The following is a 55,970-nucleotide window of genomic DNA, read 5'->3' as shown; positions in this document are numbered from 1 at the left end:
TCGCTTTAGATTAGGGGGCATAACAAGATGAAAGATTCGAGCCAACTGGATAATATGAATGAGTTGTTAAGGTTGATCGCACCAGGTACACCTTTCCGCGAAGGTCTGGAGAACGTGCTGCGCGCCAAAACGGGGGCACTGCTTGTTGTAGGATACAGCCCTGAAGTGATGGAAGTGGTTGACGGGGGATTTTCAATTAATTGTGATTTCTCTCCGAACTACCTGTATGAACTTGCAAAAATGGATGGTGCCATCATTCTCAGTGAGGATCTGAAACGAATTTTATATGCGAATACTCAACTGATTCCAGATTCGTCTATATCTTCTTCAGAAACAGGGATTCGTCACCGTACAGCGGAGCGCGTAGCGAAGCAAACAGGCAAATTGGTGGTGTCCATCTCCCAACGTCGGAATATTATTACCCTGTATCAGGGAACACTCAGATATTCACTGAAAGAGATCGGTGTAATCTTGACCAAGGCCAATCAGGCTATTCAAACGTTGGAGAAATATAAAGCCGTTTTGACACAGTCTCTAACCAACCTCAGTGCTTCAGAATTTGAAGAACAGGTAACCATTCCCGAAGTCGTGAATGTTATTCAGCGGACAGAAATGGTGATGCGGATCAAAACGGAAATTAAACGGTATATTCATGAATTAGGCAACGAAGGAAGACTGATCTCCATGCAAATGGAAGAGCTAGTAGGTACAACGGAAGAAGAGGCATGGTTGCTCTACAAAGACTATGCACGCGACGATAGTGATGACAAGATTCGCGAAATTATTGTGGGTTTGAAGAGATTGTCGGATGATGAACTGCTTGATGCACATCATATTGTACGTTTGCTCGGATACCCTTCATCAGCAGCGACGTCTGAGGACTCGGTTGCGCCACGTGGATTCCGGGTATTAAATAAGATACCCCGTCTACCCAATGTCATCATTCATAACCTGGTGGATCAATTTGAACAGTTGCCTCAAGTTATTATGGCAACCATTGAAGAGTTGGATGAAGTGGATGGAATCGGTGAAGTGCGTGCTCGCACGATCAAGGAAGGTCTGAAGCGACTACAGGAGCAAATGTTTATCGACAGACAAATGTAAGAGTTGTGCCTATAATGGCTTGAAGATGATGAGGTGAAACAACGATGTTAACCAGATTCATTCCGAATCTCTTTACCTTAGGTAATCTGTTTCTTGGAATGATGGCAATATTACTTGCAATTGAGGGGAACTACAGTTTAGCAGCGATTATGGTTATTGTTGCGATGCTACTGGATGGTCTGGACGGACGGGTGGCACGAGCATTGAATGCCCAGAGTGAATTTGGCAAGGAGCTGGACTCTCTGTCGGATATGGTATCGTTTGGTGCCGCTCCAGCGCTGATTGTGTTTATGGTTTCATTTCAAGATGCTTCACCAGTATTAGCTTGGATTGCAACGGCGAGTTTTCCAATCTGTGGTGCGATTCGCTTGGCTAGATTTAATGTACGTCCGGGGATTCCGGGATACTTCACGGGTCTGCCGATTCCAGCAGCAGGTGGGGTGCTGGCGACACTATCTTTGTTTAACAAAGATATCGGCCCAATCAGTATGATCATCGCCACATTGTTGTTGTCTTATCTGATGGTGAGTTCACTCAAATACCCCAACTTTAAAAAGGTCGGCTTACCTCGTAAAGCGATCTGGATCGCTCCATGGGTGGTTGCCTTTGCAGTAGCTATAGCGGTTATGTTCCCAGAGAATTTGTCGAAGTTAATCTTTATTCCACTTGTGCTGTATGCTTTATATGGAATGAAGCACAATTTACGGACAGCAGCCTCTCGTAGCCGAGCTAAGAAACGTAGAGAAGAGAAGTCTTCCCGTTCGGATCGGTAAAAGGGTATAAAAGCAATCACGTATATTTATATGCTATAGAGCAGTTTCAATAATGCAAAAAGCACGTGTGCTCCGACTTCGGAGCCACGTGCTTTTCTCGTTATTCCAATCTATACGTTAACAACCAACCTCGTGCAGTGATGATGCATCGTTTATGACAAATTGAACATCCCTAACGTCGAACATTTCTGTGACTCGTGATTCACGACCTCTTCCATGTTGATGTCCAAGAGATTGCAGAGAGCAGACATATAAAACAGGTTGCGTCCTAGTTCGGAACTGATCACCTCTTTACAATTCTCACACAACTCACCTTCGACATGCGTCTCCAGTAAACCCTTGGTCTGAGCAATACCACTCTCAGGGGCATACTGTTGCTTCGTAGCGTGCAGCTCAATGCAGCCGCATTCGGTAATGGCCTTGGACACGGCACGGTTGACCGAAGCCCCGGCTTGTCCCGTTTTGGACAGCACATCAATCAAACTGCGGTGACGCAATAACAGCTCAGAAACTTGATCCTGAAAAGCCTGTAAACTTAGCGTACTCATTTTGCTACTCACCTCGGGATATGAATTGAATTCATTATATGCCAATTTTTTATCTTCTTTCAACTAAGGATTGCATCTTTTCCAAAAAGTTCTTGTTTATGGGATTAGCATTTTAGGAATTGGATCATACTGGATATGAAGATGGAAATATCATGAAGGAGGTGCAGGGACGTATGTGGAAAAAAGGCATTTTAACTTTTACAGGATTGTGCGGAGCATGGTTCGGCTATACAGCATATCATCTGGCAGGGAAATCCATCCCTTGGATGGCAGAATGGATTCAATCCGCAGGGCTCTTGGGAGCTGGGGTATCCACTGCGCTGGGAGCCGTATTATTTATGGCTGCATGCAATCTAGGTGGCACACTGATCGCCGATCGACTGCATAATGGAATTAATGCTTTGGCAAAAGTACCTATGAATGAATTAGCAGCAGGTGCAGTAGGTACGGTTACAGGTTTATTGGTGGCGTTGTTGCTCTATCCTTGTTTAACATGGTTAGGGACAGCCGGAGAGGTGCTCCAAGTAGCGCTGACGGTTGTTAGTGCATATTCGGGCTATATGCTTGCACTAGCCAAAAAAGACGATCTAGCAGCCTTCTGGATGTCAGGACGATGGGGGCATCCTGAGGCAGATGAAGGACGACGCTTAGAGGAACATAAGATTTTGGATACAAGCGTAATTATTGATGGGCGGATTGCAGATATTTGCAAAACCGGATTTATCGAAGGCACGATTGTCATCCCTGAATTTGTGTTGGAAGAATTACAACATATAGCTGATTCATCCGACCTGTTGAAACGAAACAGAGGGCGGCGAGGACTAGATATTCTGAACAAAATTCAGAAAGAGCTCGACGTTAAAGTGCTGATTTATGAAGGTGACTTTGAAGAGATATCTGAGGTGGACAGTAAGCTGGTCAAGCTTGCTAAAGTACTTCAGGGCAAGGTCGTTACGAATGATTTTAATCTGAACAAGGTGTGTGAACTTCAGGGTGTATCTGTGTTGAACATCAACGATTTGGCGAATGCGGTCAAGCCAGTTGTGTTGCCAGGTGAAGAGATTATGGTGCAGATCATTAAGGACGGCAAGGAACATGGACAGGGCGTGGCATACCTGGATGACGGTACGATGATCGTTGTAGAAGGTGGACGCGAGTATATCGGCATGATGATGGAAGTGCTGGTGACCAGTGTACTGCAGACATCTGCGGGAAGAATGATTTTTGCGAAGCCGAAACTGTTGGAAAAAGCCCAATAAAAACGGTATGATGGGTAGTGTATCGTAGCACATATTGGATATCCCTTGTGGTGTTTGATATAGCGAACGATAAACTGACAGACAAGGCAGGGATTGCGGCATGGATAAAGGGTGGGGCGTTGTCGTTGTGGCGGCAGGTCGGGGAACCCGGATGGGTACAACCGAGAGTAAACAGTTTCTGCTGTTGCAGGACAAGCCCGTTTTCATACATACGCTTGAAGTGTTTGCGGCTCTGGACGAGATGCGCGAGATCGTGCTGGTGACCGGAGCTGGAGATGTTGAACGCTGCCTGAATTGGGTAAAAGAATACCATCTGGAATCACGAGTTCGTGTCATCCCCGGCGGGAAAGAGAGACAGCATTCGGTCCATGAAGGCCTCAAGGCCCTAGGAACGGATTGGGTCCTCGTTCACGACGGGGTACGTCCTTTTATTAACCGTGAGCAGATCAACGCTTGCATGACAACTGTGCTGTCTGGCGGGGGTGCTGTTCTGGCGGTTCCTGTTAAGGATACGATCAAACAAGTGAATGCGGAAGGTGTCGTTACGGCGACGCCAGACCGCAGCAGTCTGTGGAGCATTCAAACCCCGCAGGCTTTTCGTCTTTCTGCATTGATGCTTGCATATGAGTCGGCAGAGAAGGATGGCTTTCTAGGAACAGATGATGCGATGCTGGCAGAACGCCAGGGCATAACAGTCAAGGTTGTGGAAGGCAGTTATACGAACATTAAGTTAACGACGCCGGAAGATTTACAGTATGCCGCGTTTTTGCTGAGGGGAGAGAAATAGCAATGATTCGTGTAGGACAAGGGTTCGATGTGCATCAGTTAGTAGAGGGAAGACCTTGCATTATTGGCGGAGTGACTATTCCTCATGAAAAAGGGTTGTTAGGCCATTCGGACGCTGACGTGCTGCTACATGCCATTAGTGATGCTATTCTGGGTGCGCTGGCACTTGGTGATATCGGCAAACATTTCCCGGATACCGATCCGGAATTTAAGGATGCAGACAGTGTGAAACTCTTGGAACATGTGTGGCAGCTTGTGAAGGATCGGGGATACCGCCTTGGTAACATTGATTCAACCATCATTGCACAGAAGCCGAAGATGGCACCTTACATTCCACAGATGGCCGAGGTTATCGCTAAGGTACTGGAAGCGGAAGTGGATCAAGTGAATGTCAAAGCAACAACGACAGAGCAACTCGGATTCCCTGGTCGTGGAGAGGGTATTGCAGCTCAATCGGTTGTTTGCCTTGTTCGCGTGTGATATCATCAACCAACGAAGAGACGGAGGGGATAGTTATGAGCACGGAAGTACGCGTGCGCTACGCGCCGAGTCCAACGGGACACCTACATATCGGGAATGCCCGTACGGCGCTGTTTAATTACTTGTATGCTAAACATAATAACGGCAAATTCATTATTCGTATTGAGGATACGGATGTGAAGCGTAACATTGCTGGTGGAGAAGAAAGTCAACTGAAGTATCTGAAATGGCTCGGCATCGAATGGGATGAGAGCATTGATGTGGGTGGAGAATACGGGCCATACCGTCAGACGGAACGGCTGGATATCTACGGCAAATATACTCAAGAGCTGCTGGATAAAGGTCTTGCTTACCATTGCTATTGCACAGAAGCGGAATTGGAGCAAGAGCGTGAAGAGCAGACAGCGCGTGGTGAGACTCCGCGTTATTCGGGCAAACACCGGGATCTGACACCAGAGCAACGCAGTGCATTTGAAGCAGAAGGCCGCGTGGCGAGCATTCGTTTCCGTGTACCAGAGGAACGGATCTACACGTTTGATGATATGGTTAAAGGAACCATTTCGTTTAACAGCAAGGAGTCTGGAGACTTCGTTATCGTCAAAAAAGATGGCATTCCTACGTACAACTATGCGGTAGCAGTGGATGATCACATGATGAAAATTTCCCACGTATTGCGCGGGGAAGATCATATCTCCAATACGCCGCGTCAGTTGATGATCTATGAAGCGCTAGGCTGGGAGCCGCCGCAATTTGGTCACATGACGTTGATTGTAAATGAAAATCATAAAAAGCTGAGTAAACGGGATGAATCCGTTATTCAGTTTATTGAACAATATGATCAGCTCGGCTATTTGCCAGAAGCGATGTTCAACTTCATTTCCTTACTTGGCTGGTCGCCAGAAGGAGAAGAGGAGATCTTCTCACAAGAGCAGCTTATCCAAATTTTTGATACGAAGCGCTTGTCTAAGAGCCCAGCAGTATTTGATACCAATAAACTGGCACACTTGAACAATCACTATATCAAAAATGCAGATCCAGATCGGATTGCTGAAATGGCAATTCCTCATCTGCAAAAGGCAGGACGGATTGCTTCTGAGCTGTCGGCTGAGCAGAAAGAATGGGCTTATACACTCGTTCATCTCTATCAAGAGCAGATGACAGCTGCTTCGGATATCGTTGAATTGTCTGAAGTATTCTTCCGTTCAGATCTCGAACTGGAATCTGAAGCTGCAGCGGTACTCGCTGAAGAGCAGGTGCCGACTGTACTGAAAGCTTTTGCTGACAAAGTTCAAGCAAGTGATGAGTTTACGCCAAGCAAAATGGCAGCACTCATCAAAGAAGTACAGAAAGAAACTGGATTTAAAGGCAAACAGCTCTTTATGCCAATTCGTGTAGCGTTAACAGGGCAAACACATGGTCGCGATTTGAATCAAACCATTGTACTGCTTGGTCGGGACACAGTGATTGAACGTTTGCATGCCCAAGTAAAAGGGGCATAATCCAGCGAGAATACAATTCTTCTATAGTTGCATATAAGCGACGGACTTTTGAACAACCTCTTTAAGTGTTTATTTTCTGTCGATTACAAGGAAAGCCTGTTGTCAGTCTCAACCCTTTTCGCTATAATAGCAACACAACGAATAAATGATATGATTTATCTATATAGAACAGCAAAGACCGGGAGGAGTACGTTGAGCCGGACAGATTCAGAGAGGATGGCCCTGCCTAAAGAATGAAGTTCTTTGGTGCGGTGGCTGTGAGCCATCCGCTGTCCGTCAACCGAAATGCGCCTGTGAGCTGCATAGCCGAATCCAGCCCCGCCCTTGTCGATTAGGTAAAGGGAAAACGTTAGGATAGGTTGTGACGGTTGGTTCCCGTTATTAGACCGTTTGAGGGTTCATTGTTATACAAGTGAACTGAGCAGAGTGGGACCGCGATCAACGCCTCTGTAGCTTACATAGCTACAGGGGCGTTTTTTGTATGTCTGGACATGTAACTCTTTCAAAGATAATCAAATCACAGCGGTGTTGAATTACAGTGACAGCGGTACGGAGTCCTAACATGTGCATAGGTGTGAAGCTAGGAGTACACTATCAAGGAATGCGCCGTCCGGTAAACCGGAGGACGAGAACCTGAACAAGAGGGGAACGAGCATGTTTAAGAAGATCAGATCAGATATCCAGGCGGTGTTTGAAAACGATCCAGCGGCCCGGGGATGGTTTGAGGTGGTATTTACTTACTCGGGGCTGCATGCGATATGGGCGCATCGGATCGCGCATTTTTTATACAAGCGAAGGTTCTTCTCGTTCGCCCGGTTCATTTCACAGATTAGCCGTTTTATGACTGGAATCGAAATCCATCCTGGTGCTACAATCGGCAATCGGTTGTTTATTGACCATGGAATGGGTGTAGTTATTGGTGAAACGTGTGAGATCGGTGACGACGTTGTTATCTATCAAGGGGTTACTCTTGGGGGGACGGGAAAAGAAAAAGGTAAGAGACATCCGACAATTGGTAATAATGTGGTTATCTCGTCAGGTGCCAAAGTGCTTGGTTCGTTCAGTGTGGGGGATCAATGCAACATTGGAGCCAACTCGGTTGTACTAAAAGAGGTACCAGCGAATAGTACGGTTGTGGGTATCCCGGGGAGAATCGTCAAACAGGATGGGCGCCGTGTCGATCGTCTGAATCAGCAGTTACCAGATCCGGTCATTGATTCTTTGCGAAGTATGCAACAAGAGATTGAACGCTTGCGGGAAGAGGTGCGTACGATGCAGGATACCCGTGAGATGGAGTCTTCACGTGATACAATAAATAAAGGAAGCATGAGATGAAAGTGAGTACCAGATAAGTCGAACGATTTACACATGAACGAAGAGGACAGAAATAACCTGGAAAAGCGTAGCGTTCGGCTGAAAGCTTTCTGAAAGAAAGCTACATCGGAAGCATAGGCTATCCCCGAATTTTCTCAATAAAAAGATTTTCAAAAAAATTAGGGGATAACAGCGATTGAAAGGTTGTTCTGTCATCGAAGTGGCAGGAGTAAATCAGCTTATCGTATGTAATTCATTTCATGCGGAAAAGAACGAAAGGAAAGTGACCATGACGCTTCAAATTTACAATACAATGAGTCGTGCAAAAGAAAAATTTGTCCCCCAAGAGCCGGGGAAAGTGAAGATGTATGTGTGCGGACCGACGGTATATGATTACATCCACATTGGTAATGCACGTCCAGTGATCTTCTTCGACACGGTTCGCGGTTATTTGGAACAGACCGGACATGACGTGAATTATGTCGTTAACTTTACAGATGTTGACGATAAGCTTATCCGCAAAGCAGAGCAGCTCGGTACAGACGTACCACATGTAGCAGAGAAGTTCATTGCAGCCTATTACGAAGACCTTGAAGGACTAGGTATTCCTAAGGCTAGCAGTAATCCGAGAGTAACCGAAAATATGCCGCTCATTATTGATTTCATCCGTGAGCTGGTGGATAAGGATATCGCATACGAAAACGGTGGGGATGTATACTATCGTACTAGCAAGTTTGCGGAGTATGGTAAATTATCTAAGCAGAATTTGCAGGAGCTTCAGTTCGGTATTCGGATCGGTGTGGATGAGCGTAAAGAGAATCCGGAAGACTTCGTTCTGTGGAAGGCTGCTAAGCCAGGAGAAATCTACTGGTCTAGTCCATGGGGAGATGGACGTCCAGGCTGGCACATTGAGTGCTCGGCTATGGCGCGGGAATACCTCGGGGATACGTTGGATATCCATGGAGGCGGGCAGGATCTACAGTTCCCACATCACGAGTGCGAATGCGCTCAATCCGAGGTGCTCACAGGCAAGCCGCTGGCGAATTACTGGATGCATAACGGATTTATCCGTATTGATAATGAAAAGATGTCCAAATCACTAGGAAATGGTGTGTTGGTTAAAGACCTCCGCACGCAATATAAACGTGAAGCCATTCGTTACTTCATGTTATCTACACACTATCGTAACCCACTTAACTTTACGGAGGATACGATGGAGCAAGCGCAGAACAGTGTAGATCGGATCACCAATGCGGTGGTCAATCTCAAGCATCGTTTGCAGGCAGTGACTGTAGATCAGGATAGCTCAGCTGAGTTCACGGCAAGATTGGAACAGATTCGTGAGCAGTATCATGAGAAAATGCAAGATGACTTCAATACGCCTGACGCAATCACAGCTTTATTTGAATGGGCAGGTGAAGCGAACCAATTGTTACAACAGGATGTAGTAAATGCTGCGGATATTCGTGCTCTGCTGGAACTGTTCAGCGAACTGAACGCAGTATTGCGCATCTATACTGATGCTGAGCCTGAACTGTTGGATGATGAAATTGAGCGTTTGATTGAAGAACGTGTAGAAGCGCGTAAATCTAAAAATTGGGCTCGGGCTGACGAGATCCGTGATGAACTATCTGCACAGGGAATTTTGCTTGAGGATACAGCTCAAGGGATGAGATGGCGTCGCAAATGAGTGAGGAGCAGCCAAAAAAAATGTCTGAAATTGCTGAACTTACTGAACTTACGGAAGCTGCCTTGACAGTAGAAGGTGAGACACAGCGAATGGAGTCTGAAGAAACAACAACAACACATATCGCAGAGGGGGGCTGGTTTCCCTACCCTCCCTCACGGCCTGCTCGTCTGATTCCTCCAATTGCTCTGGCTTATATTGGAGACGCTGTGTACGAGGTGGCGGTACGTCAGTATTTGTTATCCAAACCCAACATGCGTCCGAATCATCTGCACCGTAGTGCAACAGGGCTTGTATCAGCCAAGGCTCAGAGCCGAATTCTTACAGGAATTGAACCAGAGCTGACCGAAGAAGAACGTGATATGGTTCGTCAAGGGCGAAACGCGAAGTCTGGTTCCGTCCCTAAGAATGCGGATGTTCTAGAGTATAGACATGCTACGGCGCTCGAATGTCTGATCGGCTATTTGTATAGCAGTGGTCAACATGATCGCATGATTGCATTGATTGGTCGTGGGATTGAGCATGCAGAACAACAAGCGCAATCTTCGACAAAATAATTGAATTTCAACGAAAACCGCTACGTGAGTTTTGTCTAAACGAACTAAGGCTCGCGCAGCGTTATAGAGAGGATCGAACAACAATGGAAGAAGAATGGATCGCTGGTAAACACTCCGTAACGGAGGCACTGCGCTCAGGTCGAACCATTAATAAAATATGGATTGCGGATACGGCCCAAAAGCATCTGACCCAGCCAATAATTGCAGAAGCGAAAAAATTAGGGATTGTGATCCAACATGTGGACAAGCGTAAATTGGATCAAACTGTTCCAGGTATACAGCATCAGGGGGTTGTAGCTCAAGCTGCGCCTTATGCTTACGTTGAGGTAGAAGATATTCTTGCCGCAGCTAAAGCGAAGGGGGAAGACCCGTTTCTGATTTTGCTCGACGAAATCGAAGATCCACACAACCTTGGTTCCATTTTGCGGACGGCAGACTGCACAGGCGCTCATGGTGTCATTGTACCTAAACGCCGTTCAGCAGCAGTTACTGCTACGGTATCCAAAACATCAGCAGGAGCTGTTGAGTATGTACCTGTAGCGCGAGTAAGTAACTTGGGTCAAACGATTGATCGTCTCAAGGAAGAAGGCGTGTGGGTGGTCGGCACGGATGTTACTGCCAAAGAAAATGTATTTGGCAATGGGGTCTTCACAGGACCTGTAGCGCTCGTGATTGGGAATGAGAACAAAGGTATGGGGCGTCTCATCCGTGAAAAATGTGATGTGTTGATTAAGTTGCCGATGCAAGGTCAGATTAACTCTCTTAATGCTTCCGTTGCTGCGGGTGTAGTTATGTATGAAGTGCTCCGGTCACGCCAAGTGCAGGAATAGAAACTATGGCTGACTCCCGTGATGTGCTACTTGTAGACGGGTACAACATGATCGGTGATTGGCCAGAGCTGTCTAAGTTAGCGCAAAGTGGATTGGAAGAAGCGCGCAACCGCCTTCTATCGCGTCTTGCTGACTATCAGGCCTTCTCTGGCCGGAAGGTCATTGTTGTTTTTGACGCCTACCTCGTGCCCGGACTCGGCAAATCCTTTACACAGAGCAAAATACAGATCTATTTCACAAAGGAAAAAGAGACGGCGGATGAATGCATTGAGAGACTCGTTCGGGAACTCAGTATGCGAAGACGACAAATCTATGTGGCTACAAGTGATATGGTAGAGCAACACGTCATTTTTGGACAGGGAGCTTTGCGTGTGTCTGCCAGGGAACTGCTGATTGAAGTAGAGCAGAACGAAAAAGAGCTGCAAAAACGTTTGGAAGATAGGCAGTCTCAAACGACACGCAATACACTTGGGGGGAAACTCAGTCCAGATGTTTTGAAACAATTTGAGCGCTGGCGCAGGGAATAATCTTGGTTTTTACAGATATTACAATATTGAAAGTCTTGACAATTATGTTATTCATGTTCTTTTTTAGGCAGAGCGTGGTTGACGGTGTGAGGTAGCATCATATATACTTGTCCTATATTTCATAGAGTAGAGTAACGGGGTACCTTGCGTTGCAGCCGGAGGGATTGTCTGTGAGTGTCGACCTCAAAGATATCATGTTATCAAAGTATGATTACCAAAGTGACGAAGACATTGTCGAAGCGGTCCGTGAAGGTGAAAGCGAAGCGCTGGAGTTTTTGATTAACAAATATCGCAACTTTGTACGCGCCAAGGCAAGATCTTATTTTCTGATTGGGGCAGACCGTGAAGATATTATTCAAGAAGGAATGATTGGACTCTATAAATCTATTCGAGATTTTAAGGGTGACAAATTGGCTTCGTTCAAAGCTTTCGCTGAGCTGTGTATTACACGGCAGATCATTACGGCGATTAAGACAGCGACACGTCAAAAGCACATTCCACTTAATTCATATGTGTCTCTGGACAAGCCTATTTATGATGAAGAATCCGATCGTACCTTACTCGATGTGATTTGTGGAACCCAGGTCAGCGATCCTGAGGAACTTATCATTAATCAGGAAGAGTTTGTAGGCCTGGAAGATAAGATGTCAGAGATTTTAAGTGATCTGGAACGTAAAGTGTTGATGTTGTATCTTGACGGTAGATCTTATCAAGAAATCGCAGTTGATCTGGACAGGCATGTGAAGTCCATTGATAATGCGCTACAGCGTGTGAAGCGAAAACTTGAAAAGTATTTGGAAGTACGAGATAATTGAACAATTGTTGTCGTTGACGGAAAAGGCTCGGGGTTTGAGTCTTTTTTTGCTGCTTTAAGTTTATAAAATAAAAGATTGATAATACTAGTAATCGTTCGATCCAAGTAGGAGAAGAGAGAAAATCAGAGATAAGCAGCCGAATACAGACACGCGGAACTTTTACCCAGTAATGAAAGGCTATTCTTTCGTTGACATGGTTATACCCTTATGATAAAGTGTTTTAGGTAGGCCTAAATTCGCGGCTTTTTTTTTAGGATCAATTTAGAGACTCTGCTTAAGCGGAAGTCTTCGGGAGGTGTACATCATGCGGGTAATTATCACTTTGGCTTGTACTAACTGCAAACAAAGAAATTACACAACGACAAAAAACAAGCGTAATCACCCCGACCGCATGGAGATGAAGAAATTTTGCAAGTTTTGTAACGAGCAGACTTCTCATCGCGAAACCAGATAGTTTTTGGGAGGTGTAGTCGGCGTGAAACGAAGTTTCAAATCTCTGATTTCCTTTTTCTCAGAAAGCTGGGCTGAACTTAAAAAAGTTCGCTGGCCTAATCGCAAAGAGCTTACCAACTACACGTTGATTGTTCTTGGTACTGTTGTGGTTATGACGCTGTTTTTTTGGGTCGTTGACATCGGCATCTCCTTTGTGATCGAAGCGATTATTTAAGAAGGGTCCCAGGTGGCTTGATATGGAAAAAAGATGGTACGTCGTTCATACCTATTCAGGGTATGAGAACAAGGTCAAAGCCAATTTGGAAAAACGCGTAGAGTCCATGGGCATGGAAGACAAGATTTTCCGCGTTCTTGTTCCGATGGAAGAAGAAGTGGTGAACAAAGACGGTAAGAAAAAGACCGTTATGCGTAAAGTTTACCCCGGTTATGTCTTGGTTGAAATGATCCAAACGGATGACTCTTGGTATGTTGTTCGCAACACACCAGGTGTTACGGGATTTGTCGGTTCGACAGGTTCCGGGTCCAAACCAACTGCACTGTTGCCTGAAGAAGTGGAACAAATTCTGAAGCATATGGGCATGGTTGAACCGAAGCCGAAAATTGAATTCGATATTAAGGAATCCGTACGTATTAAAGTTGGACCTTTTGCGAATTTTGTGGGCTCCGTGGAAGAAATTTTGGTAGACAAAAGCAAGTTGAAAGTGCATGTGAACATGTTTGGACGGGAAACACCGCTTGAGTTGGAATATACGCAAGTGGAGAAGATATAGTTTCTTCAAGTTTCTTGTGGGAGAACCGAGAGGTTCGCTAACCACTATTTTGCAAGGAGGTGTCAATCATGGCAAAAAAGGTAATCAAAATGGTAAAACTTCAGATTCCAGCAGGTAAAGCGAATCCAGCGCCTCCGGTAGGTCCAGCATTGGGTCAAGCAGGTGTCAACATCATGGCATTCTGTAAAGAATTCAACGCTCGTACAGCCGATCAAGCGGGATTGATTATTCCAGTTGAGATTTCTGTATTCGAAGACCGTTCCTTTACATTCATCACTAAAACTCCACCAGCAGCAGTTCTGTTGAAAGTGGCAGCTAAAGTTGAAAAAGGATCCGGCGAGCCGAATAAGAAAAAAGTCGCTACCGTTAAACGTGATGCGGTACGTCAAATCGCGGAACAAAAAATGCCTGACCTGAATGCAGCAGACGTTGAGTCCGCAATGCGTATGGTCGAAGGTACTGCCCGCAGCATGGGTATCACCATCGAAGACTAATTTTCATCTGAAACATAGCTTCGTAAAACCGGTCGATTCGCGACCGGTTGATGTGGGAGGTATATCCGCTAACACCACAAAGGAGGAATATAACATGGCTAAACACGGTAAAAAATACCTGGAAGCTGCTAAGCTGATCGACAGCGAAGCAACTTACGAGCCTTCAGAAGCTGTAGAGCTTGTGAAAAAGGCAGCCACTGCAAAGTTCGATGAAACTATCGAAGCAGCAGTACGTTTGGGTGTAGACCCTCGTAAGCAAGACCAGGCTGTACGTGGTGTTGTTGTCTTGCCACACGGCACAGGTAAAACACAACGCGTATTGGTATTTGCAAAAGGTGACAAAGCGAAAGAAGCGGAAGCGGCTGGCGCGGACTATGTTGGTGATGCAGACATGATCAACAAAATCCAACAAGGCTGGTTCGAATTCGACGTCTGCGTAGCGACACCAGATATGATGAGTGAAGTAGGTAAATTGGGCCGACTGCTCGGCGGTAAAGGTCTAATGCCTAACCCTAAAGCCGGAACGGTAACTTTCGACGTAACTAAGGCTGTTCAAGAAATTAAAGCCGGTAAAATCGAATATCGTCTGGATCGTGCAGGTCAAATTCACGCACCGATCGGTAAAGCATCTTTCTCTAACGAGCAACTCAATGAGAACTTCAAAGCTCTCATGGATGCTTTGAACCGTGCTAAACCGGCGGCAGCTAAAGGTGTTTATCTGAAGAATATCAGCATTTCTTCTACGATGGGCCCTGGCGCACGCGTGAACGCAGCAGCTTTTAGATAAAATGTTCTTGACAGGTTCGTCCTGTTCTGATATTCTATAAAAGTTGTGAGTCCGAGTGACTGACCGTTGACATTTGAATATGCTTGCCGTAGACAGTAGGTGCCATCAGGCTTAATTTCCTACCGAGGTGTGATTATAGAACTTAGAACGATGTAAATCGATGATGAGTATATATCAAGCCTTCGTGATTCTACGGAGGCTTTTCTTAATGGGATAAATTTGATCAGGAGGTGTACAGATTGGCAAACGCAAAAGTGATTCAAGCAAAACAAGAGTCCGTTGATGTGGTTACAGCAAAATTGCGCGAGAGCGCTACTACAGTTGTTGTTGACTATCGCGGATTGAACGTTGCCCAAGTAACTGAGCTGCGTAAGCAGCTTCGTGAAGCCGGAATCGAATTCTCAGTGCTGAAAAACACGTTGCTTCGCCGCGCAACTGCTGCAGCAGAGCTGACAGAACTCGATAGTGTTCTTACAGGTCCTACAGCAATTGCATTCAGCGGAGAAGACGCTGTTGCTCCAGCCAAAATTCTGAACGACTTCGCGAAAAAGAACGATGCACTGAAATTGAAAGGTGCAGTTGTAGAAGGTCGCGTAATCGGAGAAGAAGAAGTTAAGGCATTGGCAGAACTTCCATCCCGCGAAGGTCTCCTTTCCATGCTCCTCAGCGTGCTTCAAGCGCCAGTGCGCAACTTCGCGCTTGCGGTTAAAGCTGTTGCAGACAAAGAAGAACAAGGCGCGTAAGCTACTTGATCTGAATACTGCTTAGCAGTAACGAAATACAAAAAAATAAAATTATATATGGAGGTTCAATCATGAGTAAAGAGCAAATCTTGGAAGCAATTAAAGGCATGACTGTACTGGAACTGAACGATCTTGTTAAAGCAATCGAAGAAGAATTCGGCGTAACTGCTGCAGCTCCAGTAGCTGTTGCAGGTGGCGGAGCTGCTGCAGCTGAAGCTGAGCAATCCGAGTTCGACGTAATCTTGGCAAGCGCTGGCGCTTCCAAAATCAACGTTATCAAAGCAGTTCGCGAAATCACTGGTCTTGGCTTGAAAGAAGCTAAAGAAGTAGTTGACAACGCTCCAAAAGCATTGAAAGAAAAAGTAAGCAAAGAAGAAGCTGAAACTATCAAAGCTAAATTGGAAGAAGCAGGCGCTTCAATCGAAGTTAAATAATTTAGCTTTTACAAGCTAAATGAACAAAACAACAAACCCCTTGACTTATATCAAGGGGTTTGTTGCTGTAATTGCAAATGGAAAGTGAGTGAGGGCATGTCCAATCATTATTATTCGGACAAACCGCAAGTAGCACATGATCGGAAGGCAACTGAAACGATGCTTCGTGGATTTAGTCTGCGGTTCGTGACTGATGCTGGTGTATTTTCCAAGAACGGAATTGATTATGGTAGCAGAGTATTAATTGATGTGATGGAGATTCCGTCAGGAGCTCACGTTCTTGATGTGGGTTGCGGATACGGACCGATGGGTCTTACAGCAGCGAAGCTTGTACCGGATGGACATGTCACCATGATTGATATCAACGAGAGAGCTGTTGAACTTTCCAAGGAAAATGCAAAAGCGAATGGAATTAACAATGTTACCGTCATGCAAAGTAATCTACTGGCTGAAGTGAAAAAGGAAGACTTTGACGTTATTCTAACCAATCCGCCTATACGGGCTGGGAAAGAAACGGTTCATATTATATTTGAACAGGCTCATCGTCATTTGAAGGTTGGTGGTTCGTTGTGGATCGTTATTCAGAAGAAGCAGGGAGCTCCTTCGGCAAAATCGAAGTTGGAGTCTTTGTTCGGAAGAGTAGAGGAAGTCACAAAGGATAAAGGCTACCGAATTTTCAAAGCGGTGAAAACGGAAGAAGTCGCTGAAGGCTGATTTCCGATTTGTAAAGTAAGCAGGGGAGCATTTTTTTTGCAATAGGACTATTGACTTGAAATTCAGGTCGTGGTATTATTGTAAAATGTCAGTATTAAGATGCCCTACTTGGCTTTAGCTAACTAAAAATGTCAACCTTTTTTTACGCCGAACGGGCTTATTATGCCAACGTTTGGCGTATAATATGTACATTTTGGGCAAACTGGGGATAAGAATGTTTTGGAAGACATCCGCCGATCAAAGTTGCTCTTTTTTCGAACGACATTTCGAGTAAGGGCTTTTCTTTATTTGTGGATGCATTGCTTTGCTCTGTATGTGTACCATTATAAGGTTACAAACAGAGGTTCGCAACGAAATTTTTAAAGTGAGTAGACATTGAGGGGTGAGTTTAAGTTGGCAGGACATCTTGTTCAATATGGTCGACGCACTCGGCGCAGTTATGCACGAATTAACGAGATACTCGAAGTTCCGAACCTGATTGAAATCCAACAAAAATCTTATGATTGGTTTTTGGAGGAAGGGTTGCGCGAAATGTTCCAGGATATCTCGCCGATCCAGGATTTTACAGGCAATTTGATTTTGGAATTTATCGATTACAGTCTCGGAGAACCGAAGTATACAGTAGACGACGCTAAAGAGCGTGACGTTACTTATGCAGCACCGCTTCGGGTCAAAGTCCGGCTCATTAATAAGGAAACCGGCGAAGTCAAGGAGCAGGAAGTATTCATGGGAGATTTCCCGCTGATGACCGATACTGGCACATTTATTATTAATGGTGCGGAACGGGTTATTGTCAGCCAGTTGGTTCGCTCTCCTAGCGTTTACTTCAGCACTAAAGTAGATAAGAATGCCAAAAAGACGTATACCGCGACAGTTATTCCTAACCGCGGCGCTTGGCTCGAACTGGAGATGGATGCGAAGGACGTTGTTTATGTCCGGATCGACCGCACACGTAAAATACCGGTGACGGTTCTCCTGCGTGCACTTGGTTTTGGCACAGACGCTGAGATTTTGGATCTGCTCGGTAATGACGAATATATCCGCAACACACTGGATAAAGATAACACGGATTCCACGGAGAAAGCGCTGATTGAAATTTATGAGCGTCTTCGTCCGGGTGAGCCACCTACGCTTGATAATGCGAAGAGCTTGCTCGTAGCGCGTTTCTTTGATCCAAAACGTTATGACCTGGCTAATGTAGGTCGTTACAAAATCAACAAAAAACTTCACATCAAAAACCGCTTGTTCAACCAACGCTTGGCTGAGTCTTTGGTTGATACCGAAACTGGTGAAATCATTGCTGAAGCAGGTCAAATGGTTGACCGTCGTTTGCTCGACGAGATCATGCCACACCTAGAGAAAAGCGTTGGTTTCCGCACATATCATGTGGCGAACGGTGTTTTGGATGCCAATGATATCCCGATGCAAACCATTGATGTGTTCTCACCGATTGAAGACGGTAAAGTTGTTAAATTGATTGCCAATGCTAACATTGACAAATCAGTTAAGAACATCACACCGGCAGATATCATTTCATCAATCAGTTACTTCATTAATCTACTGCACGGCATCGGTAGCACAGATGATATCGATCACCTGGGTAACCGTCGTTTACGTTCAGTAGGTGAACTCTTGCAGAATCAGTTCCGTATTGGTTTGTCCCGTATGGAGCGTGTAGTTCGTGAGAGAATGTCCATTCAGGATGCTAACGTAATCACGCCTCAGGCTTTGATTAACATACGTCCTGTTATCGCATCGATTAAAGAGTTCTTCGGTAGCTCTCAATTGTCACAGTTTATGGATCAAACGAACCCACTGGGTGAGTTGACGCATAAACGTCGTCTGTCCGCACTCGGACCAGGTGGTTTGACGCGTGAGCGTGCCGGCATGGAAGTCCGTGACGTGCATCCATCCCACTATGGCCGGATGTGTCCGATCGAGACACCAGAGGGGCCGAACATTGGTCTGATCAACTCCTTGTCTACGTTTGCTCGTGTAAACGAATATGGTTTCATTGAAGCTCCATATCGTTGGGTAGATCCGAAGACGGGTGTTGTAACTGAGCAGATCGATTACCTGACAGCAGACGAAGAGGACAACTATGTTGTCGCTCAAGCGAACGCGCAGCTGAATGAAGATGGAACATTTGCTGAAGAAGCGATCATTGTACGTTATAACAAGCAATCGGATAACATCCTTACGATGCCGAGTGAGCGAGTTGACTACATGGACGTATCTCCTAAGCAAGTTGTATCTGTCGCTACAGCGCTCATTCCGTTCCTTGAGAACGATGACTCCAACCGTGCGCTTATGGGATCGAACATGCAGCGGCAAGCCGTTCCACTCTTGATTCCTAAAGCTCCGCTTGTCGGAACAGGTATGGAACATAAAGCCGCAAAAGATTCTGGTGTATGTATTGTCTCCAAATATGACGGGATTATCGAACGTTCTTCTGCGAATGAGATCTGGCTCCGTCGTTTGGAAGAAGTAGATGGCCAAGAAGTCAAAGGCGATATTGTTAAATATAAATTACACAAATTTATGCGTTCGAACCAAGGAACATGCATTAACCAACGTCCGATCGTCAAAAGAGGTGCTGTTGTCAAAGCTGGCGACATCCTCGCAGATGGTCCTTCAACGGAAATGGGTGAATTGGCTCTAGGACGTAACGTTGTCGTTGCCTTCATGACTTGGGAAGGTTACAACTACGAGGATGCGATTTTGCTCAGTGAAAAACTTGTTAAGGAAGATGTTTATACATCCATCCATATCGAGGAATATGAGTCAGAAGCGCGTGATACGAAGCTCGGACCTGAAGAGATTACACGTGATATCCCGAACGTTGGGGAAGAAGCGCTACGTAACCTTGATGAGCGTGGTATCATCCGAATCGGTGCTGAGATCAGTGCTGGCGACATTCTAGTTGGTAAAGTAACGCCAAAAGGTGTAACTGAGCTGACAGCTGAAGAACGTCTCTTGCACGCAATCTTCGGTGAGAAAGCACGTGAAGTGCGTGATACTTCCTTGCGTGTGCCTCACGGTACGGACGGAATCGTAGTAGACGTTAAAGTGTTCACACGTGAGAACGGTGATGAGTTGCCTCCAGGTGTTAATCAACTCGTTCGTGTGTATATCGCTCAAAAACGGAAAATCTCCGAGGGTGATAAAATGGCCGGACGTCACGGTAACAAAGGGGTCGTGGCTCGTATCCTACCGGAAGAAGATATGCCTTTCTTGCCGGATGGTACACCTGTTCAGATCGTTCTTAACCCACTGGGCGTACCTTCCCGGATGAACATCGGTCAAGTACTTGAAGTTCACTTGGGTATGGCAGCAATGCAGTTGGGGATTCACGTAGCAACTCCTGTATTCGACGGAGCGAAGGAGTATGACGTCTTCGATACGATGGAAGAAGCAGGAATGCAACGTAATGGTAAAACTGTCCTGTATGATGGTCGTACAGGTGAAGAGTTTGAACGTGAAGTTACCGTTGGTGTCATGCACATGATCAAGCTGGCACACATGGTTGATGATAAAATCCATGCCCGTTCCACAGGTCCTTACTCTCTCGTTACGCAACAGCCATTGGGTGGTAAAGCCCAATTCGGTGGACAACGTTTCGGGGAGATGGAAGTATGGGCACTTGAGGCTTATGGTGCAGCTTATACCTTGCAAGAAATCTTGACCGTTAAGTCCGATGATGTTGTTGGTCGGGTGAAAACGTATGAATCCATCGTCAAAGGTGAGAATGTTCCGGAACCAGGTGTTCCTGAGTCATTCAAAGTATTGATCAAAGAGCTGCAAAGCTTAGGTATGGACGTTAAGATTTTGAGTGAAGATGAGCAAGAGATTGAAATGAAAGAAATGGACGATGAAGATGACGCTGCGAGCGATAAGCTCAGCCTCAACCTTGAGGGTACAGAGGTCGGAGCGGAGTAACCGCTTCGGGCGCATGATGACCGGCGTTTTTCATCAGGCTCGCGTCTTGCTCCGGCTTCGGCCGGAGGGGGCGTAACCTAGAATACAGGACTTGGTTAAGGAGGGTTGCTCCTTGTTGGACGTCAACAATTTCGAATACATGAAGATCGGGCTTGCTTCCCCAGAAAAAATTCGTTCTTGGTCCCGCGGAGAAGTGAAAAAACCGGAAACGATCAACTATCGTACGTTGAAACCGGAAAAAGAAGGGCTGTTCTGCGAAAAGATTTTTGGCCCTACAAAGGACTGGGAATGTCATTGCGGTAAATACAAACGCGTCCGTTATAAAGGCGTTGTCTGTGATCGTTGTGGCGTTGAAGTAACACGTGCGAAAGTTCGTCGTGAACGGATGGGTCATATCGAGCTCGCTGCTCCAGTATCACACATTTGGTACTTCAAAGGTATTCCGAGCCGTATGGGTCTCGCTTTGGATATGTCTCCAAGATCTCTCGAGGAGATTATTTATTTTGCATCATATGTAGTAACTGATCCAGGAGAAACTCCACTGGAGAAAAAACAGCTGTTGTCCGAGAAAGAGTACCGCAGCTACCGTGAAAAATACGGATATGGTTTCCAAGCTGGTATGGGTGCAGAAGCAGTTAAAAAACTGCTTCAAGATCTTGATGTAGATAAAGAGCTTGATTTCTTGAAAGAAGAGCTCCGTACTGCACAAGGACAACGCCGTAACCGTGCAATTAAACGTTTGGAAGTTATCGAAGCTTTCCGTAACTCTGGCAATAAGCCGGAGTGGATGATCATGGATGTACTTCCTGTGATTCCGCCGGAACTTCGTCCTATGGTACAGCTGGATGGTGGACGTTTCGCTACGTCTGACCTGAATGACTTGTACCGCCGTGTAATTAACCGGAACAACCGTCTGAAACGTCTGCTTGATCTGGGCGCGCCAGATATTATCGTGCAAAATGAAAAACGGATGCTGCAGGAAGCTGTTGACGCATTGATCGATAACGGTCGTCGTGGACGCCCTGTAACAGGTCCTGGTAACCGTCCTTTGAAATCTCTCAGCCACATGCTGAAAGGTAAACAAGGCCGTTTCCGTCAAAACTTGCTCGGTAAACGTGTTGACTATTCTGGTCGTTCCGTTATCGTCGTTGGACCTTACCTGAAAATGTATCAGTGTGGTCTGCCAAAAGATATGGCACTTGAATTGTTCAAGCCTTTTGTTATGAAAGAGCTTGTAAATAAAGGGCTTGCCCACAACATCAAGAGCGCTAAACGTAAAGTTGAGCGTGTAAGTCCTGAAGTTTGGGATGTTCTTGAAGAAGTAATTAAGGAGCATCCGGTTCTACTTAACCGTGCCCCTACGCTTCACCGTCTCGGTATTCAAGCATTTGAACCGATTCTCGTTGAAGGTAAAGCGATCCGTCTTCACCCGCTAGTATGTACGGCGTACAACGCCGACTTTGACGGTGACCAAATGGCCGTGCACGTTCCATTGTCCGCTGAAGCTCAAGCGGAAGCGCGTATCTTGATGCTTGCATCAGGTAACATTTTGAACCCGAAAGACGGTAAACCGGTTGTTACTCCTTCCCAGGATATGGTGCTTGGTTCTTACTACCTCACTATGGACAACAAGGAAGAAAAGGGCACAGGTATGATCCTGCGTACTGTTAATGAGGCTGTATCAGCTTACCAACGTGGTACTGCTGGACTGCATGCGCGTGTAGCTATTCCAGTTAAGGCGCTTGGTAAAACAAGCTTCACGGAAGAGCAACAAGAGGGCATGTTGCTGACAACGATCGGTAAAATTATCTTTAACGAAATTTTCCCGGCAACCTTCCCTTATATCAATGATGCGACTCGTGCAAACCTTTATCAAGGTACTGCCGATCACTCATTCGTATATGAGAAAGGCGCAGACCTCAAAGAAGCTATCATGAATGCTCCTCTGGCTGGTGGCGTCGGTAAAGAATATCTCGGATCCATCATTGCACGTTGCTTTGAGATTTATCACACAACGGAAACAGCCGTTATCTTGGATAAAATCAAACAACTTGGATTCACATACTCTACTCGTGCTGGTATTACCGTTGCGGTGTCGGACGTTATCGTTCCGCCTGAGAAGTTCGAAATTCTTAGATTGTCTGAGGAAAAAGCACAAATCGTTACGAATCAATACCGTCGTGGTTTGATTACAAACGAAGAGCGCTATGACCGTATCATTGATATTTGGTCAAAATCTAAAGATGACATCACTGAAATCTTGATGAAGTCCATGGATCGTTACAATTCCATCATGATGATGGTTGACTCCAAAGCGCGGGGTAACAAATCGCAAATCACTCAATTGGGCGGTATGCGTGGTCTGATGGCCAACCCATCTGGTCGAATTATCGAACTCCCAATCAAATCGAACTTCCGTGAAGGTCTGACGGTACTCGAGTACTTCATCTCAACTCACGGTGCGCGTAAAGGTTTGGCCGATACGGCTCTACGTACAGCGGACTCAGGTTACCTGACTCGTCGTCTCGTAGACGTTGCACAAGATGTAATTGTTCGTGAAGATGATTGTGGAACAGATAAAGGCTTTACTGTAAGTCGTATCCAGGATGGCAAAGAGGTTATTGAAGATCTCTACGACCGTATTGAAGGCAGGTACTGCTTCGAAACATTGCGTCATCCGGAAACGAAAGAAGTTATTGTAGGCCGCAATGAATTGATCGACTCCGACAAGGCAGAGGCTATCATTGAAGCGGGCATAACTAAATTGCAAATCCGCTCTGTACTCAGCTGCCGTGCTCGTCATGGTGTATGCAAGAAGTGTTACGGTCGTAACTTGGCGACTGGTAAACACGTGGAGATCGGTGAAGCAGTTGGAATTATCGCAGCACAATCCATTGGTGAACCAGGAACACAGCTTACAATGCGTACATTCCATACCGGTGGTGTAGCCGGAGACGATATCACGCAAGGTTTGCCGCGTATCCAAGAGTTGTTTGAGGCTCGTAATCCTAAGGGTCAAGCAACGATCAGTGAGATTGATGGTGTGGTTAAAGAGATTCGCGAAGCGAAAGATCGTCGTGAAATCGAAATTCAAGGTGAAGCAGAATCCAAAGTATATGCCGTTACCTACGGTTCCCGTGTCCGCGTAAGCGAAGGTATGGAAATTGAAGCGGGTGACGAGTTGACAGATGGTTCTATCGATCCGAAAGAAATGCTGCGCATTAAAGGCATACGTGGTGTGCAAAACTACATTTTGCAGGAAGTACAGCGCGTATATCGTAACCAAGGCGTAGAAATCAATGATAAGCACGTCGAAGTTATGATCCGTCAAATGCTGCGTAAGATCCGTATTGTAGATGCAGGAGATACAACGCTGTTGCCAGGATCGTTCGTTGATATGCATGAGTACGAAAGAGCTAACAAAATTGCGATTCTTAGTGATAAAGAGCCAGCGGTTGCAAAACCAATCTTGCTTGGTATCACGAAAGCATCCTTGGAAACAGACTCTTTCCTCTCAGCGGCTTCGTTCCAAGAAACTACACGTGTCTTGACGGATGCAGCGATCAAAGGTAAAGTCGATCAGTTGCTCGGTCTTAAAGAGAATGTAATCATTGGTAAACTGATTCCTGCAGGTACCGGTATGAACCGTTATCGCAGCATCAAATTTGCTGAGCCAGAAGATGGCCAATCTTCAGTAGAAGAACTTGAGCCAGTTTCGGTTGATTAATAGATTGCTCTTCATTTGAAGAGAATCGAAGGTTTTGTACGTCAGTGAGCGGACGTTTGTTTCATACAGATGGACGTTCCTGATGTACGTAAACTTTTGATAAAATGTTTTGGTAATAGCATTGACAATGTTTGTTCTAGATGCTAATATATCAAAGGTGCGTGAGTAGATGATTGTATTTAGTCCTATTCGGAGGAATGAACAATGTCTAATGAAAAAGGCTTGCAAGATGCTCATGTCAAGATAGGTACCAAACAGACCACGCGGATGGTTCAGACAGGTATGGCTTCCGAAGTCTATGTGGCTGAAGATAGTGATCCGCAGCTTACTTCCAAAATCATTGCTTTGTGTGAACAACACAATGTGAAGTGCACGAAAGTGGACACAATGAAAAATCTCGGCAAGGCTTGCGGGATTGGAGTAGGGGCAGCAATGGCTGCAGTCGTAAAATCATAAGGTAAGGAACGTTTTTGTCCGAGAACTTTTAGTGATTCTCCAAGGCAAAAACTTTTCATTTGTCTTTTTATGAACCGCCTGGGTCTGTGGACTTAGCGAAAAGAGGTTTATAAAGAAACATGAATAATTGAGGAAGGGGGTGGCAATCAAATGCCAACTATTAACCAACTGGTTCGTAAAGGACGTCAAGCTAAAGTTGATAAGTCAAAATCACCAGCTTTGCAAAAAGGATTCAACGCTTTGAAACGTGAATCCACTAACATCAGTGCCCCACAAAAACGTGGTGTCTGCACTCGTGTAGGTACAATGACTCCACGTAAACCGAACTCTGCACTTCGTAAATATGCCCGTGTTCGTTTGACGAACCGTCTCGAGGTAACTGCTTATATCCCGGGAATCGGACATAACCTTCAAGAGCACAGTGTGGTATTGATCCGCGGAGGTAAAGTAAAAGACCTTGCAGGGGTTCGTTATCACATCGTTCGTGGAGCTCTCGATACTGCAGGCGTTAACAACCGTATGCAAGCTCGTTCTAAATACGGTGCTAAGCGTCCAAAAGCTAAAAAAGCTTAAACTATTATAAGTAGATTATCCTGAAGCCTTCTGGCTTAGGTCTGGAAGGTACAGGGTCTGCTGAACAAGAAAGAAAGGGGGATATCCATGCCACGCAAAGGTCCAGTTACAAAAAGAGACGTGTTGCCAGATCCGGTATACAACTCCAAGTTGGTTACTCGTTTGATCAACCGCATCATGCTCGACGGAAAACGCGGTGTTGCTCAAAGCATTCTGTATAATGCGTTCAAGTTGATCCAAGAACGCACGGGTAATGACCCAATGGAAGTATTTGAGACAGCTATCAAGAATATCATGCCAGTCCTGGAAGTTAAAGCTCGCCGTGTCGGCGGTGCCAACTACCAAGTACCAATCGAGGTTAAACCAGAGAGACGTACTGCTCTGGGATTACGTTGGCTCGTAAACTACTCCCGCAACCGCGGTGAGAAAACGATGGAAGAACGTTTGGCGGCTGAGATCATCGATGCTTCCAACAACACAGGCGCTTCCGTTAAAAAACGTGAAGATACGCACAAAATGGCTGAAGCGAACAAAGCGTTTGCTCACTACCGTTGGTAGGATTCAGTTCATAAAAAATAACTTCAATTTTGAAGGGAGACCCATTTCATGGCTAGAGAGTTCTCCTTGAAAAATACACGTAATATCGGGATTATGGCTCATATTGATGCGGGTAAAACCACGACAACTGAGCGGATCTTGTTCTACACAGGCCGTACGCACAAAATCGGTGAAGTTCACGAAGGCGCTGCGACAATGGACTGGATGGAGCAAGAACAGGAGCGCGGAATTACGATTACTTCCGCTGCGACTACCGCTGCTTGGAAAGGTCACCGCGTTAATATCATTGATACCCCGGGACACGTTGACTTCACTGTTGAAGTTGAACGTTCCCTTCGTGTATTGGACGGAGCAGTTGGTGTATTCAGTGCGAAAGAAGGCGTTGAGCCTCAGTCCGAAACCGTATGGAGACAGGCTGACAAGTACGGCGTACCTCGTATCGCATATGTAAACAAAATGGATATCATCGGTGCTGACTTCCTGAACGTTGTATCTGACATGCGTGATCGCCTTCAAGCGAACGCTGTTGCGATTCAACTTCCAATCGGCGCTGAAAATGATTTCAAAGGTATCATTGATATCGTTGCTCAAAAGGCTCATATGTACAAAGATGACCTGGGACAAGATATCGAAGAAACCGAAATTCCTGCAGAATTTGCAGATCAAGTTGAAGAACTTCGCAACGAGTTGATTGAGCGCGTTGCTGAACTTGACGAAGATTTGACTATGAAATACCTGGAAGGCGAAGAGATCACAATTGATGAGATCAAAGCCGCTCTCCGTAAAGGTGTAGTAGAAGTTAAAATCTTCCCAGTTATCTGTGGTTCCTCATACCGTAACAAAGGTGTTCAACTGATGTTGGATGCTGTTATCGACTACTTGCCAGCTCCAACAGATGTACCATCAATCACTGGTCATCTTGAAGATGGAACTGAAGCAGTTCGTAAGTCCTCTGATGAAGAGCCATTCTCTGCATTGGCATTCAAAATCATGACTGACCCTTACGTTGGTAAATTGACATTCTTCCGCGTATACTCCGGTGTTCTTCAATCCGGTTCTTATGTATTGAATGCAACTAAAAACAAACGTGAGCGTATCGGTCGTATCCTTCAAATGCACGCGAACAGCCGTCAAGAGATCACTGAAGTTTACTCCGGTGACATTGCAGCTGCAGTAGGTTTGAAAGATACGGGTACAGGTGATACACTATGTGATGAGAAAAACCCGGTAATCTTGGAGTCAATGAACTTCCCTGATCCGGTTATCGAAATCGCCGTTGAACCTAAAACCAAAGCTGACCAAGATAAAATGGGTGTTGCTCTCGGTAAGTTGACAGAAGAGGATCCAACTCTTCGTGCTCATACTGATGAAGAAACAGGCCAAACAATCTTGGCAGGTATGGGTGAGCTTCACCTTGATATCATCATCGACCGTATGCGTCGTGAGTTCAAGGTGGAAACTACTGTGGGTAAACCACAAGTAGCTTACCGTGAAACATTCCGTGCTCCAGCGCGCGTTGAAGGTAAATTCGTACGTCAATCCGGTGGTCGTGGTCAATACGGTCACGTATGGGTTGAATTCGAACCTCTCGAGCCGGGTACAGGCAGCCAGTTCGAAAGTAAGGTTGTCGGTGGTTCCGTACCAAGAGAATACATTCAACCTGCACTGTCAGGGATTGAAGAGCAAATGAAAAACGGCGTTATTGCAGGCTTCCCGCTTGTAGACGTTAAGGCTACAATCGTAGACGGATCTTACCATGATGTCGATTCCAATGAGATGGCATTTAAAATTGCCGGATCTATGGCGCTTAAAGCGGCTAAAGACAAGTGTAAACCAGTTCTGCTTGAGCCTATCATGAAAGTAGAAGTAACAGTTCCAGAAGAGTACATGGGTGACGTAATGGGTATGTTGAACTCCCGTCGTGGCCGCATTGAAGGTATGGATTCCCGTAGTGGAGCTCAAATCATCCGTGCTAAGGTACCTTTGTCTGAAATGTTTGGTTACTCTACAACTCTTCGTTCTGGTACTCAAGGACGCGGCGTGTTCTCCATGGAACTCTCTCACTATGAAGAAGTTCCTAAGAGCATCGCTGAAGAAATCGTTGCCAAAACAAAAGGCACCGAGTAGTTTTCTCACACTGGATGCAAGTGCATAAGAATTCATTTCGGAGCACTTCATTCAGTGAAAACATAAATTATAATTTTAAGGAGGCCACGTTCAAATGGCAAAGGCTAAATACGAACGTAATAAACCCCACGTTAACATCGGTACTATCGGTCACGTCGATCACGGTAAAACAACACTGACTGCTGCAATCACAACTGTATTGTCCAAAACTTACGGTGGTGCTGCTGTAGCATTCGACCAAATCGACAAAGCTCCAGAAGAGCGCGAGCGCGGTATCACTATCTCCACAGCACACGTTGAGTACGAAACTGACACTCGTCACTACGCTCACGTAGACTGCCCAGGTCACGCCGACTATGTTAAAAACATGATCACTGGCGCGGCACAAATGGACGGAGCTATCTTGGTAGTATCCGCAGCTGACGGCCCAATGCCACAAACTCGTGAGCACATCTTGCTCTCCCGTCAAGTAGGCGTACCTTACATTGTTGTTTTCTTGAACAAATGTGACATGGTTGAAGACGAAGAGTTGTTGGAATTGGTTGAGATGGAAGTTCGCGACCTTCTTAACGAATATGAGTTCCCAGGTGATGATACTCCAATCACTCGTGGATCCGCTCGTGAAGCTCTGCAAAACCCTGATGGTGAGTGGGCTCAAAAAATCGTTGAGATGTTCAAAGAAATCGACACTTACATCCCACTGCCTGAGCGTCAAACTGACAAGCCTTTCTTGATGCCTGTCGAGGACGTATTCTCCATCACTGGTCGTGGTACCGTTGCTACAGGTCGTGTAGAGCGTGGTACTGTTAAAGTCGGCGAAGAGATCGAGATCGTTGGTATCACTGAAGAAACTAAAAAATCCGTAGTTACGGGCGTTGAGATGTTCCGTAAATTGTTGGATTCCGCTCAAGCGGGTGACAACATCGGTGCATTGTTGCGTGGTGTTGACCGTACTCAAATCGAGCGTGGTCAAGTACTGGCAAAACCAGGTTCTGTTAAACCACACACAGAATTCACTGCACAAATCTACGTTTTGACTAAAGAAGAGGGTGGCCGTCATAAGCCTTTCTTCACTGGATACCGTCCACAGTTCTACTTCCGTACAACTGACGTAACTGGTATCATCAACTTGCCAGAAGGTACTGAAATGGTAATGCCTGGTGACAACATCACGGTTACTGTTCAACTGATCTCTCCAATCGCGATCGAAGAAGGAACTAAGTTCTCTATTCGTGAAGGTGGACGTACAGTTGGTGCGGGTTCCGTAGCTACAATCCAAAAATAATAATTTAGCCTAGTGCTAAATGAGTATATGCAACAGTGTACTGGAACGAGTAACATTGTACTGTAACGAAGCTTCGGAAGAGTTCTTTATCCGACATCGGATAAAGAACTCTTTTATTATGTAATCGTTCGGAACCTGTGTCTCTTAAAATTGAACACCATTTATAGTATAGAATAATCGGTTAGGCAGCTTGGATATAGAAGAAAAACACCTACAATAAACGAACTCATTTCATCAGAAAAGATTAGTTTAAATGTTTTTTTTAAATATGCTTGCAATACGCCCATTTTTTCTATATAATAATGAATGTTGTTCTGAGACGTTGCGATGATGTGAGAGGTTACTGGCACACCCGGCCCCTTTGCCATGAGGCGGTGGCTAGAAAATTTTCACGGAGTATGTCCGATAAAAAATTGGGCGATAGAAGGAGGGACTAAAATGGCAAAGCAAAAAATTCGTATTCGTTTGAAAGCTTACGACCACAGAATTCTTGATCAATCCGCGGAGAAAATTGTTGAAACAGCAAAACGTTCGGGTGCAGGTGTATCCGGTCCGATTCCGCTTCCTACTGAAAAACAAATCATTACTATTCTTCGTGCGGTGCACAAGTACAAGGATTCTCGGGAACAATTCGAGCAACGTACACATAAACGTTTGATCGACATCGTTAACCCGACTCCACAAACAGTGGATGCCTTGATGCGCTTGGATCTGCCGTCCGGTGTAGATATCGAAATTAAATTGTAATATATAGTAACAAAGACCACGTATAAAGGAAAAGAGGTGTCAACATGAAAGGTATCTTAGGAAAAAAACTTGGAATGACTCAAGTGTTTACCCCTGAAGGTAACGTAGTTCCAGTAACGGTTATCGAAGCAGGACCTTGTGTTGTTTTACAAAAGAAAGATATTGAGAACGATGGCTACGAAGCAGTTCAAATCGGTTACTCCGATAAGAAAGAGAAAAATGCTAACAAGCCAGAAGCAGGACACGCTAAAAAAGCGAATACTGCACCTAAGCGCTACGTTCGTGAGCTTCGCGGCATCAACATCGCGGAATATGAAGTTGGCCAAGAATTGAAAGCTGACATTTTCGCTGAAGGCGAGTTCGTTGACGTAACGGGTATTTCAAAAGGTAAAGGTTTTGCCGGCGTAATCAAACGTTGGGGACAAAGCACTGGACCTATGTCACACGGTTCGCGTTACCACCGTGGCCCGGGTTCAATGGGTTCGATCCAAGCTAACCGCGTACCTAAAGGCAAACACTTGCCAGGACACATGGGACATGAGACTGTTACAATCCAACGTCTTGAAGTTGTTAAAGTAGACGCTGAACGTAACGTGATTCTCGTAAAAGGATCCATCCCTGGACCAAAGAATAGCCTTGTAAGAGTTAAAGAAACGGTGAAAAAATAACCACTGAAGAAAGGAGGAACACAAAATGCCAAAAGTATCAGTTTACAATGTAGATGGTAGCCAAGTAGGTGAAGTTGAATTGAATGATGCTGTATTCGGAATTGAACCGAATCAACACGTTCTGTACGATGCAGTTCTTATGCAACGCGCTTCCCTTCGTCAAGGTACCCACAAAGTAAAAGGACGTTCTGAAGTACGTGGCGGCGGACGTAAGCCTTGGAAACAAAAAGGTACAGGTCGCGCTCGTCAAGGTTCAATCCGTTCTCCACAATGGAAAGGCGGCGGTATCGTATTTGGTCCGACACCACGGAGCTATGCATACAAACTGCCTAAGAAAGTTCGCCGTTTGGCGATCAAATCAGCTCTTTCATCCAAAGTGCTTGACAATGACATTATCGTTTTAGATGCTCTCGCATTGAGCACGCCTAAAACTAAAGAATTTGCAGCTATTTTGAATAATCTCAAAGTAGGACGCAAAGCTTTGATCGTAGCACCTAGCTATGATGATAATGTAGCTCTTTCCGCACGGAATATTCCAGGCGTGAAATTCGTAGCTGCTGACGGCATTAATGTTCTTGACGTGCTTGCGCACGACAAACTGATCATTACGAAAGAAGCAGTTCAGAAGGTAGAGGAGGTGCTCGCGTAATGAAGGATCCTCGTGATATTGTAAAACGTCCGATTATTACGGAACGTACTGCTGACATGATGAACGACTTGAAATATGTATTTGAAGTCGATATCCGTGCAAACAAAACCGAGATCAAAAAAGCGGTAGAAGCTATTTTCAACGTAAAAGTGAAAAACGTGAACACACTTCGTGTTCCAGCTAAACCGAAACGGTACGGACGTTATTCCGGATATACTAGCGAATGGAAAAAAGCGTTTGTAACGCTGACACAAGACAGCAAAACGCTTGAGTTCTTTGAAACTGTATAATTGAAATTGTTGAAGTAAGGAGGGAAACCCAGTGCCAATCAAAAAGTATAAACCAACATCCCCGGCAAGACGGAACATGTCCGTTTCTACATTTGAGGAAATCACCACAGATAAGCCGGAGAAATCGTTGCTTGCCCCGCTTAGCAAACAAGCAGGCCGCAACAACCAAGGTAAAATTACAGTTCGTCACCATGGTGGTGGACACAAACGTAAATACCGTATCATTGACTTCAAACGTACTAAAGATGGAATACCGGGCCGCGTTGCTACAATCGAGTATGACCCGAACCGTACATCTAACATCGCTTTGATTCACTATGCTGATGGTGAGAAACGTTACATCATCGCTCCTAAAGGTTTGAAAGTTGGAGATCAAGTATTCTCCGGACCTGAATCAGACATCAAAATTGGTAATGCGTTGCCACTCGAAAACATTCCAGTAGGTACCGTTATCCACAACATCGAGTTGAAACCAGGTAAAGGCGGACAATTGGTTCGTGCTGCTGGTACAGAAGCTCAGTTGCTTGGTAAAGAAGAAAAATACGTTTCCGTTCGTCTCTCTTCCGGAGAAGTTCGTCGTATTCTTAAAGTTTGCCGTGCGACAATCGGATCTGTTGGTAACCAAGACCACGAGCTCATCAAAATCGGTAAAGCCGGTCGTAGCCGTTGGTTGGGACAACGTCCTGAAGTTCGTGGTGTTGTAATGAACCCTAACGATCACCCTCACGGTGGTGGTGAAGGTCGTGCTCCAATCGGACGTAAATCGCCAATGTCACCATGGGGTAAACCTACTCTTGGTTTCAAAACGCGTAAGAAAAATAAAGCTTCTGATAAATACATCATTCGCCGCCGCACGAAGTAATACACACTGTGCATGACTTCGTGAGGCATCTGCGGATGCATAATAGCTACGTTTGAAGGGAGGATCTCCACATGAGTCGCAGTTTGAAAAAAGGGCCATTCATTGATGGCTACATGCTCAAGAAGGTAGAAGAGATGGAAGCGTCAGGTAAGAAGAACGTTATCAAAACCTGGTCCCGTCGCTCTACAATTTTCCCACAATTCATCGGACACACATTTGGCGTTTACGACGGTCGTAAGCACGTGCCAGTGTATGTAACTGAGGACATGGTTGGACACAAACTGGGTGAGTTCGCTCCAACCCGTACGTACAAAGGCCATACTGATGATGATAAGAAAACAAGAAGATAAATGAATATCTTTAATGTTTGAGAGGAGGTTACACAATGGAAGCAAAAGCACATGCTAAGTTTATCCGGATTGCTCCTCGTAAAGTTCAACTCGTTGTTGACTTGATTCGCGGCAAGCAAGTAGGTGAGGCGGTTGCCATTCTCCGTCACACTCCGAAATCTGCTTCTCCAATCGTTGAGAAGTTGCTCAACTCCGCTATTGCGAACGCGGAACATAATTATTCTTTGGATGTTAATAACTTGGTTATCTCGCAAGCTTACGTGAACCAAGGACCGACAATGAAACGTTTCCGCCCTCGTGCAATGGGACGTGCAAGTCGTATTAACAAACGTACTAGCCACATCACTTTGGTGGTATCTGAAAAGTAAAAGGAGGGGAAACGTGTGGGCCAAAAGGTAAATCCAGTCGGACTCCGTGTCGGAGTTATCCGTGACTGGGAATCTAAGTGGTATGCAGGCAAAGACTTCGGTGATCTTTTGATGGAAGACGTGAAAATTCGTGAATTCCTGAAAAATAAATTGAAAGACTCCGCTATGTCTCGTGTTGAGATCGAGAGAGCGGCTAACCGCGTAAACGTAACGATTCACACAGCGAAACCAGGTATGGTAATCGGTAAGGGTGGATCTGAAGTAGAAAATCTTCGTAACCAAATTACGAAAATTGCTGGCGGTAAAAAAGTACACATTAACATCTCTGAAATTAAGAACCAAGACCTGGATGCAGTCCTGGTAGCAGAAAGCATTGCACAACAATTGGAACGTCGTGTTTCTTTCCGTCGTGCTCTGAAACAAGCTATTCAAAGAACTATGCGTTCTGGCGCAAAAGGTATTAAAACTCAAGTAGGCGGACGTCTTGGCGGAGCTGAGATTGCACGTTCTGAAGGCTACAGCGAAGGAACTGTTCCACTGCACACACTGCGTGCTGACATTGACTATGGTACAGCAGAGGCTCATACTACTTACGGACGTATCGGCGTAAAAGTATGGATCTATCGTGGAGAGGTTCTTCCTACGGCTAAGAAACAAGCTGCTAAGGAAGGAGGCAACTAATCATGTTGGTACCAAAACGTGTAAAACACCGTAAGCAACAACGCGGACATATGAAAGGCCAAGCTAAAGGCGGAACTACGCTGAACTTTGGCGAATACGGTCTGCAAGCTACGGAACCGGCTTGGATTACGAACCGTCAAATCGAAGCGGCTCGTATTGCGATGACTCGTTACATCAAACGTGGTGGTAAAGTCTGGATTAAAATTTTCCCTGACAAACCAATCACTCAAAAGCCTCTCGAGGTTCGGATGGGTAGCGGTAAAGGTAATGTAGAAAAATGGGTTGCAGTAGTGAAACCAGGTAAGATCATGTTTGAACTTGCTGGTGTACCGGAGGAGATTGCACGCGAAGCAATGCGTCTTGCCGCTCACAAACTGCCAATCAAAACGAAGTTCGTGAAACGTGAAGAATTGGGTGGTGAAGCAAATGAAAGCTAGTGAATTTCGCAACCTAACCTCTGCTGAAATCGAGCAAAAGATTGCCGGATTTAAAGAAGAACTCTTTAACCTCCGCTTTCAACTCGCTACCGGTCAGCTGGATAACCCGACTCGAATCCGTGATGTGCGGAAAGAAATAGCTCGTGCTAAAACCATTATCCGTGAAAGAGAATTGGGAATCGGTTAATTAGGGTCGGATATATAATCCGTCCGTAATCAGGAAGGAGGCCAACAATGAGCGAAGAACGTAACGCACGTAAAGTGCAAACTGGTAAAGTAGTCAGTGATAAAATGGATAAAACGATTGTTGTTGCTGTAGAAACCTACAAAAACCACAAATTGTACCATAAGCGCATTAAGGTTACTAAAAAGTTCAAAGCGCATGACGAAGAAAACACTGCGAAAATCGGTGACACGGTGAAAATCATGGAGACTCGTCCGCTTTCGAAAGATAAACGCTGGAGACTTACTGAAGTCGTAGAAAAAGCGGTTATCATCTAATGCATATACAGCATAGCTGAAAGGAGGAATTCTAAATGATCCAACCATTTACACGATTGACTGTAGCTGACAACTCCGGCGCGAAGGAATTGATGTGTATCCGCGTACTCGGCGGTACTGGACGTCGTACAGCTCAAATCGGTGACTTGATCGTTTGTTCTGTAAAACAAGCAACACCAGGCGGCGTTGTCAAAAAAGGTGATGTAGTTAGAGCGGTTGTCGTTCGTACTAAACGTTCTATACGTCGTAAAGACGGTTCCTACATCGGTTTTGATGAAAATGCAGCGGTTGTTGTCAAAGACGACAGAAGCCCTCGTGGAACACGTATTTTCGGACCTGTTGCTCGTGAACTTCGCGACAAAGATTTCATGAAAATCGTTTCCTTGGCTCCAGAAGTTATCTAAAGCTTAATCTCGTGATGTTAGAAACAGGAGGTGTACGAAATGCCAAGAGTGAAAAAAGTTCTGGAATCCCATAACAACAAACTTCACGTTAAAAAGGAAGATACGGTTATGGTGATCAGCGGTAAAGACAAAGGTAAAAAAGGCCGTGTCATCGCTGCTTATCCTCGTGAGAACCGCGTCCTTGTGGAAGGTGTTAACATGGTGAAAAAACACCAGAAGCCTAACCAGCAAAATCCGCAAGGCGGCATTATCGAGAAGGAAGCTCCGATTCACGTTTCAAACGTAATGCACATCGATCCGAAGAGCGGAAAAGTAACCCGTGTTGGTTACAAAGTGTTGGATAGCGGAAAGAAAGTGCGCGTTGCTAAACGTTCCGGAGAAATTATCGACTAATTGAACCGAATGAGAAAGGAGGGCTATGATTCATGGCATCAAGAATGAAAGAACGTTACCTGCAAGAAATCGCTCCTGCTTTGATGCAGAAGTTTAACTATACAACGGTAATGCAAGTGCCGAAAATCGAGAAAATCGTTATCAACATGGGTGTGGGCGAAGCTGTCCAAAACTCCAAAGTGTTGGATTCCGCAGTAAACGATTTGCAACTGATCGCAGGTCAAAAACCTGTAATCACTCGTGCTAAAAAATCTATCGCAGGTTTCAAACTGCGTGAGAACATGCCTATCGGTGTGAAAGTGACATTGCGCGGCGAGCGTATGTATTACTTCCTCGATAAATTGCTTAACGTAACACTTCCACGTGTCCGCGACTTCCGCGGTGTTTCAAGCAAAGCTTTTGATGGTCGTGGTAACTATACACTGGGTCTTAAAGAGCAATTGATCTTCCCAGAGATCGAGTATGATAAAGTAGACAAAGTCCGCGGTATGGATATTGTCATTGTAACAACGGCGAAAACAGACGAAGAGTCCCGTGAGTTGCTCACGCAACTGGGAATGCCTTTCGTTAAATAATGTTGGTATAACGTTTCCGGGTGTCTGGAAAGACTCCCTTTTCTCCGAAATTATTTAGGAGGTGTCAGGCTAAGTGGCAAAAACTTCGATGAAAGTTAAACAACAACGTACACCAAAGTTTAAAGTACGTGCTTATACACGCTGTGAGCGTTGCGGACGTCCACATTCGGTACTGCAGAAGTTCAAAATTTGCAGAATTTGCTTCCGTGAATTAGCTTATAAAGGCCAGATCCCTGGCGTGAAAAAAGCAAGCTGGTAAAAAGTCCTGAACGGGAAGGAGGTTAACTCACAATGACTATGTCTGATCCAATTGCAGATATGCTTACTCGTATTCGTAACGCGAACACTGTTCGCCACGAAACAGTAGAAATGCCTGCTTCGACAATGAAAAAACAAATCGCCGATATTCTGAAGCGTGAAGGTTTCATCCGTGATGCTGAAGTTATCGATGATAACAAACAAGGGATTATCCGTGTTTTCCTGAAATACGGTCAAAATAACGAGCGCGTTATCACTGGTCTGAAAAGAATCAGTAAACCTGGTCTTCGTGTTTACACGAAAAGCAACGAAGTACCTCGTGTACTTGGTGGCCTGGGAATCGCGATCATCTCAACATCCAAAGGTATCATGACGGACAAAGAAGCTCGTCAATCAAAATCCGGCGGCGAAGTAGTCTGCTACGTTTGGTAATATAACGTCACAAGATAGGAGGTGCAACATATGTCTCGTATTGGTCGCAAACCAATTACAGTACCAAGTGGTGTGGACATCACACTGGACAACACCGTTATTACGGTAAAAGGACCAAAAGGAACTCTGACTCGTGAGCTTCATAAAGATATGAAGGTTACAGTTGAGAACAACGAAATTACAGTTGTGCGTCCTTCCGATAACAAAACTCACCGTTCTTTGCACGGCACAACGCGTAGCGTTGTAAACAATATGGTGAGCGGCGTTACTGAAGGATTCGCAAAATCTCTGGAGCTGGTTGGGGTCGGATATCGTGCAAGCAAATCCGGAGATAAAATCGTTCTGAACGTTGGATACTCTCACCCGGTTGAAATTACACCGGAAGCGGGAATCGAATTCGAAGTTCCTTCGAATACGAAAATCATCGTTCGCGGAATCGATAAAGAGCGCGTAGGAGCTTACGCTGCTAAAATTCGTTCCGTTCGTGAACCTGAGCCGTATAAAGGTAAAGGTATTAAATATGAAGGCGAGCGTATCATCCGTAAGGAAGGTAAAGCCGGTAAGAAGAAATAAGATTTCTCTTACCGCCTTTGCGCGGCTTTCGGCTTGCTTGCTTCGTGTGTTTCTAATATACCCCGTGGCTTCTGCTTTGAAGCCAGCGAGGTAACCTGAAAGGAGTGAATCCCTGAGATGATTACGAAACCAGATAAAAATAAGGCTCGTCTGAAAAGACACCTTCGTGTTCGTAAGAAAATCCAAGGAACGGCAGCACGTCCACGTTTGAACGTATTCCGTTCTGGTAAACATATGTATGCTCAAATCATCGATGATGTAGCTGGTGTAACAATCGCTTCCGCGTCTACCGTAGACAAAGAATTGAGCAGCGGCATTCAAAATGGTGCATCTGTTGAATCAGCTCGTAAAGTTGGCGAACTCGTTGCTAAACGTGCGAAAGACAAAGGTGTTTCCAACATCGTATTTGACCGTAGTGGTTATCTGTACCATGGTCGTATCGCAGCATTGGCTGAAGCGGCTCGTGAAGCAGGACTTGAGTTTTAAGATATTTTTCAAAAGGAGGTTAACGACTTGCGTGTAGATCCGAATACTTTGGAACTGACTGAAAGAGTTGTAAATATTAATCGCGTAGCTAAAGTAGTAAAAGGCGGACGCCGTTTCAGCTTTAGCGCACTAGTTGTAGTCGGCGACGGCAACGGCTGGGTTGGAGCTGGTATCGGTAAAGCGGGCGAAGTACCTGATGCAATTCGCAAAGGTATCGAAGACGCTAAGAAAAACCTTGTACACGTTCCACTCGTAGGAACATCGATTCCTCACTTGGTAACAGGTAAGTTCGGCGCAGGACGCGTGCTGTTGAAACCAGCATCTGAAGGTACTGGTGTTATCGCTGGTGGTCCTGTACGTGCGGTTCTTGAACTTGCTGGTGTGGGTGACATTTTGACAAAATCTCTGGGTTCTTCGAATTCCATGAACATGGTCAATGCGACTTTGGAAGGTTTGTCCCGTTTGAAGCGTGCTGAAGACGTGGCTAAACTGCGCGGAAAATCCGTCGAAGAGCTTCTGGGTTAGGAGGGAATTCTCATGGCTAAATTAGAAATTACCCTCGTCCGTAGCTTGATCGGACGTCCGGAGACGCAAAGAACAACTGTGAAAACATTGGGATTGCGCAAAATCAACAGCAAAGTGGTTCAAAACGATAATCCTGCCATCCGTGGTATGATTAACAAAGTAAGCCACTTGGTAGCTGTAAAAGAAGTAGAAGCTTAATAACGGGTTAATCCCACAAATCTTTAAGGAGGTGCAACGAACGATGAAGTTACATGAGCTTTCTCCATCTCCTGGATCTCGTAAAGAGCGTAAGCGTGTTGGTCGCGGTCCAAGTAGTGGTACAGGTAAAACATCAGGTCGCGGTCACAAAGGACAAAACTCTCGCTCTGGCGGTGGTGTTCGTCCAGGCTTCGAAGGTGGACAAAATCCATTGTATCGTCGATTGCCAAAACGTGGTTTCGTAAACCCAACTCGCAAAGAATTTGCAGTTGTGAATATTGAAGACCTGAACAGTTTTGCTGCGGGTACTGAAGTAACTCCAGAATTCTTGATGACGAACGGCGTAGTTAAAAACGCTAAATCCGGAATCAAAATCCTGGGTAACGGTGAAGTCACTGTGAAGCTGACTGTTAAAGCTAATAAGTTTTCTCAATCTGCGGTGGAGAAAATTGAAGCTGCCGGCGGTACAACCGAGGTGATTTAATGTTCAAGACCCTAAAGAATATCTGGCGGGTTGAGGATCTGCGCAAAAGGGTATTATTTACCCTTTTTGTACTGATCATTTACCGCATCGGCTCCTTTGTTCCCGTTCCCGGTGTCAACAAAGATGTGTTCGAAGCGACAAATTCTGCGGGTAAAGAAGTTTTTGGACTTCTCAATACGTTTTCGGGTGGAGCACTGTTCCAGTTCTCGATATTTGCACTCGGAATCGTACCTTACATCACTGCGTCTATCATAGTACAGTTGCTTTCCATGGACGTTATACCAAAATTAGCGGAGTGGGCAAAGCAAGGTGAACAAGGTAAGAAGAAATCTGCACAGTTGACCCGTTATTTAACGATAGGGTTGGCATTGGTTCAAGCGTTTGGTACGTCGATCGGATTCAATCGCTTGTACAATACTGACATGATTCCTAATGCAACTTTTGCAGATTATATCTTGATTGCGATTGTACTTACGGCCGGTACTTCATTCCTGATGTGGCTTGGTGAGCAGATCACCGAGAAGGGCATAGGAAACGGGATTTCGATTTTGATCTTTGCGGGTATCCTATCAACGGTGCCTAACATTATCAAACAAACGATCGAATCCGACTTTATCCAACCTGATCAGTTGTTTATGAACATTCTCAAGGGTGTAATCATCGCAATTGTTATTGTGCTGATCATCATTGGTGTCATTTACATTCAGCAGGCGATTCGGAAAATTCCTGTACAGTACGCTAAACGTGTCGTAGGTAACAAAATGTACGGTGGACAGAATACACACATCCCGCTGAAAATTAATGCAGCAGGTGTTATCCCTGTCATCTTTGCATCATCGCTGTTGATGTTCCCAACGATTATCGCCAACTTCTGGGCAGATCGCGTATGGGCACAGTGGATCGGTCAGAATCTGACTACACACAAACCTCTTGGTATGTTGTTGTATGTCGTGATGATCTTCGGTTTCACATTCTTCTATACTTTCGTACAGATGAATCCTCAGCAGATGGCTGACAATATGAAAAAGAACGGCGGTTACGTACCAGGCATTCGTCCGGGTAAAGCAACCGAGAAATATCTGACCCGTGTCATGACTCGTTTGACAATGGCCGGAGCCATCTTCTTGGCAGTCATTTCCGTTCTGCCTGTATTCTTAGGGGCACTTTCTGGTTTGCCTCAAGCAGCGCAAATTGGAGGAACATCCCTCCTGATCGTTATCGGTGTTGCGCTGGATACGATGAAGCAAATCGAAAGCCAATTGATCAAACGCCACTACAAAGGTTTTATCAATAAATAGGCAATAGGTACCGGTCGAGTGAAGATTTACTTGCCGGCACCTATTGTGCTGTTTGTTGATGTAGGGTAGTCTTGGAGGGAGTGACATAACGTGAACATCCTATTCATGGGCCCTCCGGGGGCAGGAAAAGGAACGCAAGCAGAAGTCATCGTGAAAGAGTTCGGTATTCCCCATATTTCAACAGGCGATGCATTTCGCCTTGCGATCAAACAGGGAACTCCCATTGGTTTGAAAGCCAAGGAATATATGGATCAAGGATTGCTTGTACCAGATGATGTTACAATCGGCATCGTTGAAGAACGATTGCAGCAGCCTGACTGCAGAGAAGGGTTTCTCTTGGATGGTTTTCCAAGAACCTTGTCTCAAGCAGAAGCGCTCGATGGCATTCTGGATCGACTGAATTCAGGTCTTGATCATGTGATTAACCTGAAAGTGGATCGCAACAAACTGTTGGCTCGTTTAACGGGTCGTCGGCTTTGTAAAAACTGTGGCGCCACGTATCATGTCGTATTCAATCCGCCTAAGCAGGAAGGTATTTGTGATAAATGCGGCGGAGAGTTGTACCAACGCTCTGATGATAATGAAGAGAGCGTAGGCACGCGTCTGGACGAGTATATCAACAAAACAGCACCACTCCTCACGTTTTATGAGAACAAAGCTCTTCTTCGTCAAATGGATGGAGAGCAGGATATCGATCAAGTTTCTCAACAAATCGTGTCCTTACTGAGAGGTTAATTGAATGATCATTGGTAAGTCAGAAACGGAACTGGGTTTGATGCGAGAAGCAGGGAGAATCGTGGCGGAAACGCATCGTCTCTTAGCAGAACATATCTCACCCGGTATTACGACTGGAGAACTTGACCATATGGCCGAACAATTTATCCGCAGTCAAGGAGCTGTGCCGTCTTTCAAAGGTTATAACGGTTTCCCTGCCAGTGTGTGCGCTTCAGTGAATGAAGAGTTGGTGCATGGATTTCCCGGCAAACGCAAGTTGAACGAGGGCGATATTGTTACGTTTGACATCGGCGCGCAGTACCAAGGGTATCACGGAGATTCAGCCTGGACTTATCCAGTTGGCCGTATTTCTGAAGAAGCCCGTCGTCTCCTAGACGTTACGGAGGCTTCATTGTACGCAGGTCTGGCGCAAGTGAAACCTGACGTTCGCTTGTTTACAATATCTCATGCGATTCAGAAATATATTGAGGATGCTGGTTTTTCGGTAGTACGTGAATATGTCGGTCACGGCATAGGAGCCAATCTGCATGAGGAACCAAAGATTCCGAACTATGGTCTTCCTGATCGGGGGCCACGGCTCAAAGCGGGCATGGTGCTGGCCATAGAGCCGATGGTTAACGTAGGTAGACGGTATGTAAAAACGTTGGAAGATAACTGGACTGTCGTAACTGTTGATGGATCGTTATGTGCCCACTTTGAACACACCGTAGCAGTTACACCAGATGGCATGGAAATTTTCACAAAACTGAATGCGTAGGTGATAAGGCATGAATAATCAGTCTAATCCGCAGCTCGGTCAACTTGTGAAGATCCGTAAAGGCCGCAATGCGGACCAAGCCGCAGTAATTGTTGCTATAGCGGACGCGAGGTTCGTATATATTGCGGATGGAGACAAACGTAAGTTTGATCAGCCCAAGAAGAAGAACATTCTTCATCTTGAGCTCCAACCGATGATTAGCAGCGAGGTCGTAAACAGTTTAAACGAGAGTGGTCGGGTGACAAACGGAAAGCTCCGCTATGCGGTGCATTCGTTTCTGGAATCCACCAACATTCAAGCTGAAGAGAAAGGAGACTGACTAATGGCTAAGGAAGATGTCATTGAAGTGGAAGGTACGGTTCTCGAACCGCTACCGAATGCAACGTTCAAAGTTGAGCTTGAGAACGGTCATCAAATTCTCGCTCACGTTTCCGGAAAGTTGCGGATGCACTTTATCCGTATCCTGACTGGTGACAAAGTAGTTGTTCAGTTATCGCCTTATGATCTAACAAAAGGTCGTATAACTTACCGTAAATAGTAGTAGACAGTTGCAATGAACTGTGAAGCTTATGAAGCGGGTTTTGCCCGGCAAAACTTGCGAAAGCTTCGAAGCCGGTTTTACAATAGTAGAACAAGGTCAATGCTTACGAAGAGAGTTTTGCTAAGCAGAACTTTGAGGAGGTAATTCACATGAAGGTAAGACCTTCGGTCAAGCCGATTTGCGAAAAATGCAAAGTCATTCGCCGCAAAGGGAATGTTATGGTTATCTGTGAAAATCCGAAACACAAACAAAAACAAGGTTAATGAAGGGGGTGTAGCGTAAAATGGCACGTATAGCTGGTGTGGATTTGCCACGTGATAAGCGCGTTGAGATCGCCTTGACTTATATTTTCGGAATCGGTAAAACGACTTCCCAGAAAATTCTGAGCTCTACAGGCATCAATCAGAACACTCGTGTTCGTGATTTGACGGAAGATGAAGTCAGCAAATTGCGTGAAAGTATCGACAAAGAGGTCAAAGTTGAAGGTGACCTGCGTCGTGAAATCTCTTTGAATATTAAACGTTTGACGGAGATCGGTTGTTACCGTGGAGTTCGTCATCGTCGTGGTCTGCCTGTTCGTGGACAACGTACGAAAACGAATGCTCGTACTCGTAAAGGTCCTCGTCGTACAGTAGCGAACAAGAAGAAATAATAAGGGGGGATAAGAGAAAATGGCTAAACCGAAAAAAGTCGTACGTACTAAACGTCGTGACCGTAAAAATATTGAATCTGGCGTGGCACATATCCGTTCCACTTTCAATAACACTATCGTTACTATTACGGATCCTCACGGAAACGCAATTTCGTGGGCAAGCTCCGGCGGCCTCGGATTCAGAGGTTCCCGTAAATCGACTCCGTTTGCTGCACAAATGGCTGCTGAGACTGCTGCCAAAGCTGCAATGGAACATGGGATGAAAGCCGTTGAGGTTATGGTTAAAGGACCAGGCGCAGGCCGTGAAGCAGCGATCCGCTCTTTGCAAGCTGCTGGTCTTGAAGTTAACCTGATCAAAGACGTAACTCCAGTCCCGCATAACGGATGCCGTCCTCCAAAACGTCGTCGTGTCTAATGAGATTTGCCCCTGCGTGTGGTATACTTCCGGCACAATCTGCTAATAATGGTTGTTTAGGCATAGTACTGCATGTTTTCGCAAGAGAAGGTAAATGTTTCATAGAGGACCGACGTTTTGAAGGAGGGGTATTGCAGTGATTGAAATCGAAAAGCCGAAAATTGAGACGGTAGACGTCAACGATGATGGCACCTATGGGAAATTCGTAGTAGAACCGCTGGAACGTGGATACGGTACGACGCTTGGAAACTCGCTTCGCCGAATCTTGCTTTCCTCACTGCCGGGTGCGGCAGTGTCTTCGGTTCAAATCGATGGCGTTCTGCATGAATTTGCTACAGTTCCTGGCGTAATGGAAGATGTAACGGAGATTATTCTTAACCTGAAAGCTTTGTCGCTTAAGATTCATTCCGACGAGGAGAAAGTTCTCGAGATTGATGCTGAAGGCGAAGGAGCAATTACGGCAGGAGATATCCGTGCTGACTCCGATGTAGAAATCCTTAATCCGGATCTTCACATTGCTACGCTCGGACCAGGTTCGAGACTTCACATGCGTATTTTTGCCAATCGCGGTCGCGGCTACGTCCAGGCAGATCGGAATAAACGCGATGACCAGCCGATCGGCGTCATCCCTGTCGATTCCATCTTCACCCCGATCAGCCGCGTAAACTACGCTGTGGAAAATACGCGTGTCGGCCAAGTGACCAACTATGACAAGCTCACGTTGGAAGTTTGGACTGACGGAAGTATTCGTCCTGAAGAGGCTGTAAGCCTCGGCGCTAAAATTTTGACCGAGCACTTGATGCTCTTCGTGGGTCTTACAGACGAAGCGAAAGATGCAGAAATCATGGTCGAAAAAGAAGAAGATAAAAAAGAAAAAGTACTCGAAATGACGATCGAAGAGCTGGATCTCTCTGTTCGTTCCTACAACTGCCTCAAACGTGCTGGTATTAATACCGTACAAGAGCTGACTACGAAAACAGAAGAAGACATGATGAAAGTCCGTAACCTCGGACGTAAGTCTTTGGAAGAAGTTCAAGAGAAGCTTGAGGAACTTGGTTTGGGACTCCGTACAGAAGAATAGACAGCCGAGTGCTTGAAGTGAAGGAGGGAAAACAATGGCATACCAAAAGTTGGGCCGTAACTCCAGCGCACGTAAAGCTTTGTTCCGTGACCTGGTAACCGACCTGTTCTTATACGAACGCATTCAGACAACTGAAGCGAAAGCAAAAGAGGTTCGCTCTATTGCTGAAAAACTGATCACTAAAGCGAAAAAGGGAGATCTTCACGCCCGTCGCCAAGTGGCAGCATATGTTCGCCGCGAAACTATCGATGGTGAGCAAGATGCAATCCAAAAACTGTTTAGCGAATTGTCCGGTCGTTACGCTGAGCGTCCAGGTGGATACACTCGTATCCTGAAACTGGGACCTCGTCGTGGTGACGCAGCGCCAATGGTTTACTTGGAACTGGTAGACCGCGCGTAAAACAGATGAGATGAGGAAAGGGGACAGAGTCAACGATTCTGGGTTAACCCTTTTTTTCTCTTCATTTCGGAATTCGTGCTGTAATTGAAGCTCCGTAAGGGGCTTCTTTTGCTGTTCGGGATAGGGATATGTATAGTATGGAACAAAGGTGTGGTTATGATGCGCAACTTATGTATGACGGTAACTTATGATGGAACAGCCTATTACGGCTTTCAAGTACAGCCGGGAGGTAATACCATTCAGGACCATCTTGAAGATGCCATTCGTGCATTAACCGGTGAGACAGTTAAAATTACAGGTTCAGGCCGAACGGATGCAGGCGTTCACGCCCGCAGACAAATCTTCAATTTTCCTACAGCGTCACAGATTCCAATTGAGCGTTGGTGTATTGCACTCAACTCCAGATTACCATCGGATATTGTCGTTATTGATGCACTGGAAGTGCCAGCGGATTTTCATTCTCGCTATGCAGCGAAAAAGAAAACGTATCGGTACACTGTTAATGCGAATCAATTTCCGGATGTTTTCAACAGACGACTGCAATATCATCACCATGCCAAACTGGACACTGCGGCCATGGAGGAGGGACTGCGTCACTTTATAGGTACGTATGATTTCACTTCCTTTGCTTCACGCAAGTCTCAGAAAGAGAATCATGTACGTTCGGTATACGAAGCATGGATGGAAGTAGACCGTTCAATGTGTAGGGATCATCCGCGCGATCAGGGTGTCATTCACATTTATGTGAGTGGTAACGGCTTTTTGCAGCATATGGTTCGTATCATTGTAGGTACACTGCTGGAGATCGGAGAGGGCAAACGGAAAGCCTCTGAAGTACCGAATATGATTGCTGCATGTAATCGATCTGCTGCAGGACCTACTGCAGTTAGCTGTGGTTTAATGCTCTGGGATCTTGAATACAAAAAAGATTAAATTTGGTGGGTAAAAAGCTTAATTAACACTTGCGATTTAATCTCCTATCATGTAATATAAAAGTTGTGTTTTCTTAATGGCTTTCCCACAGCCCCAATTAAGAGGTTCACATCGCAACAACTAATCCATCAACACCTAAAGTTATAACTTAATGAACGAAGATAAATGAAAATGATGATTTTGAACATTTTAAGGAGGAACTTTTCATGCGTACTACGTACATGGCGAAGCCTAGCGAAGTTGAGCGCCAATGGCACATCATTGATGCTGAAGGCAAAACCCTCGGACGTTTGGCGAGCGAAGCAGCTGCTTTGATCCGCGGCAAACATAAGCCACAATTCACTCCACATGTGGACACTGGCGATTTCGTTGTTATCATCAATGCTGAGAAAATCGTATTGACTGGTAAAAAAATGCAAGGTAAGAAATACTACCGTCACTCGATGCACCCAGGTGGTTTGAAAGTAACTACAGCCGAAGAGATGGTTAAAAACAAACCTGAACGTATGTTGGAATTGGCTGTTCGCGGTATGCTTCCAAAAACTCGCATGGGCGAGAAAATGAAGCTGAGACTTAAAGCGTACAGAGGCACTGAGCATCCACATGCAGCACAAAAACCAGAAGTTTACGAACTTCGCGGTTAATTAAAAGGAGGACAGTTTCATGGCACAAGTACAATACTATGGGACAGGTCGTCGTAAACATTCGGTAGCACGTGTTCGCCTTGTACCGGGTGAAGGACGCATTGTCATCAATAAACGTGATATTAATGAATACTTCGGTTTGGAAACACTCAAACTGATCGTAAAACAACCATTGACTTTGACAGAAACGCTCAGCAACTATGACGTTTTGGTTATCGCTCATGGTGGCGGAATCTCCGGTCAAGCCGGCGCTATCCGTCACGGTATCTCTCGCGCTCTGTTGAAAGCAGATCCTGAGTACCGTGCATCCCTGAAAAAAGCAGGATTCCTGACTCGTGACCCACGGATGAAAGAACGTAAAAAATACGGTCTCAAAGCCGCTCGTCGCGCTCCTCAGTTCTCCAAACGTTAATATGCATTACAAGCCTCTGGCCTCGGCCGGGGGTTTTTTGTGTCTAAACTGCCTATCCCGCCTAACCGGCTCCGATACTCTCTATTGCATATTGTTTCTTACCCCAATCATGGAGAGAATTACATAGGATAACTACAGTGCTCTTTCTCGCTTCTCAAATAGCTCTCTTACGCCCTGTCACATCCTGTTTTCCTTCCCCGGGACATGATTAAAAACTACATAGTTCACTACAGAGTCCCATTTTCTTTTTAACCTATTCCTTCGGACACAATAGATCACATAAAGAACTTGAGCTATACAATACTTCTATACATAATCACAATAACCTGATGAAGTGGCCTACCCATCCATCAGTCTTTCTTATAGTTCCAATAAAACTCGCTTACATATCGACGAGCAATCATTGATCTTAGTTCTGAGTATAAGCACATCGATCCACTTCTACATTTAGGCAGTATAGATAGGGAGAGGCGTATGATCTTAACTCCTTAAATGTCTGTAAACCCAATAGGGACAAAGGATTACCGGCAATTACTATAAGGGGTGTACTGGCTCAGTGTGTGCTGTATTGATTCACATCTATTCCTTTCAGTAGGGTTAGAGAGTAACTGAATCATTAATTGATGGCTCATTTGTAACGTCAAAGTGAAGCAAAGCATGTTCTTTTTTACCATATGGCAGGCATTGACATCCCCTAAGAAAGATTTATACTAAACATAATTCATATTAGAATAGTCGGCTTTAGATTTACAATTGTTGAATGGGGGAAATACAAAATGAACTTGCTTGAAAAAGAGGAGCTTGCCCGGACAAAAGCTGAGGAATTAGAATCTGCTAGCCCAGAAGATATTATTCGTTATGCGGTTGAGACATTTCCCAACATTACATTTGCATGCAGCTTTGGTGCGGAGGATGTTGTGTTAGTAGATATGCTGCAAAAGATCAGTCCATCCACGGATGTGTTCTACTTGGACACGGACTTTCATTTTAAGGAAACGTATGAAACTCGGGACGTTATGCAAGAAAAGTACAATTTAGATTTTGTGCGTGTATCACCTAAAATTACGCCTGAAGAGCAAGAAGCAGCGCATGGAGCAGAGCTGTGGAAATCGGATCCTAATGCTTGCTGTAACATCCGTAAGGTAGAACCACTGACACGTATACTATCTCAGTATGATGCTTGGATTACAGGCATACGTCGAGATCAAGCACCAACTCGCGCTAACTCCAAGAAAGTGGAGTATGATGCAAAATTCGGTCTTATGAAATTCAATCCGATTGCTCACTGGACTTCCGAAGATGTCTGGGACTACATTCGCGTAAATAACGTTGTTTACAATCCACTACATGATCAGAATTATCCGAGTATTGGCTGCGAGTATTGTACACGCCAAGTCATGCCTGGAGAAGATCCACGTGCGGGACGCTGGTCCGGCAATGATAAGACTGAGTGTGGACTGCATAAATAATTCTCATAATTTAAGAAATAAATATTACCAGTAAATGGTACAATTATATAAGCATAAGGCTCGTTAACAACTAACCTTGAGGTTTCTGTAACCAAACCAGTAATTGACTTCTGTGATACTTTTTCATTGTGGTAATTAATATTGAAATAGGGAGCTGACAAGATGACTTCAATTCTGCCTCATGGAGGTACGTTAGTACAGCGTGTCGTACAAGGAGAAGAACGGGAACAATTACTGCGGGAAAGTGAAGCTCTACCTTCACTGCGTATTAACACATGGACGATCTCTGATCTAGATCTGATTGGAGTAGGTGCATTCTCTCCACTGACGGGTTTCTTAAATGAGGAGGACTATCTCTCTGTTGTATCACGTATGCGGTTGGCAGACGGCACGGTATGGAGTATCCCAATCACGCTTGCTTTAGACGATCAGCAGGCTGCTGAGCTTCAGATTGGACAGAAGGTGGCTTTGGTGGGGCAAGACGATGGAGTCACTTATGGCTTGCTGGAAGTCCAGAGTGTTTACAAGGTGGATCAGGGCGAAGAAGCACGTCAAGTGTTCAAAACAGATGATCCAGAGCATCCTGGTGTGAAAAAATTGCTGGAGCGACCTGCAACGTATGTGGGAGGTCCAATTCAAGTGTTAAATCGCCCTAAACCAGCGAGATTTGAGCAATTTTATTTCGATCCAGCTGAGACCAGAAAGAGTTTTCAGGAGAAAGGCTGGAGAACAGTGGTTGGCTTTCAAACCCGTAATCCAGTTCACCGTGCACATGAGTACATTCAGAAAAGTGCGATGGAGATCGTAGATGCCTTGTTCCTTAATCCGCTGGTAGGTGAAACGAAGTCTGATGACGTTCCAGCCAATGTGCGCATGAAGAGCTACTTGGTGTTGCTGGAGAACTATTATCCGGCCGATCGTGCCTTTCTAGGTGTGTTTCCAGCGGCCATGAGATATGCAGGGCCACGAGAAGCTATTTTCCATGCTATGGTGCGTAAAAACTACGGTTGTACTCATTTTATTGTTGGTCGTGATCATGCTGGTGTGGGTGATTATTACGGTACCTATGAAGCTCAAGAAATCTTCTCTAACTTCACAGCTGAAGAATTGGACATTACCCCGTTGTTCTTCGAGCATAGCTTCTTTTGTACCAAATGTGGCAATATGGCATCCAGTAAAACTTGTCCACATGGTAAAGAGCATCATATGACGTTGTCTGGAACTAAGGTACGTGGATTGCTTCGCAATGGAGAATGCCCACCACCTGAGTTTACACGTCCAGAGGTAGCTGAGGTACTGATTGAGGGAATGGCTGAGCAAGTCCAATCCTAAAGGTTATATTTGTCCATCTTGTCCCATATAGATGATTAGAGTCATTTATAGGGGTGAGGTGGTTTTTTTATGCGTAAAATTAGGGGAAAGCATTTTGTAGTATGGATACGTCTACGTACAGTGAAGAGAGTGCTGCTGAGTCTTTGTTTGTTAGCAATGTTAGTAGGTGTAGCTACGTATGAGATTCCTTCATCCAAGACTTCTGGATATTGGAGCTTGCCTCTTGCTGGCAAAGTTATTGCAATTGATGCCGGGCACGGTGGTCCAGATGGGGGAGCTGTCAGTAAGCAGGGGGTAATTGAGAAAGACATTAACCTTTCCATCGCCCTATATGTGCGGGACTACTTACAACAAGCAGGTGCATTGGTCGTTATGACACGAGAGATCGACACGGATCTTGCAGAAGCGGATACAAGAGGTTACTCCAAACGTAAAACAGAAGATCTGAAACAACGAGTTAGACGGATTGAGGACAAGCAAGCAGATCTGTTTATTAGCATTCATATGAATAGCGTTCCTTCTAACCGATGGAGCGGGGCACAGGTATTTTATACACCGAACCATGTTGACAATGAAGGGTTTGCAAATCTGCTTCAGCAAGAGATGATAAGGAATCTGGAAAATACAGATCGCATCGCCAAAACGGTAAATACGGTTTATTTACTTCAGGCATTAAAGATACCCTCTGCTCTAGTAGAAGTAGGTTTCCTCTCTCACCCAGAAGAGGCGCGAATGCTTGCAGATGCAACGTACCAGCGCAAAGTTGCGGCCTCCATCTATAACGGGATTCTGCGATATTCCTCAGGAGAACGCCCTAAAAGTTAGTCACAATTAGACTCGTAATGATATAATTGATACAGCATACCTAATACATGCCAATAGATAAAGCTGAGGTGCTGTCTGATGTTATCAAAAGAACAGATACTTGAACTATTGCAACCACTACAAGAACCACAATTGGGAGTTAGTCTGACCGAACTGCAGTGGGTTCGCGATGTTATGGTGAAAGAACATCATGTAGCCATTACATTCGTGACGTTGGACAACCAGCCTGAGGATACAACAGCTCTAAGTGATGCTGCACGTAATCTTTTGTCCCAGCATGGAATAGAGGATGTACATATTCGCTTTCGGGCAGCGTCTGAGCATGAACGTCAGAACCTTTCAGAAGGTGATATTCAACAAGACCCAAGTGACGAAGAAGTTCTCGTCAAAGGCCACGCAGCAGGTTTAGGTGGACACGAATTGTTGAGCCCTGAATCGGGTGTACGTTACATTGCAATTGCAAGTGGTAAGGGTGGCGTTGGTAAATCCACTGTGACAGTGAACTTAGCAGTCGCTCTGGCTCGTCAAGGCAAAAAGGTCGGCTTAATTGATGCTGACATATATGGCTTCAGTGTACCGGACATGATGGGGACTGAAGAATATCCTGTAGTAGAGGATGGGGTTATTCAGCCGGTAGAACGATTCGGTGTTAAAGTTATGTCGATGGGATTCTTTATCCGTGAGAACAATCCTGTGATCTGGCGCGGCCCTATGTTAGGTCGTATGCTTCGTCAATTTTTCACTGATGTGAATTGGGGAGAACTCGATTACATGCTGCTTGATTTACCTCCAGGAACAGGTGACGTTGCGTTGGATGTACATCAGATGATACCCCATAGCAAAGAGATCATCGTCACAACGCCACATGCAACAGCCGCTTTTGTTGCGGCACGCGCAGGAGCAATGGCTATTCAGACCGAACACGAGCTGCTTGGTGTCGTCGAGAATATGGCCTATTACGAATGTGGAAGCTGTGGTGAGAAGGACTATGTGTTTGGACGTGGAGGCGGTGGACAGCTTGCTGAAAGCTTGCATACAAGTTTACTTGCTCAGATTCCACTTGGAGCACCAGACAACCATATCTCTGAGCCAGACTTCTCACCATCTGTATATAAAGCGGATACAAACATTGGTACAATCTATGCGGAGATCGCTAAAGAGATTGAGACTAAATTCTAATTTTGTATTTCTAAGTTCGAAATGCCTTTTGTCGGAAGCGACAGCTACGAATAAAAGCCCTGCATCTATAGATGCGGGGCTTTTGATTATGCATAACCGTTTATTTTATACGATATCATTTAACCCAGTATTTCTATGATCCGCCACCAGAGTCTCCGCCGCCTCCATCTTCTGAACCACCACCGTCTTGCCCTTGACCTTCTTGTTGCTGTTGTTGGTCATCCTTCTGTCCGCCGCCACTTTCCACTTTAGGTTGAAGCTCGTCCTGTACGACTTTTTTCAACAATGTTAGAACTTCCATACGGAATAGAGGATTTTGCATCACTTCCTGCATGACGGTCATCGTTTGCTTACGATAATCAGGGGTTTTGGTCATATCCATGAACATCTTGGAAACTTCAGGAGATTTCATAATATCAGAGATAGATTTTTGATACGTTGGATCTTTGATCAGTTCCATGTGTAGTTGTTTGCTTTGTGAATTGACCACTTTGGCGAACTCACCTGCAAACTGTGGATCGGTCATAATTTTCTCGAATTCCTTCTTGTATTCTGGAGCTGTTATGGTATCCTTTACCGCAACACGAATCTGTTCCTGTGATTGCATAGGCATCAGCATTTTCATACCAATCGTACCAGAACCGCCACCACCTTGCTCAGAGCCACCACCTTCTCCACCGCCGCCAGAAGAACTTTGACCAGTAAGGGCTTCTTCCACTGCTTTTTTACCCTCATCACTTTTGAGGATGTCCACCACCATGGTTTTCATCTCTTTATAACTGCCCTGAGGAGGCGAATAATTCTGATCAGAGCCGCAGCCGGCGAGCAGGACGGATAGTCCAAATAGGACACAACATAACTGCCACAATGGCCGTTTCATGTGCACAACCCCTCCTTGATTAGATACTGGATGTAGTATGTGATGAGAAAGCAGTAAATATGTTGAACGGAGATGGTTTTTTGCTGAGAAGGTTGGTAAAATAAAGTCTCGGGGGTGGAAAACATTTGAATTTACGGAAATGGTTTTTCCTATTTTGGACCGCGTTGTTGATCGGTGCGGTGGGATCATTAATAACAGGATTAACGATGATGTTGTTAAATGGAGAAAAAACGAATGGGATTGCTGATTTTATGTTATATCTGCTCATTCTGTTTGGCTCCGGTGTTATGATTAGCGTATATTCGCAAATGGGCTTCTTTGCATATTTAATTTTGAATTATATGGGTAAGGGAGTGTTTCCCAAACGTGGCTGGCAAATTGTTCAGATCATATTAACGGTTCTAGCTTTGCTTGATGTGATGTTCTTGCGTTTGTTTGTGGGGGAGGGGCGAGAGCCTATATCCGATATTGTCCTCGGACTCATTATTTTGGCAGCAGCAATTGTTACCGCTTACGTAAAGGTCAAACAAACAAACATTTCTGCACTTGTGCCGACCCTTTTCTTTATGATTGCCGTTACGGCGGTAGAGACGATTGGGGTGTTACGCATCGATTCGAATGCAGCGACCATATTTATTGTGGTTCCCTTGTTAATGTGTAATGCATACCAAATGCTGATCTTGCACAAATTGGTCGATGCATCTGCCAATCAAGCTGTTACTGGAAAGGTAGAGCAGGCGTGAACTAAGCAGAGGGATGATTTTCTTATAAAAATAAACTCCAAAAAGAGCTAACGATGGTTAGCTCTTTTTCATTTGCACGAATGGCCTGCGATGTGTATTTTTGATCTATAACGTCATTGCAGTTATTGTAATACTTGAGCATTACATTGATGTTAGACATAACCTTGGTGGCGTATTATTGCGCACTAGCTTGATCTCGCACCTCTGAACCCTTGGTGCTGGAGTGATTCAACAATTCGGAAACGGTGACAAACTTATATCCCTGATTTCGAAGTTTATCAATGATCACAGGTAAGGCCTCATGCGTTTGTTTAGAGGAGTCACTAGCATGCAATAGAACGATATCTCCTGGATGAGCTTTGCTGACTACACGATCAACAATGGCCTGAACACCTGGATTTTTCCAATCTTGTGAATCGGTATCCCATTGTACGACCTGGTAGTTTAAATTACTCGCAACCTGGAGAACACGTTTGTCAAAATCACCGTTGGGTAGACGTAACAAATTCGGTTCTTTGCCCGTTAAATCGGTTAAAATGCTATGAGCTGTCGAAATTTCTTTACGGATCTCTTCCTCTGTCAGGCTGCTATAGTTCTCATGTCTGTGTCCATGGCTGCCGATTTCATATCCTGCTTCCTTAATTGAGTTAACAATTTCAGGATGTGTTTTACTCCATGGTGAGGAGAGGAAGAAGGTAGCCTTTTCGATCTTGTTCTCTTTCAGCACCTTTAGAATGGGCTCTGTTCGCTTATCCCCCCAGCTAATGTCAAACGTAAGTGCAATTACTTTTTTTTCGGTTGGTACACTGTAGACTGCAGAAGGTGTATCCTCTGAGAACACAGAAACGTTGCCGCTCTCCAGATAGATTATTCCGATAGCAAACACGGCAGCAGCCAGCACAATCAGGTAACGTTTGATCTTTTTGCCGCTAAATACATAGAACGAGTTCATTTCAATAAGCGCCCCTCTCCCATAAGAAATGCTTGTTTACTCTCCAATGTATGCTCGTACTGCTTAGTTATTCGTATATGATGTTTGTTTGTCCATTAACTTAGTTTACTTAGGAGGTCGTCATGCTTAAATTTAGTACTTTTCTGAAAGATCTGGGTTCCATCCGGAATGTGTTAATCTGGTCGGTCGCATTATTTGTGATTGGAATTAGTGTAGGGTGGGTCAGCACCGGGCCACTAGAAGAATTACTTTTGAATCAAATAGGGGGATTAAGAGAAGTCAGCGAGCGTTTGGAGCAAGGGGGGAATGTGCAATTAAACTTCTTCCTGTTTATTTTCTTCAACAATGCGATTAAAAGCGTACTTGTGATCTATGCCGGCATATTCTTTGGCATTCTACCGATAATTTTTCTCCTGATCAACGGAATGGTTATTGGATTCCTGGTGCACACCACAATGAATTATGGAGCAAGTTTCTATGATATCGTTATTAAAGGATTACTCCCGCATGGCATTATCGAAATACCAGTGATCATTATTGCTTGTGCGTTCGGTCTAAAGTTCGGGGGATTAGCTTCCAAAAGTCTCATTCAGCTAGGTGGATCAAAAAGACACTTGCTTGGTAAGCAGTGGGAAGTGTTTCTGCGTAGGACGTTGACAGCATCTTGCTGGATCATCATTTTGTTGTTCGTTGCAGCAATCATTGAGAGCACCATTACCTACAGCATCGTTCGAGGATAAATTTGTATGGAATGACATTCATAATTTTTCAGAAAGTTGACCATAACAATAAAACGGGTTCAGGTACAACCTCAAGTTAATATGATTGGGGTTGTGCTATTAACCTTACGCGATTCGATAAACGTCTGTTTGCTAGAGACATGTTACGTCAGACAACTACACATGAGCGCGTATTATCCATATGCAGAAAAAGGAGAACTCTAATGCTAGGTATGCTGTTTAATGATAAGGAATGCAAAGAGCTAGACTATGTACTTCGCAAAGAGCTTGATGAAATGTTATTCGACCTCAGTGATAACCGTCTTGATCAAGAAATCAAATACGCTATCGCGAGTCGCTACAAAACGGTATTTCGGATGTATGCACGTTTTGCTCCGCCTAAAGAGTTATCCAAGTATGCGAGGAGCGGAAAACTAAAAAAATCAAAGCCATGAATGTTGTGCTCATAGTCAATCAACGGTTATTAGGATAAAAGGGGTGCGGCATGTATAGCTAACGCTGTACCTCTACAAGATGATAGGGAAGAGCAATGAAATAAAATGTCGAAAAGGGTTGACCGTTTCTGATATATATGATAAATTAATTTTCGTTCCTTTTTTAGGACAAGTTCACCGAAACAAGTGCTGAAATGAAGAGTTTGAAAGTTATAAAAAAAAGTGCTTGCAATAACATCGGTAACATGATATATTATAAAAGTCGCCGCTGAAAACGTGGTTGATACGAAAATGAGTAACATGATTCAAGTTTGATCTTTGAAAACTGAACAACGAGTGAGTAACGATCTTGCTTGCAAGATCGACGCTGAGAAATCGTACATGTCTTCGGACTGAATGATTTCAAAGCATAAATGAGATTTTTAATC

Annotated in this window: 72 protein-coding genes and 1 other annotated feature (1 of these 73 running past the window's edge); of the genes, 69 read left to right on the top strand and 3 right to left on the bottom strand. The window is 45.0% G+C overall.

From position 1 onward, the window contains the following. The 3 genes in view from radA to pssA are tightly spaced (at most 44 nt apart) and all read left to right on the top strand, a layout consistent with a single transcriptional unit that may run on beyond the window. Window positions 1-14, top strand: the 3' end of a protein-coding gene (gene radA / locus MH215_RS27870) for a DNA repair protein RadA (RefSeq protein WP_056697618.1). The gene continues 1,354 nt to the left of window position 1, outside the view; 14 of the gene's 1,368 nt are visible here — the last part of the coding sequence; its start codon lies beyond the left edge, outside the window; its stop codon occupies window positions 12-14. A 13-nt stretch (window positions 15-27) separates the two neighbouring features. Then, window positions 28-1,104, top strand: coding sequence for a DNA integrity scanning diadenylate cyclase DisA (gene disA / locus MH215_RS27865; protein ID WP_056697620.1), 1,077 nt, complete (start codon window positions 28-30; stop codon window positions 1,102-1,104). 44 nt (window positions 1,105-1,148) lie between these two features. Beyond that, complete coding sequence (gene pssA, locus MH215_RS27860; RefSeq protein ID WP_239294138.1) at window positions 1,149-1,877, top strand: CDP-diacylglycerol--serine O-phosphatidyltransferase; 729 nt, start codon at window positions 1,149-1,151, stop codon at window positions 1,875-1,877. A 152-nt stretch (window positions 1,878-2,029) separates the two neighbouring features. On the opposite strand, the gene MH215_RS27855 is transcribed toward pssA, so the two are convergent. Then, a complete protein-coding gene (locus tag MH215_RS27855) occupies window positions 2,030-2,425 on the bottom strand; it encodes a nucleoside triphosphate pyrophosphohydrolase family protein (RefSeq protein WP_056697625.1) in 396 nt (131 codons plus the stop codon). Between the two features lie 173 nt (window positions 2,426-2,598). Between MH215_RS27855 and MH215_RS27850 the strand changes: the two genes are divergently transcribed. The 63 genes from MH215_RS27850 to MH215_RS27540 all read left to right on the top strand — a co-directional run bounded on the left by MH215_RS27850 (window position 2,599) and on the right by MH215_RS27540 (window position 51,793). Then, window positions 2,599-3,684, top strand: coding sequence for a PIN/TRAM domain-containing protein (locus tag MH215_RS27850; protein WP_056697627.1), 1,086 nt, complete (start codon window positions 2,599-2,601; stop codon window positions 3,682-3,684). Between the two features lie 100 nt (window positions 3,685-3,784). After that, window positions 3,785-4,471 carry a 2-C-methyl-D-erythritol 4-phosphate cytidylyltransferase gene (ispD, locus tag MH215_RS27845; RefSeq protein ID WP_239294137.1) on the top strand — a complete coding sequence of 229 codons (687 nt, stop codon included), beginning with the start codon at window positions 3,785-3,787 and terminating at the stop codon, window positions 4,469-4,471. Between the two features lie 2 nt (window positions 4,472-4,473). Next, a complete protein-coding gene (ispF, locus tag MH215_RS27840) occupies window positions 4,474-4,950 on the top strand; it encodes a 2-C-methyl-D-erythritol 2,4-cyclodiphosphate synthase (RefSeq protein ID WP_056697632.1) in 477 nt (158 codons plus the stop codon). A 35-nt stretch (window positions 4,951-4,985) separates the two neighbouring features. Beyond that, on the top strand, window positions 4,986-6,449 hold the full coding sequence (gltX, locus tag MH215_RS27835; RefSeq protein ID WP_239294136.1) for a glutamate--tRNA ligase: 1,464 nt from the start codon (window positions 4,986-4,988) through the stop codon (window positions 6,447-6,449). 654 nt (window positions 6,450-7,103) lie between these two features. Then, window positions 7,104-7,784 (top strand): serine O-acetyltransferase, encoded by a 681-nt coding sequence (gene cysE / locus MH215_RS27830; protein WP_239294135.1) that lies wholly within the window; start codon window positions 7,104-7,106, stop codon window positions 7,782-7,784. A 268-nt stretch (window positions 7,785-8,052) separates the two neighbouring features. Beyond that, window positions 8,053-9,453, top strand: a complete 1,401-nt coding sequence (gene cysS, locus MH215_RS27825; protein WP_239294134.1) for a cysteine--tRNA ligase — start codon at window positions 8,053-8,055, stop codon at window positions 9,451-9,453. A gap of 89 nt (window positions 9,454-9,542) precedes the next feature. Further along, window positions 9,543-10,007: a Mini-ribonuclease 3 gene (locus MH215_RS27820; RefSeq protein ID WP_239294141.1), complete on the top strand. Its 465-nt coding sequence runs from the start codon at window positions 9,543-9,545 to the stop codon at window positions 10,005-10,007. Window positions 10,008-10,090: 83 nt separating this feature from the next. After that, complete coding sequence (gene rlmB, locus MH215_RS27815) at window positions 10,091-10,837, top strand: 23S rRNA (guanosine(2251)-2'-O)-methyltransferase RlmB (RefSeq protein ID WP_239294133.1); 747 nt, start codon at window positions 10,091-10,093, stop codon at window positions 10,835-10,837. Between the two features lie 5 nt (window positions 10,838-10,842). Then, a complete protein-coding gene (locus MH215_RS27810; protein WP_239294132.1) occupies window positions 10,843-11,364 on the top strand; it encodes an NYN domain-containing protein in 522 nt (173 codons plus the stop codon). Between the two features lie 170 nt (window positions 11,365-11,534). After that, complete coding sequence (sigH, locus tag MH215_RS27805; protein ID WP_024633601.1) at window positions 11,535-12,179, top strand: RNA polymerase sporulation sigma factor SigH; 645 nt, start codon at window positions 11,535-11,537, stop codon at window positions 12,177-12,179. Window positions 12,180-12,483: 304 nt separating this feature from the next. Next, the gene (gene rpmG, locus MH215_RS27800) at window positions 12,484-12,633 is read left to right on the top strand and encodes a 50S ribosomal protein L33 (RefSeq protein ID WP_072735843.1); all 150 of its coding nucleotides are present in this window, start codon (window positions 12,484-12,486) and stop codon (window positions 12,631-12,633) included. A gap of 21 nt (window positions 12,634-12,654) precedes the next feature. Further along, window positions 12,655-12,846: a preprotein translocase subunit SecE gene (secE, locus tag MH215_RS27795; RefSeq protein ID WP_056697649.1), complete on the top strand. Its 192-nt coding sequence runs from the start codon at window positions 12,655-12,657 to the stop codon at window positions 12,844-12,846. Between the two features lie 22 nt (window positions 12,847-12,868). Further along, window positions 12,869-13,402, top strand: a complete 534-nt coding sequence (gene nusG / locus MH215_RS27790; protein WP_056697652.1) for a transcription termination/antitermination protein NusG — start codon at window positions 12,869-12,871, stop codon at window positions 13,400-13,402. Window positions 13,403-13,470: 68 nt separating this feature from the next. Continuing rightward, entirely contained in the window at window positions 13,471-13,896 is a 426-nt protein-coding gene (gene rplK / locus MH215_RS27785) for a 50S ribosomal protein L11 (RefSeq protein WP_056697655.1), read from the top strand. Window positions 13,897-13,990: 94 nt separating this feature from the next. Then, entirely contained in the window at window positions 13,991-14,683 is a 693-nt protein-coding gene (gene rplA, locus MH215_RS27780; protein WP_056697658.1) for a 50S ribosomal protein L1, read from the top strand. Window positions 14,684-14,751: 68 nt separating this feature from the next. Then, window positions 14,752-14,898: a sequence feature (ribosomal protein L10 leader region), on the top strand. A gap of 24 nt (window positions 14,899-14,922) precedes the next feature. Next, a complete protein-coding gene (gene rplJ, locus MH215_RS27775; protein WP_056697660.1) occupies window positions 14,923-15,426 on the top strand; it encodes a 50S ribosomal protein L10 in 504 nt (167 codons plus the stop codon). Window positions 15,427-15,497: 71 nt separating this feature from the next. After that, on the top strand, window positions 15,498-15,860 hold the full coding sequence (rplL, locus tag MH215_RS27770; RefSeq protein ID WP_145053353.1) for a 50S ribosomal protein L7/L12: 363 nt from the start codon (window positions 15,498-15,500) through the stop codon (window positions 15,858-15,860). Window positions 15,861-15,956: 96 nt separating this feature from the next. After that, window positions 15,957-16,574, top strand: a complete 618-nt coding sequence (locus MH215_RS27765; protein WP_056697665.1) for a class I SAM-dependent methyltransferase — start codon at window positions 15,957-15,959, stop codon at window positions 16,572-16,574. 393 nt (window positions 16,575-16,967) lie between these two features. Then, window positions 16,968-20,513, top strand: coding sequence for a DNA-directed RNA polymerase subunit beta (gene rpoB / locus MH215_RS27760; protein WP_056697667.1), 3,546 nt, complete (start codon window positions 16,968-16,970; stop codon window positions 20,511-20,513). 112 nt (window positions 20,514-20,625) lie between these two features. Next, entirely contained in the window at window positions 20,626-24,240 is a 3,615-nt protein-coding gene (rpoC, locus tag MH215_RS27755; protein WP_056697670.1) for a DNA-directed RNA polymerase subunit beta', read from the top strand. Window positions 24,241-24,444: 204 nt separating this feature from the next. Then, window positions 24,445-24,696 carry a ribosomal L7Ae/L30e/S12e/Gadd45 family protein gene (locus tag MH215_RS27750; RefSeq protein ID WP_056697674.1) on the top strand — a complete coding sequence of 84 codons (252 nt, stop codon included), beginning with the start codon at window positions 24,445-24,447 and terminating at the stop codon, window positions 24,694-24,696. 150 nt (window positions 24,697-24,846) lie between these two features. Further along, the gene (gene rpsL / locus MH215_RS27745; RefSeq protein ID WP_056697677.1) at window positions 24,847-25,269 is read left to right on the top strand and encodes a 30S ribosomal protein S12; all 423 of its coding nucleotides are present in this window, start codon (window positions 24,847-24,849) and stop codon (window positions 25,267-25,269) included. An 87-nt stretch (window positions 25,270-25,356) separates the two neighbouring features. Then, complete coding sequence (rpsG, locus tag MH215_RS27740) at window positions 25,357-25,827, top strand: 30S ribosomal protein S7 (protein WP_056697679.1); 471 nt, start codon at window positions 25,357-25,359, stop codon at window positions 25,825-25,827. Window positions 25,828-25,875: 48 nt separating this feature from the next. After that, complete coding sequence (gene fusA, locus MH215_RS27735; protein ID WP_056697681.1) at window positions 25,876-27,954, top strand: elongation factor G; 2,079 nt, start codon at window positions 25,876-25,878, stop codon at window positions 27,952-27,954. Between the two features lie 94 nt (window positions 27,955-28,048). Further along, window positions 28,049-29,239, top strand: coding sequence for an elongation factor Tu (gene tuf, locus MH215_RS27730; RefSeq protein WP_056697684.1), 1,191 nt, complete (start codon window positions 28,049-28,051; stop codon window positions 29,237-29,239). Window positions 29,240-29,677: 438 nt separating this feature from the next. Next, complete coding sequence (gene rpsJ, locus MH215_RS27725) at window positions 29,678-29,986, top strand: 30S ribosomal protein S10 (RefSeq protein WP_017692074.1); 309 nt, start codon at window positions 29,678-29,680, stop codon at window positions 29,984-29,986. A gap of 44 nt (window positions 29,987-30,030) precedes the next feature. Further along, the gene (gene rplC, locus MH215_RS27720) at window positions 30,031-30,654 is read left to right on the top strand and encodes a 50S ribosomal protein L3 (protein WP_128103677.1); all 624 of its coding nucleotides are present in this window, start codon (window positions 30,031-30,033) and stop codon (window positions 30,652-30,654) included. Window positions 30,655-30,679: 25 nt separating this feature from the next. Next, the gene (gene rplD, locus MH215_RS27715; protein ID WP_056697690.1) at window positions 30,680-31,303 is read left to right on the top strand and encodes a 50S ribosomal protein L4; all 624 of its coding nucleotides are present in this window, start codon (window positions 30,680-30,682) and stop codon (window positions 31,301-31,303) included. Next, window positions 31,303-31,593, top strand: coding sequence for a 50S ribosomal protein L23 (rplW, locus tag MH215_RS27710; RefSeq protein ID WP_024633586.1), 291 nt, complete (start codon window positions 31,303-31,305; stop codon window positions 31,591-31,593). The genes rplD and rplW overlap by 1 nt, the downstream gene beginning before the upstream one ends. Window positions 31,594-31,624: 31 nt before the next feature. After that, on the top strand, window positions 31,625-32,455 hold the full coding sequence (rplB, locus tag MH215_RS27705; protein WP_056697692.1) for a 50S ribosomal protein L2: 831 nt from the start codon (window positions 31,625-31,627) through the stop codon (window positions 32,453-32,455). Window positions 32,456-32,526: 71 nt separating this feature from the next. Next, entirely contained in the window at window positions 32,527-32,805 is a 279-nt protein-coding gene (gene rpsS / locus MH215_RS27700) for a 30S ribosomal protein S19 (protein WP_056697694.1), read from the top strand. A 35-nt stretch (window positions 32,806-32,840) separates the two neighbouring features. Beyond that, the gene (gene rplV / locus MH215_RS27695; protein WP_024633583.1) at window positions 32,841-33,173 is read left to right on the top strand and encodes a 50S ribosomal protein L22; all 333 of its coding nucleotides are present in this window, start codon (window positions 32,841-32,843) and stop codon (window positions 33,171-33,173) included. Window positions 33,174-33,188: 15 nt separating this feature from the next. Continuing rightward, window positions 33,189-33,854: a 30S ribosomal protein S3 gene (rpsC, locus tag MH215_RS27690; protein ID WP_056697698.1), complete on the top strand. Its 666-nt coding sequence runs from the start codon at window positions 33,189-33,191 to the stop codon at window positions 33,852-33,854. A 2-nt stretch (window positions 33,855-33,856) separates the two neighbouring features. Beyond that, window positions 33,857-34,291, top strand: a complete 435-nt coding sequence (rplP, locus tag MH215_RS27685; RefSeq protein ID WP_017692082.1) for a 50S ribosomal protein L16 — start codon at window positions 33,857-33,859, stop codon at window positions 34,289-34,291. Beyond that, a complete protein-coding gene (rpmC, locus tag MH215_RS27680; protein ID WP_017692083.1) occupies window positions 34,281-34,478 on the top strand; it encodes a 50S ribosomal protein L29 in 198 nt (65 codons plus the stop codon). Before rplP ends, rpmC begins: the two co-directional genes overlap by 11 nt. A gap of 47 nt (window positions 34,479-34,525) precedes the next feature. Continuing rightward, on the top strand, window positions 34,526-34,792 hold the full coding sequence (gene rpsQ / locus MH215_RS27675; protein ID WP_056697701.1) for a 30S ribosomal protein S17: 267 nt from the start codon (window positions 34,526-34,528) through the stop codon (window positions 34,790-34,792). A 35-nt stretch (window positions 34,793-34,827) separates the two neighbouring features. Beyond that, complete coding sequence (gene rplN / locus MH215_RS27670) at window positions 34,828-35,196, top strand: 50S ribosomal protein L14 (RefSeq protein WP_056697703.1); 369 nt, start codon at window positions 34,828-34,830, stop codon at window positions 35,194-35,196. A 39-nt stretch (window positions 35,197-35,235) separates the two neighbouring features. Next, entirely contained in the window at window positions 35,236-35,589 is a 354-nt protein-coding gene (rplX, locus tag MH215_RS27665) for a 50S ribosomal protein L24 (RefSeq protein ID WP_056697706.1), read from the top strand. Between the two features lie 32 nt (window positions 35,590-35,621). Further along, window positions 35,622-36,164 (top strand): 50S ribosomal protein L5, encoded by a 543-nt coding sequence (gene rplE, locus MH215_RS27660; protein ID WP_056697709.1) that lies wholly within the window; start codon window positions 35,622-35,624, stop codon window positions 36,162-36,164. 73 nt (window positions 36,165-36,237) lie between these two features. Continuing rightward, window positions 36,238-36,423: a type Z 30S ribosomal protein S14 gene (locus MH215_RS27655; protein ID WP_013312154.1), complete on the top strand. Its 186-nt coding sequence runs from the start codon at window positions 36,238-36,240 to the stop codon at window positions 36,421-36,423. A 32-nt stretch (window positions 36,424-36,455) separates the two neighbouring features. Next, window positions 36,456-36,854: a 30S ribosomal protein S8 gene (gene rpsH / locus MH215_RS27650; RefSeq protein WP_017692088.1), complete on the top strand. Its 399-nt coding sequence runs from the start codon at window positions 36,456-36,458 to the stop codon at window positions 36,852-36,854. A gap of 30 nt (window positions 36,855-36,884) precedes the next feature. Beyond that, on the top strand, window positions 36,885-37,427 hold the full coding sequence (gene rplF, locus MH215_RS27645; protein ID WP_017692089.1) for a 50S ribosomal protein L6: 543 nt from the start codon (window positions 36,885-36,887) through the stop codon (window positions 37,425-37,427). Window positions 37,428-37,544: 117 nt separating this feature from the next. Continuing rightward, window positions 37,545-37,913 (top strand): 50S ribosomal protein L18, encoded by a 369-nt coding sequence (gene rplR, locus MH215_RS27640; RefSeq protein WP_056697711.1) that lies wholly within the window; start codon window positions 37,545-37,547, stop codon window positions 37,911-37,913. Window positions 37,914-37,940: 27 nt separating this feature from the next. Beyond that, the gene (rpsE, locus tag MH215_RS27635) at window positions 37,941-38,438 is read left to right on the top strand and encodes a 30S ribosomal protein S5 (protein WP_017692091.1); all 498 of its coding nucleotides are present in this window, start codon (window positions 37,941-37,943) and stop codon (window positions 38,436-38,438) included. 12 nt (window positions 38,439-38,450) lie between these two features. Beyond that, window positions 38,451-38,636, top strand: a complete 186-nt coding sequence (gene rpmD, locus MH215_RS27630) for a 50S ribosomal protein L30 (protein WP_017692092.1) — start codon at window positions 38,451-38,453, stop codon at window positions 38,634-38,636. Between the two features lie 43 nt (window positions 38,637-38,679). Continuing rightward, entirely contained in the window at window positions 38,680-39,120 is a 441-nt protein-coding gene (gene rplO, locus MH215_RS27625) for a 50S ribosomal protein L15 (protein WP_056697714.1), read from the top strand. Beyond that, on the top strand, window positions 39,120-40,418 hold the full coding sequence (gene secY / locus MH215_RS27620; RefSeq protein ID WP_056697717.1) for a preprotein translocase subunit SecY: 1,299 nt from the start codon (window positions 39,120-39,122) through the stop codon (window positions 40,416-40,418). The genes rplO and secY overlap by 1 nt, the downstream gene beginning before the upstream one ends. Before the next feature lie 90 nt (window positions 40,419-40,508). Next, a complete protein-coding gene (locus MH215_RS27615; RefSeq protein WP_128103673.1) occupies window positions 40,509-41,153 on the top strand; it encodes an adenylate kinase in 645 nt (214 codons plus the stop codon). Between the two features lie 4 nt (window positions 41,154-41,157). Further along, window positions 41,158-41,910, top strand: coding sequence for a type I methionyl aminopeptidase (gene map, locus MH215_RS27610; protein WP_056697724.1), 753 nt, complete (start codon window positions 41,158-41,160; stop codon window positions 41,908-41,910). Window positions 41,911-41,920: 10 nt separating this feature from the next. Beyond that, the gene (locus MH215_RS27605; RefSeq protein WP_056697726.1) at window positions 41,921-42,229 is read left to right on the top strand and encodes a KOW domain-containing RNA-binding protein; all 309 of its coding nucleotides are present in this window, start codon (window positions 41,921-41,923) and stop codon (window positions 42,227-42,229) included. 3 nt (window positions 42,230-42,232) lie between these two features. Beyond that, window positions 42,233-42,448 (top strand): translation initiation factor IF-1, encoded by a 216-nt coding sequence (gene infA, locus MH215_RS27600; protein ID WP_017692098.1) that lies wholly within the window; start codon window positions 42,233-42,235, stop codon window positions 42,446-42,448. A gap of 152 nt (window positions 42,449-42,600) precedes the next feature. Then, window positions 42,601-42,714, top strand: a complete 114-nt coding sequence (rpmJ, locus tag MH215_RS27595) for a 50S ribosomal protein L36 (protein WP_003333770.1) — start codon at window positions 42,601-42,603, stop codon at window positions 42,712-42,714. A gap of 20 nt (window positions 42,715-42,734) precedes the next feature. Beyond that, a complete protein-coding gene (gene rpsM, locus MH215_RS27590; protein ID WP_056697730.1) occupies window positions 42,735-43,103 on the top strand; it encodes a 30S ribosomal protein S13 in 369 nt (122 codons plus the stop codon). A 19-nt stretch (window positions 43,104-43,122) separates the two neighbouring features. After that, window positions 43,123-43,518 (top strand): 30S ribosomal protein S11, encoded by a 396-nt coding sequence (gene rpsK, locus MH215_RS27585; RefSeq protein ID WP_017692100.1) that lies wholly within the window; start codon window positions 43,123-43,125, stop codon window positions 43,516-43,518. A gap of 136 nt (window positions 43,519-43,654) precedes the next feature. Next, entirely contained in the window at window positions 43,655-44,599 is a 945-nt protein-coding gene (locus MH215_RS27580) for a DNA-directed RNA polymerase subunit alpha (RefSeq protein WP_024633566.1), read from the top strand. 34 nt (window positions 44,600-44,633) lie between these two features. Continuing rightward, complete coding sequence (gene rplQ / locus MH215_RS27575) at window positions 44,634-44,999, top strand: 50S ribosomal protein L17 (protein WP_017692102.1); 366 nt, start codon at window positions 44,634-44,636, stop codon at window positions 44,997-44,999. Window positions 45,000-45,158: 159 nt separating this feature from the next. Next, window positions 45,159-45,932 carry a tRNA pseudouridine(38-40) synthase TruA gene (truA, locus tag MH215_RS27570; protein ID WP_239294140.1) on the top strand — a complete coding sequence of 258 codons (774 nt, stop codon included), beginning with the start codon at window positions 45,159-45,161 and terminating at the stop codon, window positions 45,930-45,932. A 206-nt stretch (window positions 45,933-46,138) separates the two neighbouring features. Beyond that, window positions 46,139-46,576: a 50S ribosomal protein L13 gene (rplM, locus tag MH215_RS27565; RefSeq protein ID WP_056697737.1), complete on the top strand. Its 438-nt coding sequence runs from the start codon at window positions 46,139-46,141 to the stop codon at window positions 46,574-46,576. 19 nt (window positions 46,577-46,595) lie between these two features. Continuing rightward, window positions 46,596-46,988 carry a 30S ribosomal protein S9 gene (gene rpsI / locus MH215_RS27560; RefSeq protein ID WP_056697740.1) on the top strand — a complete coding sequence of 131 codons (393 nt, stop codon included), beginning with the start codon at window positions 46,596-46,598 and terminating at the stop codon, window positions 46,986-46,988. 776 nt (window positions 46,989-47,764) lie between these two features. After that, window positions 47,765-48,457 carry a phosphoadenylyl-sulfate reductase gene (locus MH215_RS27555; RefSeq protein ID WP_056697744.1) on the top strand — a complete coding sequence of 231 codons (693 nt, stop codon included), beginning with the start codon at window positions 47,765-47,767 and terminating at the stop codon, window positions 48,455-48,457. Window positions 48,458-48,619: 162 nt separating this feature from the next. Next, complete coding sequence (gene sat, locus MH215_RS27550) at window positions 48,620-49,789, top strand: sulfate adenylyltransferase (protein WP_239294131.1); 1,170 nt, start codon at window positions 48,620-48,622, stop codon at window positions 49,787-49,789. 69 nt (window positions 49,790-49,858) lie between these two features. Continuing rightward, the gene (gene cwlD / locus MH215_RS27545; protein WP_239294130.1) at window positions 49,859-50,614 is read left to right on the top strand and encodes an N-acetylmuramoyl-L-alanine amidase CwlD; all 756 of its coding nucleotides are present in this window, start codon (window positions 49,859-49,861) and stop codon (window positions 50,612-50,614) included. A gap of 78 nt (window positions 50,615-50,692) precedes the next feature. Continuing rightward, window positions 50,693-51,793 (top strand): Mrp/NBP35 family ATP-binding protein, encoded by a 1,101-nt coding sequence (locus MH215_RS27540; RefSeq protein WP_239294129.1) that lies wholly within the window; start codon window positions 50,693-50,695, stop codon window positions 51,791-51,793. Between the two features lie 133 nt (window positions 51,794-51,926). Here MH215_RS27540 and gerD read toward each other — a convergent pair whose 3' ends face one another. Further along, window positions 51,927-52,673 carry a spore germination lipoprotein GerD gene (gene gerD, locus MH215_RS27535; protein ID WP_239294128.1) on the bottom strand — a complete coding sequence of 249 codons (747 nt, stop codon included), beginning with the start codon at window positions 52,671-52,673 and terminating at the stop codon, window positions 51,927-51,929. Between the two features lie 125 nt (window positions 52,674-52,798). Between gerD and MH215_RS27530 the strand changes: the two genes are divergently transcribed. Further along, the gene (locus tag MH215_RS27530) at window positions 52,799-53,416 is read left to right on the top strand and encodes a KinB-signaling pathway activation protein (RefSeq protein ID WP_239294127.1); all 618 of its coding nucleotides are present in this window, start codon (window positions 52,799-52,801) and stop codon (window positions 53,414-53,416) included. A 175-nt stretch (window positions 53,417-53,591) separates the two neighbouring features. Here MH215_RS27530 and pdaB read toward each other — a convergent pair whose 3' ends face one another. Next, window positions 53,592-54,368 carry a polysaccharide deacetylase family sporulation protein PdaB gene (gene pdaB / locus MH215_RS27525; protein ID WP_239294126.1) on the bottom strand — a complete coding sequence of 259 codons (777 nt, stop codon included), beginning with the start codon at window positions 54,366-54,368 and terminating at the stop codon, window positions 53,592-53,594. Between the two features lie 122 nt (window positions 54,369-54,490). On the opposite strand from pdaB, the gene MH215_RS27520 reads away from it, so the two are divergent. Both MH215_RS27520 and MH215_RS27515 read left to right on the top strand, forming a co-directional pair. Then, window positions 54,491-55,108 carry a stage II sporulation protein M gene (locus MH215_RS27520; RefSeq protein WP_239294125.1) on the top strand — a complete coding sequence of 206 codons (618 nt, stop codon included), beginning with the start codon at window positions 54,491-54,493 and terminating at the stop codon, window positions 55,106-55,108. A gap of 203 nt (window positions 55,109-55,311) precedes the next feature. Then, a complete protein-coding gene (locus MH215_RS27515) occupies window positions 55,312-55,542 on the top strand; it encodes a hypothetical protein (RefSeq protein ID WP_239294124.1) in 231 nt (76 codons plus the stop codon). The last annotated feature ends 428 nt before the right edge of the window (window positions 55,543-55,970 follow it).

Origin of the sequence: Paenibacillus sp. ACRSA, assembly GCF_022346845.1 — a bacterium.
GTDB lineage: Bacteria > Bacillota > Bacilli > Paenibacillales > Paenibacillaceae > Paenibacillus.
Note: the sequence above shows the minus strand (reverse complement) of the source record. Positions and strands in the feature narration are given on the sequence as shown.

Coding starts and splice junctions, on each gene's coding strand:
- disA (WP_056697620.1), top strand. CDS start 28: ATGAAAGATTCGAGCCAACTGGATAATATGAATGAGTTGTTAAGGTTG.
- pssA (WP_239294138.1), top strand. CDS start 1,149: ATGTTAACCAGATTCATTCCGAATCTCTTTACCTTAGGTAATCTGTTT.
- MH215_RS27855 (WP_056697625.1), bottom strand. CDS start 2,425: ATGAGTACGCTAAGTTTACAGGCTTTTCAGGATCAAGTTTCTGAGCTG.
- MH215_RS27850 (WP_056697627.1), top strand. CDS start 2,599: ATGTGGAAAAAAGGCATTTTAACTTTTACAGGATTGTGCGGAGCATGG.
- ispD (WP_239294137.1), top strand. CDS start 3,785: ATGGATAAAGGGTGGGGCGTTGTCGTTGTGGCGGCAGGTCGGGGAACC.
- ispF (WP_056697632.1), top strand. CDS start 4,474: ATGATTCGTGTAGGACAAGGGTTCGATGTGCATCAGTTAGTAGAGGGA.
- gltX (WP_239294136.1), top strand. CDS start 4,986: ATGAGCACGGAAGTACGCGTGCGCTACGCGCCGAGTCCAACGGGACAC.
- cysE (WP_239294135.1), top strand. CDS start 7,104: ATGTTTAAGAAGATCAGATCAGATATCCAGGCGGTGTTTGAAAACGAT.
- cysS (WP_239294134.1), top strand. CDS start 8,053: ATGACGCTTCAAATTTACAATACAATGAGTCGTGCAAAAGAAAAATTT.
- MH215_RS27820 (WP_239294141.1), top strand. CDS start 9,543: ATGGAGTCTGAAGAAACAACAACAACACATATCGCAGAGGGGGGCTGG.
- rlmB (WP_239294133.1), top strand. CDS start 10,091: ATGGAAGAAGAATGGATCGCTGGTAAACACTCCGTAACGGAGGCACTG.
- MH215_RS27810 (WP_239294132.1), top strand. CDS start 10,843: ATGGCTGACTCCCGTGATGTGCTACTTGTAGACGGGTACAACATGATC.
- rpmG (WP_072735843.1), top strand. CDS start 12,484: ATGCGGGTAATTATCACTTTGGCTTGTACTAACTGCAAACAAAGAAAT.
- nusG (WP_056697652.1), top strand. CDS start 12,869: ATGGAAAAAAGATGGTACGTCGTTCATACCTATTCAGGGTATGAGAAC.
- rplK (WP_056697655.1), top strand. CDS start 13,471: ATGGCAAAAAAGGTAATCAAAATGGTAAAACTTCAGATTCCAGCAGGT.
- rplA (WP_056697658.1), top strand. CDS start 13,991: ATGGCTAAACACGGTAAAAAATACCTGGAAGCTGCTAAGCTGATCGAC.
- rplL (WP_145053353.1), top strand. CDS start 15,498: ATGAGTAAAGAGCAAATCTTGGAAGCAATTAAAGGCATGACTGTACTG.
- MH215_RS27765 (WP_056697665.1), top strand. CDS start 15,957: ATGTCCAATCATTATTATTCGGACAAACCGCAAGTAGCACATGATCGG.
- MH215_RS27750 (WP_056697674.1), top strand. CDS start 24,445: ATGTCTAATGAAAAAGGCTTGCAAGATGCTCATGTCAAGATAGGTACC.
- rpsL (WP_056697677.1), top strand. CDS start 24,847: ATGCCAACTATTAACCAACTGGTTCGTAAAGGACGTCAAGCTAAAGTT.
- rpsG (WP_056697679.1), top strand. CDS start 25,357: ATGCCACGCAAAGGTCCAGTTACAAAAAGAGACGTGTTGCCAGATCCG.
- fusA (WP_056697681.1), top strand. CDS start 25,876: ATGGCTAGAGAGTTCTCCTTGAAAAATACACGTAATATCGGGATTATG.
- tuf (WP_056697684.1), top strand. CDS start 28,049: ATGGCAAAGGCTAAATACGAACGTAATAAACCCCACGTTAACATCGGT.
- rpsJ (WP_017692074.1), top strand. CDS start 29,678: ATGGCAAAGCAAAAAATTCGTATTCGTTTGAAAGCTTACGACCACAGA.
- rplC (WP_128103677.1), top strand. CDS start 30,031: ATGAAAGGTATCTTAGGAAAAAAACTTGGAATGACTCAAGTGTTTACC.
- rplD (WP_056697690.1), top strand. CDS start 30,680: ATGCCAAAAGTATCAGTTTACAATGTAGATGGTAGCCAAGTAGGTGAA.
- rplW (WP_024633586.1), top strand. CDS start 31,303: ATGAAGGATCCTCGTGATATTGTAAAACGTCCGATTATTACGGAACGT.
- rpsS (WP_056697694.1), top strand. CDS start 32,527: ATGAGTCGCAGTTTGAAAAAAGGGCCATTCATTGATGGCTACATGCTC.
- rplV (WP_024633583.1), top strand. CDS start 32,841: ATGGAAGCAAAAGCACATGCTAAGTTTATCCGGATTGCTCCTCGTAAA.
- rplP (WP_017692082.1), top strand. CDS start 33,857: ATGTTGGTACCAAAACGTGTAAAACACCGTAAGCAACAACGCGGACAT.
- rpmC (WP_017692083.1), top strand. CDS start 34,281: ATGAAAGCTAGTGAATTTCGCAACCTAACCTCTGCTGAAATCGAGCAA.
- rpsQ (WP_056697701.1), top strand. CDS start 34,526: ATGAGCGAAGAACGTAACGCACGTAAAGTGCAAACTGGTAAAGTAGTC.
- rplN (WP_056697703.1), top strand. CDS start 34,828: ATGATCCAACCATTTACACGATTGACTGTAGCTGACAACTCCGGCGCG.
- rplX (WP_056697706.1), top strand. CDS start 35,236: ATGCCAAGAGTGAAAAAAGTTCTGGAATCCCATAACAACAAACTTCAC.
- rplE (WP_056697709.1), top strand. CDS start 35,622: ATGGCATCAAGAATGAAAGAACGTTACCTGCAAGAAATCGCTCCTGCT.
- rpsH (WP_017692088.1), top strand. CDS start 36,456: ATGACTATGTCTGATCCAATTGCAGATATGCTTACTCGTATTCGTAAC.
- rplF (WP_017692089.1), top strand. CDS start 36,885: ATGTCTCGTATTGGTCGCAAACCAATTACAGTACCAAGTGGTGTGGAC.
- rplR (WP_056697711.1), top strand. CDS start 37,545: ATGATTACGAAACCAGATAAAAATAAGGCTCGTCTGAAAAGACACCTT.
- rpmD (WP_017692092.1), top strand. CDS start 38,451: ATGGCTAAATTAGAAATTACCCTCGTCCGTAGCTTGATCGGACGTCCG.
- rplO (WP_056697714.1), top strand. CDS start 38,680: ATGAAGTTACATGAGCTTTCTCCATCTCCTGGATCTCGTAAAGAGCGT.
- secY (WP_056697717.1), top strand. CDS start 39,120: ATGTTCAAGACCCTAAAGAATATCTGGCGGGTTGAGGATCTGCGCAAA.
- map (WP_056697724.1), top strand. CDS start 41,158: ATGATCATTGGTAAGTCAGAAACGGAACTGGGTTTGATGCGAGAAGCA.
- MH215_RS27605 (WP_056697726.1), top strand. CDS start 41,921: ATGAATAATCAGTCTAATCCGCAGCTCGGTCAACTTGTGAAGATCCGT.
- infA (WP_017692098.1), top strand. CDS start 42,233: ATGGCTAAGGAAGATGTCATTGAAGTGGAAGGTACGGTTCTCGAACCG.
- rpmJ (WP_003333770.1), top strand. CDS start 42,601: ATGAAGGTAAGACCTTCGGTCAAGCCGATTTGCGAAAAATGCAAAGTC.
- rpsM (WP_056697730.1), top strand. CDS start 42,735: ATGGCACGTATAGCTGGTGTGGATTTGCCACGTGATAAGCGCGTTGAG.
- rpsK (WP_017692100.1), top strand. CDS start 43,123: ATGGCTAAACCGAAAAAAGTCGTACGTACTAAACGTCGTGACCGTAAA.
- rplQ (WP_017692102.1), top strand. CDS start 44,634: ATGGCATACCAAAAGTTGGGCCGTAACTCCAGCGCACGTAAAGCTTTG.
- truA (WP_239294140.1), top strand. CDS start 45,159: ATGCGCAACTTATGTATGACGGTAACTTATGATGGAACAGCCTATTAC.
- rplM (WP_056697737.1), top strand. CDS start 46,139: ATGCGTACTACGTACATGGCGAAGCCTAGCGAAGTTGAGCGCCAATGG.
- rpsI (WP_056697740.1), top strand. CDS start 46,596: ATGGCACAAGTACAATACTATGGGACAGGTCGTCGTAAACATTCGGTA.
- MH215_RS27555 (WP_056697744.1), top strand. CDS start 47,765: ATGAACTTGCTTGAAAAAGAGGAGCTTGCCCGGACAAAAGCTGAGGAA.
- sat (WP_239294131.1), top strand. CDS start 48,620: ATGACTTCAATTCTGCCTCATGGAGGTACGTTAGTACAGCGTGTCGTA.
- cwlD (WP_239294130.1), top strand. CDS start 49,859: ATGCGTAAAATTAGGGGAAAGCATTTTGTAGTATGGATACGTCTACGT.
- MH215_RS27540 (WP_239294129.1), top strand. CDS start 50,693: ATGTTATCAAAAGAACAGATACTTGAACTATTGCAACCACTACAAGAA.
- gerD (WP_239294128.1), bottom strand. CDS start 52,673: ATGAAACGGCCATTGTGGCAGTTATGTTGTGTCCTATTTGGACTATCC.
- pdaB (WP_239294126.1), bottom strand. CDS start 54,368: ATGAACTCGTTCTATGTATTTAGCGGCAAAAAGATCAAACGTTACCTG.
- MH215_RS27520 (WP_239294125.1), top strand. CDS start 54,491: ATGCTTAAATTTAGTACTTTTCTGAAAGATCTGGGTTCCATCCGGAAT.
- MH215_RS27515 (WP_239294124.1), top strand. CDS start 55,312: ATGCTAGGTATGCTGTTTAATGATAAGGAATGCAAAGAGCTAGACTAT.